We start from the raw sequence: 55,869 nt of genomic DNA on the forward strand, positions 1-55,869 counted from the left end.
AGACATGTTCTTTACCGATTTAATAGGTAATTGCGAAACTCAAAAGAATCGAACAATTGTTGCTTTGATGTCAGTTTTCACAAACAATTTTGTAACGTCGAGGCGGACATCTCGGAGAGTGTCCGACGTAGAGTGTAAAAATTGTTTCGTGTAAGCTGGCAGCGAAGCTCACGATAGTTTCGTAATCACCTATTTAAAATAATCTATTCGATTGTTTGCTTTTTTGACAATTAGTGGATTCTTCTGTCATATCTTTTGCTTTTGTATTATAATAACATAGTTATGCCACTATTTTCGACTAAATATTTTATGCGATTCTTAATAAAGAAATGCAAAGGAGCTGATTCTATGGAAAAATCTGAAAATAAAACCACTTCCTACTTTAAGGCAGATTCAAGTGCCCAACACATTACTGAAGCTAATCACCGAGAAAGAATTCTGACGATCCGGGAGGAACGTTATCGGATTATCCTGGAACAAACCGATGATATTCTTTACGAATGGAATTTTACGTCAAATAAGATTCATTATTCAGACCAGTACAAGCAAAAATTTGGTTACGAACCTCCTGAAAATAGTCTTGCCCCCTTATTTATCTCACAGATTATTCACCCCGAAGATTTATCCAGCTATAACAACTGGGTTCTGAATACCTATTTATCAGAGAAAAAAAGCAGCCTCGAATACCGTCAAAAAAAAGCCGACGACACTTATCTTTGGGTTCGTATTCAATCAAGCCCTGTTTTTTCAGAAACTGGCATTGTCTATAAAGCTGTTGGCCTGATCGATGACATTGATCTGGAAAAACGAAGGCTCAATGCTTTGGAAATAAAAGTTCAATTGGATCCGCTTACGAAGCTTTATAACAAGGTGACCACTCAGGAGCTTATTGATGATTATCTAGAAAACAACCCCCTGAATGTTCATGCGTTACTCATGATTGACATTGACGATTTTAAATCTGTAAACGATAATTTAGGCCATATATTTGGTGATGTGGTACTCACGGAAATTTCCACCAAGATTAAAAAGCTCTTTCGCGCAGCGGACATTGTTGGCCGAATTGGCGGGGATGAATTTGTGGTCTTTCTAAAAGATATTCATACCAAAGCTTTGATTAAAGAAAAAGCCGAAGAAATCTGCGCTGTTTTCAGACAAACCTTTAGCGGTGTCAATAAAGACTACTCCATATCCGGTAGTATCGGTATTGCCCTTTACAACGATCAGGGCAACACCTTTTCCGAGCTTTACGGTCATGCGGACACCGCCCTTTATTATGCCAAAAAGCTGGGCAAAGATCAATTCTCTTTTTATGATGAAATCGAAACCATGCGTCTTAATATGCCGCTACCTAAACGGCAAGACACCACCATCGATTCTGATGAGACCTACCAGCATTTTGAAATTCATAGCTACTTATTTAATATCCTGTATCAATCCCGAGATATAAAAATCAGCATTGACCTCATTCTCGCACTTATCGGCGACCGCTTTAATGTCAGTCGGTGCTATTTTTTAAAAAACGCCCCGGACGATCATAGCTTTTCGGATATTTACGAATGGTGCGGCCAAAGTGCAACACCGGCAAAGGAAGCTTTTCATCACTTATCCTTTGAACATTTTAAAGCCTATTATAATCAATTCAATGAAAATGCTATCTTTTATTGTGCGGATATTAACGCTTTAGATCCCGATCTTTCTCTTTTTATGGAATCCCAGCAGATTGTCTCCACCCTCCAGGTTGCCATTATCGCCAAGAACAGCCTCAAGGGTTTTATCGGCTTTGACCAATGCGACACCAACCGGCTGTGGACCCAACAGGAAATTGAAACCATTTCCTATGTCGGAAAACTCATCGCCACCTTCTTATTAATCATTCCCCTTGTTCCGGATCAGCAATAAAAAAGCAAAACGAATGTTAAAAATCCCCAGTCTTCCAAAATGAAGACTGGGGATTTTTACTTTAAGTAAATTAAAAAGTGAGTCCTGGCTGACCGGTGTTATCTAGACGGTTACGAAGCCGACTTTTTCTCTGGCTTTGGCAAGAGTTTTCCAGGCCATCATGGATGCCTTTTCGGCATGGGTACGCATGATCTGATTCAGATAATCGGTTTCCTTTAGTAATCGCTGGTAGTCCTTTTGAACAGGCAGCAGGCTTTCTGCCACGGCTTCGCCAACGGTCTTTTTAAAATCGCCATACCCTTTACCCGCAAATTCTGCGGTAATCGCTTCAAGGCTGTTTTCGGTTGCACAGGCATAAATTTCCATTAGGTTGGAAACCCCGGGTTTATTTTCCCGGTCGTGATGGACATCCATTTCCGAATCGGTAACTGCCCGTTTAAATTTTTTCACAATGCTTTTGGGGTCATCCAGCAATGAAATAAAACCGTTGGTATTTTCGTCGGACTTGGACATTTTTCTGGTGGGATCCTGGAGGCTCATAATCCGGGCTCCGGATTCTCCGAAATACGCTTCGGGGACTTTAAAGGTCTCACCGAACTGCTGGTTAAAGCGGATGGCTATATCTCTGGCTAACTCCACATGCTGACGCTGATCATTGCCAACCGGTACTAAATCGGTTTGATACAGCAAAATATCCGCAGCCATTAATACCGGATAATCAAAAAGACCGACGCGAATATTTTCTCCCTGTTTCTGAGATTTATCTTTAAACTGGGTCATTCGGCTTAGTTCGCCCATGTAGGTGCAGCAGTTTAAGATCCAGGTTAGTTCACAATGTTCGGGAACCATGGACTGAACATACAGGATCGATTTTTCCGGGTCGATGCCCAGGGCCATGAGCAGGGCGATGGACTCATAGGTCCGTCGTCGCAGTTCCTCGGGATTTTGGGGCATGGTGATGGCATGGAGATCCACCACACAAAAAACGCTCCGGTAATCCTCCTGAAGATTGACCCAGTTTCTCATTGCTCCAAAATAATTGCCGATGGTAAAGGTTCCGGATGGCTGGATGCCACTGTATACTATTTTTTTTACCGGTGTTTCCATTGTCTTCTCCTCTTTTCTCTATGCTAAATGTTTAGTTCTGTCATTTCCAGGCTATTGCAGTTGAGTTCTAGCTCGTTGATCATTGTTTCAAAGATGTCATAGTCTGCGGTGGTGAGGATCTGGGTGGTGCCCATTGATTCTCTGGAATTGAAAAAATCGGTTTCCTGGAGGTGCTTTTCCAATTGGCGGACCAATCCATCTGCTGGATTAATCAGATTCAGTTCGGGATACATCTGCCTGATGGTTCCGGCGACGATGGGAAAATGGGTGCAGCCCAGGAGCAGATCTTCGATGATGACCCCTCTTTTGAGGCCCTTTAAGAGGATGGGCTCCACGGCTTCCCGAATATTGCTTTTTAAGATTTGCAGATCGCCCTGGCCATCGTTAATGACTTTTCCCAAGGTATGGGTTCCCTGGGCAATGTATTCAATCTGGGTGTTCCAAAGGTCCAGTTCTTTTTCATATCCTCTGTTTTTGACCGTAGCGGTGGTGGCAATCAATCCCACCAATCCCAGATCACGACAGGAAATTGTTTCCTGTACGCCTGCTTCGATAACGCTGAACACGGGAACCTTTGACGTAAATTCTGAAATAATGGATGACAGGGTATTGCAGGCAAGAACCACCGCCTTAGCCCCCTGCTCTTCCAAATTTTTAATAATTGCATTGCCAAGACGAATCAATTCGTCATTTTCTCTTTCGCCATAGGGCATCCGCTTGGAATCCCCAAAATAAAGGTAGTTTTCATTGGGCAGTCGCATTTGAAGCTCTTTTAAAACTGTAAAACCGCCGATGCCCGAATCAATGAGACCAATAGGTCCACTTTTTTGCATGTTTTTCACTTCTTTCCTGATTAGTCCCGGAACACAATTCCGTTTTCTTCGCTCATTTCGTCAACAATTGCAAGGGATTCCAATGCAATGCCTTCTTCGCGAAGGAGTGCTCCGCCATTCTGGAAACCTTTTTCAATGGCGATACCAACACCAACAAGTGTGGCGCCAGCCTGTTTAATCACATCCATCAATGCTTCAACGGCTTTTCCGTTTGCCAGAAAATCGTCAATAATGAGGACGCGATCATTTTCATTTAAATATTGTTTAGAAACCATAATTTTATAGGACTGTTGTTTTGTATAGGAATATACATCACTGGAATAAATATCACTATCTAAATTTAATGAAACATATTTTTTTCCAAAAACAACCGGGCAATAATCAAAATACCGTGCCGTACTGGTTGCAATGGCAATTCCTGATGTTTCAATGGTTAATATCTTATTGATGCCCTGGCCGGCAAATCGCTTTGCAAAAGCTTTACCCATTTCTTCGAAAAGTGCCACATCCAACTGGTGATTTAAAAATGAATCCACTTTTAAGATCCCCTGGCCTTTGACGTGTCCTTCTTTTCGTATCTTTTCTTTTAACAACTCCATCTGTATCTCCTTTTACGCTAATTTTTATATTATAACATACTCCCCATGTTTTTAAATAAAAAAAAGCCGAGAATTTCTGCTCAGCTTAAGTTTGTATAACCGTCCTGGGGACAATGGTAATTCGTTGTCCCCAGGACTCACTTTTCTATTTTCTCCAAAATAAGAGGCGGAAATTGCTTTCCGCCTCTGGTTTTGATCTATTCTTTTTCTTTTTGAGCGGCGGCTACAACTTTTTCGGAAATAGTGGCCGGGGCTTCTTCGTAACGGACAAATTCCATTGTGAATTCGCCTCTGGCCTGGGTCATGGACCGCAGTTCGGTGGCGTATTTAAACATTTCTGCCAGGGGTACTTCTGCCAGAATTTGCTGTTTTCCGGCTGATATGGAATTCATTCCCATAATCCGACCGCGTTTTTTGTTTAAGTCGCCCATAATATCGCCCATGTATTCTTCGGGAATAATAATGTCGACGTGATAAATTGGTTCAAGAAGTGTTGGTGTTGCTTCCTTCATGCCTTTTCGATAGGCTTGGGTAGCCGCCATTTTAAAGGACATTTCATCGGAATCCACGGCGTGGTAGGAACCATCAAAAAGGGTGGCTTTAACCCCGGTTACGGGATAACCTGCTAAAACACCTTCGATCATACAAGTTTCCAGACCTTTTTCAACGGCGGGAATAAAGTTACGGGGAACGGATCCGCCAACAACTTTATCAACAAATAAAAATGGATCGTTGGGTGTATCACCCGGTTCAAAATCGATATATACGTGTCCAAACTGTCCACTTCCACCAGATTGTTTTTTATGTTTGCCTTCGGCGGTTGCTTTCTTTTTAATGGTTTCACGATAGGGTATCTTCATGGGTACCAGGTTGACTTCAACCCCGAATTTTTGTTTGAGCTTTTGAGAAATAATTTCAAGATGCATTTCTCCCAGGCCTGAAACCAGGGTCTGTTTAGTCTCCTTGTTTCGGGACACGGTCATGGTCGGATCTTCTTCAACCAGGCGATGCAGACCGGTGGCCAATTTATCGATATCTGCCTTGGTTTTAGGTTCTATGGCCATGGATATAATTGGCTTCGGCAATTCAATTTTATCATAAATAATGGGTGCTTTACTGATGCATAAGGTATCTCCGGTTACTGTTTCACTTAATTTTGAAAAGGCACCAATATCCCCTGCTTCCAGTTTTTCCACTTCAATTTGCTTATTGCCACGAAGCACATAAATGTGATTGGCTTTTTCTCTGATTTCTCGTGAAGCATTATAAATTTCTATGGAATGATCCAAAACTCCGGACATCACTTTGAAAATTGATAATTTGCCCACGTATGGGTCAGCGATGGTTTTAAATACCAATGCTGAAAATGGCTCTGTATTGGAACACTCTCTGTCAATTTCTTTTAAGTCCCGTGGGTCTTTCCCGATTTCCGACTTGCCTTCCCCTGGGGATGGTAAGTATTCAATGATCATATTTTCCAAGGTTTCAACGCCGATGTTTTGAACGGCTGAAGTACAAAGAACTGGTATCAGGTCCCCTTGTATGACGCCAAGGCGAATGCCCTGATGGATCTCATCGCGGGTGAGTTCTTCTCCTTCAAAGTATTTTTCCATGAGACTTTCACTGGTTTGAGCGACAGATTCCATAATCATATCACGAAATGGCTCCAAATCGGCTTTCATTTCATCAGGTACAACTACGTCAAAACAACGATTCTCTTTACGTTCGCTACCTGTCATATCAACGATATTAACTACGCCGTGCATTTCCTCGCCTTCGCCCATGGGTAATTCAAAAGGTACTACCTTGTTTCCAAAGGTAACTTTTAACTGATCCATTACTTTGGCAAAGGTCGCATTTTCCCGGTCCATTTTATTAACAACGATAAATGCCGGAACATCAGCTTTTTCCAGTAATTCAATGGCTTTTTCGGTACCGACCTGTACCCCTGAAAGCGCATCAACGACAATGACCACGGCGTCAGCTACGCGAAGAGCGGCGTATGCATCCCCAATAAAATCAAAATAGCCGGGTACATCGATAATATTTATCTTATGCCCACCAAATTCCAGCGGAACAATGGAAGAAGAAATTGAAAATTTTCGTCTTTTTTCTTCCGGATCAAAATCAGACAAGGTATTTCCCTCATCGATTTTTCCCATTCGATCAATAGCACCTGCGTTGAATGCCAACGCTTCAGTCAGGGTCGTTTTACCACTTCCCCCATGGCCCAGAATAAGAATGTTGCGGATATTTTTTGTTGGATACGTTTTCATGCTCTTTCCCCTCGCTTATTTTGCCAATGCGAAATTGGTTTTATTTAGTCGTAATGCTATTTTATAATATTTTCATGAAATAATCCACTAAAAGATTAACAAAATAAACATCGTTGTCCAAATGCAGGCGTCGTTCCCACTTATAAATCCTCTTTAATTTTTTCCATGACCCTTTTTTCAATGCGTGAAACAGTCATTTGCGATTTATTGATAATCATAGCAACTTCCTTCTGAGTTTTTTCTCTGAAAAAACGTTGCTCGACGATGATTTTTTCAAGGGGGTTAAGAGCCTCAATCTTTCTTTTCAACAGATCAATATTTTCTACATTCTGGATATTATTATCCGGTGTTCCCAGTAAATCCATTAAACAAACTTCTTTTCCATCTCCGCCACTTTCATACTCCATTGACAAAGACTTGGGATAATACGCAAAATTGCTTTCCATCGACTTGATGATACTTTCTTCGGAAATTTCCAGGTGGAGGGCAATTTCCGAAATTGTTGGTGTTCGCATGTTCTTATGCTCCAGCATTGTCCGAGTCTGATTGACTTCGCGGTTCAACTCCTGAATTTTTCTGGGAATACGAATCAGCCACTCACGATCGCGATAATGGCGTTTAATTTCACCAATGATGGTTGGGGTGGCAAAGGTATCAAACTCATAACCCCTGGAAGTGTCAAAGCGATCTACGGCATACATGAGACCTAAACAGGCCACCTGAAAAACATCCTCGTTGTCTCCGTTTTTATGTCCGTATTTTCTGGAAAGAATCTTGGGAATATAAAGATAGTTTTCAATTAATTGATCCCGTATGTCCCGATCTCTTGTTTCTTCATATTCGACAAACAATTTTTTAGCTTCTTCTTTACTAATTTTGTTTTCACATTTCATATGTACTCTGTGGATTCTTTATCATGAAGATAGCGGTATCCACTCCCTCTTTACTCGCATTTTCAACTGCAGCCATTTTCGATGGAATGATCAGTCTTTTAGCGCTCACATATTCTTGCCCAGTTCGAACGATTAATTTAGTTTTATCCATTTTCATCCCTCTTTTCCATCATACTTTGATTACAAAAAATCCGGCCCCTATTGGGCTAATTGTAGAATAAATTAGAGTCACCAAAAAAACACCACAGTTAATTTGTACTGTCTGGTATTTCTTTGTTTTGTGTCCCAATTTTTCAAGATATTTTTTACCAATGTAGCACTTTTATCCGGTCTGATAACTTGGAAAAACCTGTGTTAAATAGCTTATTATTCCTTTCAATGCCATCTTAAGCTTATTTGTTTCTTTTTGATCTTCTGTCTTGACTTACTGTAATTTCCTGATCGAATATATAACGTTGATGCTATTCTACAATATTTTCTGGAAATAATCCACTAAAATATTTGCAAAAACGGCTATTGACACACAAGTAACAATCTTTATTCGTTTCAAAAATATAAATACCTGTGTGTCAATGTGATTGAAAGTTATGTTTCAGTGCAGAAAAAAAATGACCACTTTGAATAAAGTGATCATTTTCTTAAATAGTAGTTTATAAAAACTATATTTTCTGTTACATTTTATACACAGTTGGTAGATTCTTAACCATGGTAATCGAAGTGCCGATTCCTTTTTCACTGACAATTTCAACGTTATCCATTAAGGATTTAATAATAAAAAGACCAAAGCCACTTCCCAATGGGTCGCCAATATTATCAGGTCGTTTTAATAGCATATCGGGTTCAAATCCCTCGCCGGTATCCTTCACCGTGATCGTCAAATCCTTTTCGCCGACACTATAGGTTAAATCATAAGTTGTCTCAGTGGTCATACTGAAGCTAATGGCATTTGCACAAGCTTCTGATACAGCCACTTTCAGATCTTCGACATCACCTATTGAAAAACCCATGTTATTCGCTACGGAGGCGATGGTCAATCTTGCCAGACTCACATAATCGTGCTTTGTCGGCAGACTCAATTCAATCCTGTTCATTTACGCTCCTTTTTTTATAATAAAATATTTAAAAAACAATTCAAATCCAATGCGGAAAATCACCACAATTAGGCATAATCGTATTACATCACACCTACTCAAAAACGCAGCATAACTGGTATTATCCCAACTGGTTAGTAAGAGCATTTGCCCCTTTCTTTGACCAATGCAGAATAAATTTTACCGGTTTTGACACATTCAAACATCGTATTTGAATTTTATTAATTTTCTGATGCTATTTTATAACATTTTAGATAAAAAATCTACTAAAATATTATGAAATTTATTTCTTTTACGAAATTATGTGCGAGCTTAAAGTCTTTGTTTTTCAGGAATTTCCATCAGGCAATTGCGATTGCAACACGTTTATTCATTGTCTCGCAAAATGATGCATTTGGAAGATCCATGCAACTGCTATCATCAGATGACAGCTTCTTAACCATGGTGATGGCTGTGCCAACGCCATTTTTACTCGCAATTTCAACGGTATCCATTAGTGTTCGGATCATAAAAAGACCAAAGCCACTTCCTAATGAGTCTTCATTTTCGCCGGGTAATTTCACCAGATCAGGCTCAAAACCCACACCGGTATCCGTCACCGTGATTGTCAGCTCCTGTTCACCAACACCGTAGCTTAATTCGTAAGTTGCTTCAGGCAATACGCAATAGCTAATGGCATTTGTACAGGCCTCTGATACAGCCACTTTCAAATCTTCCACGTCTCCAATGGAAAACCCCATGCTGCTCGCCACCGATGCAATGGTGAGTCTTGCCAGACTCACATATTCCTGGTTTGCCGGCAATACCAATTTAATTCTTTCCATTTCTTTCCTCTTTCATTTTTTTCTATTATTTAAATTAATTTTAAAAACAAAATATCAATTGTTTTTACGATTCTCTGTAAAATTACGTAAAGATGCCAGGACTTCCAGCACCTTTGAAGGTTTAATTTCATTACATTGTATTAAAATAAACTTGTTTTATACAAGTATTTTTAGAAAATTTATTATATTCAGCTGCTATTTTACACTATTTTTTATGAATAATCCACTAAAATATTAGCGATATTTAATTTATTTTTGTATTTAAAAAATTATTCCTTGATTTTAATCATTCTTTACGCATTTACATATCTTTTTTCTATTTCGGAAACAATCATTTCAATTTTTGAATAAAAAACAGCACTTCGTCTGGTATTTTCCCCTTAAAAAGAGTTACTTTGTTGTAAACACATGTATGTATTGTTGAGCATAATAAATGAATTCATTAACACAAATGTAGTCTTTAGTCGCATTTAAACTCTTTCGTTATTTTTTCCATAAAAATCTTTTCGATGCGTGAGACGGTCATTTGAGATTTTCGAATCATAAAGGCGACTTCTTTCTGGGTTCTTTCATGAAAATAACGCTGTTCAAATATGAATTTTTCAATGACATTAAGTCGCTTGAATTTTTTCTTTAAGAAATCGATATTCTCTACGTTCTCCAAATTATCATCCGGCTTACCGAGTAAATCCATTAAGGTAAGGGCGTTATCATCTATGCCATTATCATATTCCATTGATAGGGACTTTGGATAATACGCATTACTGCTTTCGATGGATTCGATAATTCTTTCTTCTGAAATATCCAGATAACCGGCGATTTCTGAAATCAATGGCGATCGCATGAGCTGTTGTTCGAGTTTGGCCCGTGCCTGATTAACTTTTCGATTTAGCTCCTGAACGCTTCTGGGAATTCGAATCAAAAAATCATAATCCCGATAGTAGTGTTTAATCTCCCCGACAATGGTGGGTGTGGCAAAGGTGTCAAACTGATAACCCCTGGTTGCGTCATATCGTTCCACTGCATACAGCAGACCTAAACATGCTACCTGGAAAATATCTTCATCATCGCCATTGTTTCGACCATATTTTCTGGAAAGAACTTTGGGTATATACATATAATTTTCAAATAATTTATCTCTTATTTCTTTGTCTTGGGTACTTTTGTAGTTGGCAAATAATGCCATTGCATCCTTTTTACTAATCGTACTTTCGTATCTCATGGGCACGTCCTTTGTAATCAACTTTACATTTTTGCGAATGCGTTTCAATAAATTATCAAACACTTTTTGATGATGCTGTTATTCTACAACATTCCAGAGAATTAATCCAGTAAAAAAAAACGATCGCTGTTAATAAACAGCGTTCGTGAAAATTTGTTGACAAACCAGTCCAAGGGACAATGGAAATATCAGTAGTCTGTTCGCGCATGCAGCAGACTACGATTTACTATTGTCCTCTAGGACTTACTTTTCAGGTTTGTCACAATGCATTGTCTTCAACCTCAAACAGAGACCCTTTCCCTATTTATCAACAGGTAGGGTCTTAACCATAGTGATGGTTGTGCCCAGTCCCTTTTTACTTGTGATTTCAACGGTATCCATTAGTGTTTTGATAATAAAAAGACCAAATCCACTACCTGCCGGATCATCACTTTCCCCGGGCAATTTTACGGTATCAGGTTCAAAACCCAGGCCCTTATCCGTCACAGTGATGGTTAATTCCTTTATCCCAACAAAAAACGATAATTCATAAGTTGCTTCAGGATCGGTGTTATGGCTGATTGCATTGGTGCATGCTTCAGTTAATGCCACTTTCAGATCTTCCACGTCCCCAATGGAAAAACCCATATTATTTGCCAATGATGCAATGGTCAGCCTTGCCAGAATTACATATTTCTGGTCGGCCGGCAATGTTAATTTAATTCTGTCCATTTTTATCCCTCTTTCTTATGATTCCTTAATTGAAATATTGAGACCGTAAAACAAATTATACTCACCGAAAAAGATCACACGAATAGAAAAAATGCCGCAAATCCCAGATGCTTCTGGATTCTGTAGCATTTTTGAACTGTGCTAAGATCTCTAACAATAGAAATATTTCTTCTGCTCATTTAATGCTAGTCTTATCTTATAGCATTTTAATGAAATATGCTATCAAAAGATTAAATAAATGAACATTTATGTTTAATAAAGAATCAAAGTATTAAAGGTCTTCTTTGAGTTTTTCCATGACCTTCTTCTCAATACGGGAGACAGTCATCTGCGATTTGTTAATCAGCAAAGCAACTTCCTTTTGGGTTTTTTCTCTGAAAAAGCGTTGCTCCACGATGATTTTTTCAATGGGATTCAGGGCCTGAATTTTTTTCTTCAACATATCAATGTTTTCAACGTTCTCCATATTATAATCCGGCGTTCCCAATAAATCCATCAAACTGACCTGTTTGCCCTCTCCGGTATTTTCATATTCCATGGATAATGATTTTGGATAATAGGCATTATTACTTTCCATGGACTTGATAATGTTTTCTTCGGAAATTTCAAGTTCATTGGCAATTTCTGTAATCGTGGGCGAGCGCATCAGCTGATGTTCAAGCATCGTTCGGGTCTGATTGACCTCCCGATTCAGATCCTGAATTTTTCTGGGAATGCGAATCAACCACTCACGATCTCGATAGTGCCGTTTAATTTCACCAACAATGGTGGGTGTGGCAAAGGTGTCAAACTCATAGCCCCTGGTTGTATCAAAACGATTTACCGCATACATCAGGCCTAAACACGCCACCTGGAAAATATCTTCATTGTCACCATTTTTGTGCCCATATTTTCTGGAAAGAATTTTGGGAATATAAAGGTAATTTTCAATTAATCGATCTCTTAGCTCCCGATCCCGGGTTTTTTCATATTCAACAAATAATTCCCTGGCCTTTTCCTTACTGAACTTTCTTTCATATCTCATTGGAAATTGCCCGGTTTTCAATCATTGTGATACAGGTTTCTACTCCCTTTTCACTTACAATTTCAATTGCAGCTAGCATCGATGCAACGGTCAGTCTTGAGTGATTCACATATTTTTGGCTTGTTGATTGGATCAATTTTAGATTATCCATTTCATCCCTTTTTTATTAAACTCTGATCACAAAAAATTCGGACCCAACAATGGTGATTGCCATCATTGGGCCTAAAGCTTATTATTAAGGCCAACTACCTTATTTTGCTTTTTTATTCCTGAAATCAAAGGATTTTAACCGACTTAGTAAATTGGCAAGGATTGTAATCGTACTTACCAGTGGATCAATAACATCCTGTTTTATGGTGCTGACTGATTGTTCAACTTCATTCACCATAAGGCTGGCCTTATCTACCACATTAGCCGAGGATTTCGTAATTTCATCGGCATTGGACATAATACTTCTGAGAACCAGACGGTTGTCCTCCATCAGCTTTGTGGTCGTATCTAAGGTCAATGACAGACTTTTAAATAACTTCACTAAATAGACAGAGCCAATAATGAAAGCTATTCCTACTAAAAAAATACCTAGCTCCCATAAGCTAAAATCAAGTGTGATCATACATTGCTCCCGGCTGGACTATCCTCAGATTTTTCAGCTGCTGCTTTGGCTTCTTCCTCTTTTTTAATCTCTTCCAGTTCTTCGTCTAAGATTGAGAGATCTTCACTCACTTCGTCTTGAATTTCCTGAATTTTACTTTCAATCTGATTTTTATATTGACCGATGCGCTCGGTCATTTGTTCCTGGATATCCTGGAATTGTTCTTTCAGGTTTTCGCTATATTCCATAGCCTGATCATAAACATTGCCAAGTGTTTCTTCGGTTCCTTCGACAATTTTTTTGCGTGTTTCATCGCCTGATGCAGGTGCAAGTAGAAGACCAAGAACGCCTCCAACAATGGTTCCTAAAAAGATTCCACCAACAAAATACAACTTGTTACTGCTCATAATAAACTCCTCCATTTTTAATGATAATTTTCTATTCCCTTATTGTACCCTAAAAATACTTAAATTAACAGATTCTTTGTTTGTTTTTCCGAGTTTTTATTGACTTTTTTTGCGCCTTTTTCTGCTATTCGCCGAATTTATTATTGATCAGTTCGACTAATGCATCAACTGCAGCGGCTTCATCTTCGCCTTCGGCTTTTATTTGGACGGTGGTTCCCTGGGAAATTCCGCCTGCCATAATACCCATAATGCTTTTGGCATTAATGGAATTTTCTTCTTTAATTACAAAAATTTTAGATTTGAATTTTCCTGCTGTTTGCACAAACATAGATGCTGGCCGAGCGTGAAGACCTGTTGCATTTAATACTGTTACTTCTTTTATTACCATAATAATTTTCTCCTTATGATCCTGTGATCAAATATTTATTTTAAGTTTCTTCATGGACTCAAGAACGTGATCCACCACTGCTTCGCCTGTTTCCAGGTTAAGGGCTTCGTTTGCAATAACCCTGGCGTCTTCATAACGAACGCTGCGAATTATCTTTTTTATCTGTGGGATGGCGATGGCACTCATGCTGAATTCATCAAGGCCTAAACCTAAAAGAATAATGGCGGCAATAGGATCCCCTGACATTTCACCACACATGCCGGTAAAAAGTCCCGGTGCATTATTGGATGCCTGGATAACCTGTTTAACCAGACGCAGAATTGCCGGATTAAAGGGATCGTAAAGGTAGGATACCTCCTGGTTCATACGATCCACCGCCATGGTATACTGGCAAAGATCGTTGGTGCCAATACTAAAGAAATCAACTTCTTTGGCAATAATATCCGCGGTAATGGCTGCCGAGGGAATTTCAATCATAACCCCGACTTTAACATCCTTGTCGTAGGGAATGCCTGATTCTTCCAATTCCTTCATACATTCTTTTAGAATGACCTTTGCCTGTCTGACTTCAGTCACCGATGAAACCATTGGGAACATAATATGGGCATGACCATAAACACTGGCTCTCAGGATTGCCCGCAGCTGAATTTTAAAGAGTGCCACTTCTTTAAAGCACAACCTTATTGCCCGTAATCCCAGAAATGGATTAAGTTCATCATCCATTGGTAAATAAGGCAGTTTTTTATCGCCGCCAATATCCAGAGTACGAATAATAACCGGACCATCGGGAAAGGCTTCCAATACGGATCGATAAGCCGCCAATTGTTTGTCTTCCCCGGGCATTGTCTCGCTGTTCATGTATAAAAATTCGGTGCGGTAAAGACCAACCCCAACGCCGCCGTTTTTAAGAACGCCGATGACATCACCCGGTTCCCCAATATTTCCAACCAGCTCAACCTTATGTCCATCCAGGGTAATCGCATCCAAGTCTTTTAATCCTTCTAATTCCTTTAGATGTGCCTGATATGCAAGTAATTCCTCTTCAGCGGATTTTATTTGACTGGCATCCGGGTTTATCGTCACAATGCCTTTTAATCCATCTACAATGACCATATCCCCGGTGCTCACGGTTTCTGTGATATCTGTTAAACCAAGTACTGCCGGAATTTCAAGGCTGCGGGCCATAATAGCCGTATGGGAAGTTCTACTGCCAATATTGGTTGCAAATCCCTTCACCTTTTTTTTGTCCATCTGAGCTGTATCTGATGGCGTAAGATCATCCGCAATGATAATAACATTTTCGCTGAGTTTGGATAAATCCGCCAGTACTACACCTAAAATATTGTGAAGTACCCGGGTTCCCACATCTTTAATATCAGCAGCTCTGGCGCTGAAATATGGATCATCCATCTCATCGAAAATTAGAAAAAAACGATGGGTAACGATTTTAACAGCATAGGCGGCACAAAATTTGTGATCATTAATTTCTGCTTCAACACTCTCCACAAATTCAGGATCCTCAAGAATCATGGCATGGGCTGCAAAAATAGCGCCATCTTCTTCCCCGAGTTCACTAACAGCCTTTATTTGAATTTTTTCCAATTGTTCCTGACTTTGTTTAAGTGCCAGATGAAATTTTTTTATTTCGACCGCGCTGTCTTCATGTTTAGCCTGGCTCACTTCAACAACCACTTTTTCATAAACAAGGGCTTTTGCAATGGCGATGCCAGGTGATGCAATGATTCCTTCTTTTATAAACATATCGATTATCTCCTTTTGTAAGGGTTTGGTAGGCAATTGCGAAAGTTCGACGAGCTTCGCTGCCTGTCTCTATAAAACAATTTTTCCACTATACGGCGAACAGTTCATTGAACTGTTCGCCTATACGTTACAAAATTGTTTATAGAGACAGACATCAAAGCAATTAAGTTTTGGTTTTTAGTCTTACAATTGCTGTGGGTTTAACTATATGGTATTTCTTCCTTCAAAGGCTTTGATCAGGGTGATTTCGTCGGTGTATTCAAGGTCGGCACCGATGGGGATGCCTTTGGCCAGACGGGTTACCTTAACACCTAATGGTTTAATCAGATTTCCCAGATACATGGCCGTGGCTTCGCCTTCAACCGTGGCGTTGGTTGCCATGATGACTTCCTGGATATCGTTTTCGCCAATCCGCAATAACAGCTCCCGGGCTTTTATATCTTGGGGGCCGATACCTTCTAGAGGTGAAATGGCACCGTGTAGCACATGGTAAAGACCATTGTACTCCCGGGTTTTTTCCACGGCAAAAATATCCCGGCTATTCTGAACCACACAAATTGTTTGTTGATCCCGGTTGGGATTTCCGCAAATATCGCAAATGTCCTTATCTGTAATGCTGAAACATTTTTCACATAGGATTATCTTTGTTTTTGCAGTTGTCAGTGCTTCGGTAAGACTGCTAATTTCTTCTTCCGATAAATTAATAATGTGAAACGCGAGACGCTGGGCTGTTTTTTCGCCAATCCCCGGGAGTTTTCCCAGTTCTAAGACCAAACGTTCCAGAGCCTTTGGATAGTAACCCATCGTTTTTAAATCAGTCCTGGAATGTTCATGCCGCCGGTGACTTTGCCCATTTCAGAATTAACCATTTCCTCAGCTTTTGTCAAGGCTTCATTCACTGCTGCCAGAATAAGATCTTCCAGCATTTCAATATCATCCTCATCAATCACCTCTGGATCGATTTTTACGGACAAAAGCGTCTTCTTGCCGGTAACGACAACCTTAACGGCACCGCCTCCGGCAGTTGCTTCAACTTCTTTTTCTTCAAGCTCTGCCTGAACCTTTGCCATATCCTGTTGCATCTTTTGAACTTGTTTCATCATATTGTTCATATTTCCACCACCCATTCCACCGGGCATTTTTCGTTTAGCCATAATTTCCTCCTATATGTTTTACATTTAATCTTAATAACCAGAATATTATAACATTAAATCCAGGTTTTTATCACTATCTTTTTTCGTCTATTTTTCTTTGCATTCATCGACTTCAACGATCGTGATTTCATCATTATTAATTATCCGTCGGGTTTTCTCGATCATATCCAAATCGCCAAAGTTTTCTTCTTCAAGCTTAATGGAAACAGTGATCTTTTTTCCTGTTGCTTCAGTAAGAACGGTCTCAAATGTTTGTACCAGCTCCGGTTTATTCACAAAATGAAAAAAGTTTTGATTCTCAGTTGAAAAAGTTAGGATCAGATGATCCTCTCCCTGTAAGTTCGGTTCACCGCGTTTTAAAAACATGGCCTGGGCAGAATTCGTTTTTCCGATATCATCACATAATTTTTTAAACAATTTCATCTCGTCGTGTTTTGTGAATTTATTTGTTTTTTCTATTGCTGTTACCGCTGCTGTTTCGTTGATTGGCTGCTTTATTTCAGGCTTTGCTTCCAAAACCATGGGTACTTCTTTATCTGCGGTTTCAAAATATGCCGTATTTTTTTCATTAATTTCAGGGGACTCAAGTCCCGAAACTTCTGGCATTGTTTCAATGCTTTTGTTGATCGGCTCGTTTATTTCAGTTTTAGGAATGGATACCGCTTTTTTTCGATCCGCCGGCATAATTATCGTTTGCTCATAGACAACGTCATCTTTAAGACACAATCTTAAAAATGCCATTTCAACAATGATGCTTTGGAGGGTGCTGTATTTTAATTTGTTCTTCTCTTCAATAAGATGACTAATCATTTTATAAAGCCGGTTAAATGCCAAAGTCTCTGCCAATGCATTGAAATCCTGATAGTCCTCCGGAGTGCACCCTAAAATTTCAACGGCAGTTTCTCCGGCAGTTTTTGTGATCAACACTCCGCGAATGCATTCGATCACCTGGTCCATAAGTAGAATGCTGTCTTTACCCCGCGTTACCATTTCTCTGAGACACAAAAGGACACCGGCACTGTCTCCTGCGGAAATTTTTTTCACTAAATTATGGATACCAGATTTATCTGCCATTCCGGTGAAATCCAAAAGGTCCACCATGGAAACATGACCTTCGCTGTCCTTTAAATCCACAATCTGATCGAGGAGACTCAGGGCATCACGCATTGAATTTTCGCCCCGGACCGCAATGAAATCCAGCGCCTGGGATTCCATGGTAATGTTTAAGTCTTGACAGATCTTTTCCATTTGACCGATGATCAAGGCCTTTGGAATCGGTCGTATTTCATAGCGCTGACACCGGGAAAGAATGGTTGCCGGGCATTTATTGGGCTCGGTGGTTGCCAGGATAAACACCACATGTTCAGGAGGTTCCTCCAATGTTTTGAGAAGGGCATTAAAGGCTTCCTTGGTGAGCATGTGTACCTCATCTATAATATACACCTTGTAACGGCCAACGGTGGGTGGGTATTTAACTTTTTCCCTTATTTCCCGAATTTCATCCACACCGCGATTGGAGGCTCCATCAATCTCAATAATGTCCATCACACCGGAGCGATCGATATTAATACAGATTTCACAGGTATTACAGGGGTTACCATCTATACCGTTGGGACAGTTAATTGCCTTTGCAAATATTTTTGCCAATGATGTTTTCCCGGTACCGCGAATTCCAGAAAAAAGGTAAGCATGGCCAACGCGATTGTACTGGATTTGGTTTTTTAGTATTCGGGTAATGCTCTCCTGTCCAATAACCTCGTCAAAGGTTTTGGGACGGTATTTTCGATAAAGTGCTAAATATGCCATATGAGCCTCTCTTATTCTAGTTGTGGTTAATTCATTGGTAGTTAGTATTTAATTCCTACTGTCGGTTTCGAATCATTTTTGCAACATCTTAGACAAACATCGCGTTAGTGTCCGACGCTGAGTGGTAGAATTGTTTCATATAAACCGACCGCATGTAAGCTATTTATTTAAAATCAGCTATATTTGTTTTTACTGTATTAATTATATTACAACCCGTATTATTTGTATAGTTTATACCATAATAAAAAAAGAAGTCCTTTAATAAAAAGAGGACTTCAAAATTATGCGTTTTATAAAAGATGGAAAGGCAGATCTTTTTCTTTTTTCGCCTGTCTTTTTTTGTCTTTTTCAATCCGTGTCTGTTGTCGTTTTTCAGAAAGTTCCGCCCGGATTTGTTTTTCTCTGGCAATGGCTTTTTCCATGGCCCGTGAAGTTGCATCTTCCAATGCTTTTGCTTTTTCCCTTAAGTCACGTCGAATCTGTACTTCTTTGTCCAGTCTGTTTTTTTCACGTTCCTGAGCTTCTTTTTCTCGCATCAATTTGGCTTCGGCCAGGGCCAGTTCTTCGAGTCGCTTCTTTTCTTCGGCCTCTGCCAGGTTCCGAGCCTTCGTTTCTGCGCGTTTTTTTGCTGCTAATTGTTTTTTTTCTTCGGCTTCAGCTTCTTTTTTTGCTGCTTCAATGGCTTCCTCTGCTTCCTTCTTTTTTTGTGCTTCTTTTTTTGCTAATGCTTCGGCTTCGATCTTTTCTTTTTCTTCCCGAATTCTATTTTCTAAATTTTGGGCATCCACTTTGGCTTTTTCTCTGGCTTTTTCAGCAATATCTTTAGCTCGGGCAGTAACTTCTCTGGCCTTAGCTTTGGCTGCGGCTGCGGCTACTGCTAAATCAGCACGTTCTTTTTCTTTTATTGCTTCTGCGGCGGCTTCATGCTGAGCTTTGGCCTTTGCCGCGGCTTCCTGGTCGGCTTTAGCTACAGCTTCCTGTTGGGCTTTGGCTTTTACTGCAGCAGCTTCCTGATCTGCTTTTGCTTTGGCTTCCTGCTGGGCTTTGGCCTTTGCTGCGGCCTCCTGGTCAGCCTCTACTTTGGCCTTAGCTGCAGCTTCTTGATCGGCCTTTGCTTTGGCTTTTACTGCTGCTTCCTGGTCGGCCTTTGCTTTGGTCTTAGCGGCGGCTTCCTGCTGGACTTTGGCCTTGGCGGCAGCTTCCTGGTCTACTTTTAACTTGGCTTTAGCATCCGCACTCTTTTTTATTTCGGCTGAATTTTCTTCGTTCTTTTCTTCTTCTCCTTTTATGACTTTTCCGACTTTTTTAATAAAATCATCAATTTTTCCCACTTCTTCATTCCCCACTTCACTTGTATTCATCTCATCTTGTGTATTCAGAGTAACCGTCTCTTTTGTTAATTGTGATTTAGGTTTGCTTTTACGAGCCATAACGACCTCCTTATTTTATGAAATCAATGTTCTATTTTTTATAAATGGCCTTGGAGCATTTATAAAAAATAGAAACTATTGTATAAAAAACAAATGACCGAAGCCATTTGTTTTCTACACAATTAAATTTGTTGCTCTGTTTAAAACAGAATTTTCTTAATATCCTTGTGGGGTGACGCGATAATTGAGTAACTTGTAATAAGTCCTCCTTCTATCATCTGTGCCTTTGCCGTTTCAATGGCTGTTTTAACTGAAGAAATTTCACCGGTTATTAATACAAAGCCTTTACCACCCAAGCCTCTTGCAATTCGAATCTCAACAATTTGCACATTTGAAGCTTTTATACAAATGTCGGCAATTCGAACTGAAGAAATTGCATTAATAGTTTCTACGATCCCAAGTGCTTTTAGTTCACTTATTTCACCAACGCCTAACATGGCAGGTAAAACATCGGGATGAATATTCGGTAAAAGTTCAGTCTCCAGCACATAGATGCCACCAATACGTTCTCCATTTTTAAGTGAAGCTTCGACAGCGTCCACATCACCGGAAATAATACTGACATATTTTCCCGGACAGAGTGGTGATGCCATCATCAGCTCAACATTACCGGATTTGAGCATTTCATCAGTGGATTCTATACCCTTTGGAATGCTCTTAAATTCCATAAAACCTACTGCTTTTTTCAAAATACCACTTCCTTCTATACTGTGAATGCATTTAATCGAAAATCATCTTTCTGACTATCCTAAAATCAGTCCACCCAATACAACAAAGTTGATTGTCTGCATAATAAAGATTGTGCAGGCAGGAGGGTCAATATGAGTATCTGCGAAACTGTTGAATGTTTTAGCAGCCCATTCGCCAATGAATGCAGTAATCATACCTGTAATCGCACCGCCGATAATGGCAGCAAAAGGATTCAGTGTGGCAGAGAAAAGAATCACTGCTGTTGAACCCGCTGGCAGGACAATATGATGCCAGCCTTCAAATGCATGGCCACACATAATGAGGATCAGGGAAATTGCAGCCACTGCAAAACCGAGAACCGGCAGCAATGAGAACATGTAAGCAGCTTCGGCTACGCCGTCCACTAAACCAAGTGTTCCCAATTTGGCGGCAATGCCACCAATAAGAATACCAATACCAAAACCGTAGGTCAGAATAAATCCTAACCGGCTACCGGTTGACACCCATTGACGTTTTTCGCCGGCCGGTGTTTTTCCGGTGAGGCCTGTTTTACCAAAGACTAAACGAACGATAATAGCAGAAATAACAACGGTAAAGGCAACGGTGTCGGTCCAACCGGCTGCGCCATCACCAAGAATACCATTGAATAACACTGGTCCGATAACTGGTCCAACAACATATTGGATCAGGAAACCGATCATCCCAAAAATACCACCGACGATTAATACCATTGGATCGCCGAATTTTACAAGTGGCGTGACAATATCCTGACCATTTTCAATATGATTTCGTGTCATTGCAAACGCAGCACCGGCGACAGCACCAGCAAATGAAATATGTGGTCCGAACCAGGAACCAAAACTAATAATACTGATTGCCGGTGCTCCGGCAGCACCACCCATAACGGCGGCAAAAACGGTTAAACCGGTGAATACAAAGGCGGTGATCCCACCAAAAAATGTGGCGAGTAAGCCACCCCCAAATGCGGCGATTAACATTGTAAAGTCCATAATATCCCCCTTTTAAATATGTATTTAGGACCGGATAGTGATTTTTTCACCATCCACGGCAATTACCTTGCCGCTGATACTTGCAAAAACTCTTGCACTTAGTTTCCCTTCGGGTATTTCACCGATGAGTTGCCCTCTTTCCACGGTATCGCCAACATTAACAATCGCCATTGCAGGTGCACCTATATGTTGTGACAATAATAGGTTGACTTCAGTAAATGTTTTGTTCGTTTCAACCATTGGCGCCGGAAGATCATACTTCTCGAGTCCCAATCGTTTTACTAAACGGTGAACATCAAACTGTTTGACTGCTCTGTAAGCTTCTACTTCAGTTGGAACGTTGTGGTGAGGGTTTTTTATCCCTTTGCTTCCAAGTTCTCGTTTCAGCATGCTATTGAACTTCCAAGGTTGTAAGTCCATTACACATGCATATTGACATAAGCCACATTCACAGCATAGGAAAGCGTTTGTAGCTTGAGTGGTCACATCATTGGTTGAACCGTAGGCTGCAATACGCATCAGTTTATGCGGTTCCAAATTATGTCCTATTCCGTAACGCGGACATAGTTCGGTACAATAATTACATTGCATGCATGCCATCCCGGCCATTCGCATTGATTCCTTGACAGATTTTGTTTTGGAAAGAATAAGCGAATGATCTTTTGCCAACACGATCAACCCTTTGGTTGTTTTAGTGACGAATGAATCAACATCCACTATTTTTCCCATCATCGGGCCACCATTAATAACGACAAAATCGTCAATGGTGGTTCCGCCTGCCAATTCCAAGGCTTCACGAACGGTAATTCCCAAGGGAACTTTTGTCGTGATCATGTTTCTTACCTCTCCGGTAATGGTGAGATAAGAATCAACCAGAGGTTTATTTTCGGCCAATATATCATAAATATTAATAAGTGTTTCCACATTTATGACCAAAGTACCTACATTTAATGGGATTCCACCTTCTGGTACAATCCGTTTTGTAGTCTCATAAACTAGGACCTGCTCATCTCCGGCAGGGTAGAAATTCTTTAATTCATAAATTCTAATTGATGGGAATTTCGGCAGTTCTTTGTTTATGGCTTGAATAGCATCTGTATATTTCTTTTTAATACCTATAATACCTTCTTTGGCGGCTGTTTGATCCATAACGGCCTGGAGCGCTGTTAACATCTTAACAGTCTCCAATGCCATTAATTGTTGATCAACTCGCAATAAAGGTTCGCATTCCGCGCCATTGACAATAACGGTGTCAACAGTGGAATTTATTTTGACATGGGTCGGAAACCCTGCCCCACCGGCACCAACGATGCCGGCGCTTTGTACTAATTCTACTAAATTTGCGCTCATGAACAACACCTCTATTATTTAATCGTAAATCCTCCTACTAAAACACATCTTCGTTTTCGCGTAAATGTCTTAGCGGATGTTAGTCCTTCGCCGGTTGGTCCGGCGATGGTAAAGGTTGTATAGCCTTCTCCACCAACACCGATTCCTGCATAGGAAGGTCCGTTTTTAACAAAAATAGTGGTTTGCACTCTTTTTGCCATTTCGGTCAGGTTATTAATATTTGTCGAGTGCATAACAGCAGTATGTCGGTTGCCATTTTCTAAACAAACTGCAAGCTCAATACCTTCGGCAATATTTTTAACTCGAACAACGGGGAGAATCGGCATCATTAATTCTTCAACCGCAAAAATGTGATTGCAGCTTGTTTCCATAATAATAACACGTACGGATGGATCTGCTTCAATACCTATGCCCTTTAAGATTGTTTTAGCATCTCTTCCAACATAGTCCCGACTAAGGCGACCTTCCGGAATGACCAAATCTTCAAGTTCTTTGATTTTTGCAGCATCTTTTAGTTCGTAAGCTCCATTTTTCTTCATGTTGAAAATGAGATAATCTGCTACCTGTTCCACAACGACAACTTCTTTTTCGGCAATACAGGGAAGGTTGTTGTCGAAGCAGCATCCATCAATAATATCTTTTGCGGCTTTTTCGATATCGGCGGTTTCGTCAACCAAAGCAGGTGGATTTCCGGCGCCGGCACCGATGGCTTTTTTACCACTCATTAATACTTGTTTTACTACTCCAGGACCACCGGTTGCACACAGCATGGTGATTTTATCACTGGTAAACATAACATTCGCACTATCAATGGTTGGGTTAGCCGTGGTAACAATTAAGTTTTCCGGGCCGCCTGCTGCGATAATGGCTTTGTTTAATAGTTTAACTGTGAGCGCACTGGTTTTTTTAGCACTCGGATGCGGAGCAAAAACAACGGTATTGCCACCGGCAAGCATGCCGATGCCATTACTGATTACTGTTTCGCTGGGGTTGGTTGATGGTGATACCGAACCGATCACCCCAAAAGGTGATTGTTCCATTAATGTCAATCCATCATCTCCGGTAAATGCTTCAGCCACAAGATCTTCTACCCCGGGTGTTTTTGTTGCTGCCAACTCATGTTTTATAAGCTTATGTTCGTAATTCCCCATGCCTGTTTCTTCAACAGCCATTTGACAGATTACTTCCATATTTTCTTTCTTTAGCATTTCGGCTCTCATTGCAGCAATAATTTTGCTTCTAAATGCCATGGTTTGTCTCATATATGTTTTTTGGGCAATATATGCTGCATCGATAGCGTTGTTCATATCGTTAAATACGCCATATTCACCGTCTTTGACTGGCCAACCTTTTTCTTCGACACAATCAATTTCGGCCATAACTTTTTTAACAATATATTCAATACCTGTGGTATCAATATTCATATTAGCTTCCTCCTGGATCAAGTTTCTTTTTTTAGTGTCTTTTACAGCGCTGCCAGTCCAGCCTTAGCAACCGTCATATCTTCTTCAACACTACCGCCACTCACGCCAATGCCGCCAATGATTTTATCCCCTTCGTAAATCGGGAATCCACCACCGAAAACAACCATTTTACCGTTGTCACAGGTAGTAAGTCCAAAAAGTTGACCGGATTCTTTAGCAAGATCAGCCGCCGTGTCAGTGCTCATCTTTAAAGCAACTGCAGTGTACGCCTTATTTGTGGCAATACTGATACTGGCTAATAAAGAATCTTCCATGCGATTTAATAATACCTGGTTTCCGGCGCTATCACAAACTGTTATAACCATCGGCACGTTAATTTCGATTGCCTTTAAAGCAGCAGCTTCTGCCATTTTTTTCGCCATATCCAATAATTTACCGGTTGTAGTCATTTGTTTATCCTCCAAGTTATATTTTTTATAGAATTGCTAATGCACTCTTGGCAATAGTCATATCTTCATCCACACTTCCGCCGCTGACACCAATACCGCCAATGATTTCACCATTGTAAATCAGTGGATATCCTCCGCCAAATACAACCAGACGACCATTGTTAGTCCATTGGAGGCCGTAAAGAGAACCATTTTCCTTTACGACACCTGCGACTTTATCCGTTGACATTTTCAGTGCATTGGCTGTATATGCCTTGTTCACTGAGATGTCGATGCTGACCAATAAAGCATTTTCCATGCGTTCAAAATAAGTTAGGTTGCCGCCAATGTCGACCACAGAAAAAACAATGGGTACATTGATTTCTTCTGCTTTAACCCGGGCTGCCGCCGCCATTTTTTTTGCCAGTGTGAGTAATGAATATTCTTTTTTCGGTAACTCTGACTCACTTTGATCAAAATCTTCTGTTTCTCCCAAAGCATTAATCTTTTTCATAACACGTTCCATAATTTCCCCTACCGTCTGGTAATGTTCTTCTGCCCGTGCTAAAACAAAAAGCATATCTGACAATCGATTCACAAATCTCACCAATTCGGGTCGGCTGTCTTCATTCTCCCGGTTATACGTTACAATCAGGCGTTCCCCTCGTCTAACGATTGTGCGTGCAAGGTGCAACGCTGACGAAACGGGGTTAGCCCCAGGGATAATGAATTTTTTTTGTGGACCGATTATTTCAAGATAAAAATCCAGAATTGATTCCATAAAATCAATATCTGCCTGGGAAATTTTATCCGTTAACATGGCCTTTCCTTTTTCATCGCTGGCAAGCTCTGCTCCCAACACAAAAATTCTCTTTTGTATCTGGTGCAAGATTTTACGAATTTCTTCATTCTTGCTTAGTGAATAGGCCAGACCAATGGCTGAGTTTGCTTCATCCATGGTTCCATAAGCGTCAACTCGGATATTATCTTTAGGGGTTCGACTGTTTCCTAAAAGACCGGTTTCCCCTTTGTCACCGCCTCTAGTGTATACGTTCGGCATTATTTCACCTCACTATACGATTTGAATTTCATCAACGATTCCAACAATGGTCATATCCAGTGGAGCCATTTTATCACCGTAAACATAGCGAGCATTGCTCCCCTGGGTTACGATAACCGTTTCTCCAATACCTGCGCCCACCGAGTCAACAGCAACAGCTGTTGATGAACTGGAATACTTTTCAAATTCACCGTATTCGTCTATTTTTTTTATGATCAGCAGTTTACAGCCCACAAGATTTTTGTCTTTTTGGGTTGACACTACGTTTCCGACTACTTTTGCTAACTGCATAAATTCACCACCCTTATTAAGTCCTTATGATCTGTAGTCCAAATGAATTAATGGTTTCTACAGCGTATTCTGTAATAATGGCATCAGCAGGAATTTTAACCACTTTTGCATCCTGTACTTTAAGTATATCTGTGCGGGTTATTACTTTTTTGTTTAGTACACATTCACCCTTCGTATCAGATGTTTCTGACTTCATTACTGTTTTTTCTGTTTTTGCAACGGGTTTAGCTGCAGCTTCAGGTACTTCCCTTTTTATCGGCACTTTGCCTGAGCAGGTTTCATACAAGTCTTCGGCATTCACCAATTGCATTCCAAATTCACATAATACGTTAATATTTCCATGAAGCATTTGACGGTACTTCTCGGGAGATTTTCCCATTCCAAGTTTTGCTCTTTTGGGATCATCGGGATTACAGGCATCTTTAGCCGCTACAACAGGAATTCCCGCCATAAAACCATGATTAATGAGAGATAGCAGAACCGTATCGGTAATCCCAACAGCCAATTTAGCCGCAGTATTAACGCTCATACTCCCAACAATCATCATATCTGCAGATTCATACAACTCTTTCTGGCTTGTAATGTTGCAACTGTAATAAACTACATCAAGATTTAATTCCTTTTTTATGGCTTCCGGATCTAAAACCCTCATGCCATCATCAGAAAGAACAACTTTTAATTGCCAACCATCTTTTTGTAATTTTAACAGTGATTCCATCGCCTGACTAAAACCGATTGTGGCTCCCGTAAAGAGTACAACCGCTTTTTTAGGTTGATTTTTTATTCTCCTGATTACTTCATCCACAACTTTCTGAATAAGAATATCCATTAAGCTCTCTTCAAGTATCCCCTTTATTTCCAAATTACATCACCACATTTCTCAAGCTTGACAATTAAAGGCTATCCCTAGAGGTGTTACCAATAATGGTTCAACGGGTTTGATGGTTTTTATTCCAATTTCATCCTCAAAGACTTTTTCAAAATCTTTAAAAACACAGGCACCACCAACCACATAAATTTCACCAACATCATATCCACCAATAAACCGATTGACAATTGATGCCATCTTTTGCACAACGGGTTTGATTATAGGAAAAATCTTTCGTTGTTCTTCATTCTTTTTCAGTTCTTCAGCTTCTTCAATACTTATGTGATGAAAACCTGCCAGCACTAGCGTCATATGTGTGCCTCCGGTTGCTTCGTCAGCCGAGAAGATAACTTCTCCATTTTTAAGAATACTGATTCCGGTGGTTCCACCACCCACATCCACAACGGCTCCATTTTGAATGCCGAGGACTGTGGCCGCTGCTGTTGGTTCATCAACAACGTTGGTAACAACGAAGTCTGCCGAATCCACAACATTGGCGATAATTTTTGTATTCCCTGCCATAATACCCGGAGGGATGGCTGTTGCAGCATTGGCGTATGATAAATCGACACCAATTATGCCTTCAACCTCACTTTTGAGTTTTCGTACTATCTGACTCGCTCCCATATAATCCACAACAATACCGTCTCGAACCACTGATGCACCTTGGGTGACGCCAGCAATTGGTCGGTTATTCTCATCAACTACTGCGATAACGATGTTTGCAGTTCCGAGATCCACACCTACTTTTAGTTTCCCTGTGTAGCTATTGGCTTTCTTTTTACGAATAAGTTCTGCAAACTCAAGAATTGCGTCATTACCAGATTTCCAATCCATTTTTTCACCTGTTCGGAATTATTTTTAAGTAATCATTGTTATTTAAACCTGCTGCGTTGGCCTCATCGGTATCCAGATGCATTTCATAATCAAATTTCTCTGATACCCGAGCAAGCACATTACAGAAAATGGTTTTTCGAATACCTTCGGTTTCAACAGAAACATAATCTTTATCCTTTATATTCAGCTTTTCGGCAATGTCTAAAGGCATATGAATATGTCTGAGTGCAACCATTACACCCTTTTTAAGCTCGATCCGTCCGCAAGGTCCCTCAAGAATAATGCCTGGTGTACCTTCCAGTTTCCCGGATTCATGGATGGGTGCATCTACGCCAATGGTTCTGGCATCGGTTAACGAAATTTCAATTTGACTTTCGGGTCGGGCCGGGCCTAAAATACGCACCTTGTCAAAGCTGCCTTTAGGGCCAATGACTTTAACCGTTTCTTTTGCCGCATATTGTCCAGGCTGTTTTAAGTCTTTCAAATTGGTAAGGGTATGACCTTTGCCAAAAAGAGTTTCAATATCTTCCTGGGTAAGGTGCATGTGCTTGTTTGATATTCCTAAAACCACTCGGTTCGGACAATCTCGTTCAACCAATAATTTCTTAACCGTATTGATGATGATCTCTTCAATTACTTTTTTTTCATTCTCGTTCATGCTTTACACCTTTTCTTCAAAAGATCACTTTTGTCTGAATTACCAAAATAAACTTTTTAATCTATTACAGTATCTTCTGTATCTTCTGTATCTTCTGTATCTTTTGTATCAGTTATTTCTGCCTCAGTCTGAATTACTTCTGGTGGTGTGTAACCAACCGTATGACTGTTGTAAATCAATTTTTCAATTCCTTCACTGGGTCGGGCAATAACTTTACTTCCCCAAACACCGCGACCTCTGGCACAGACCGCCGTGGCAGCTTCTACGGCTGCCTTAACGGCACCCACATCGCCAGCCACTTTAATGGTTGTCATACCATCACCTTTACAAACTTCATAACCAATAAGTCTTACATTAGCTGACTTAACCGCCGCATCGGCTGCATCAATTGCTGTGGCCAACCCGATAGCTTCGATTAAGCCGATGGCTTCTCTTCTACTCAAATCAACCCCTCCTTACGACAGTTCAGTATTATCAAGATTTTTAAATGGCATCCGTTTTACGAGTCTGGCCGCATTGCTGCCGATCGCCCGGAGTGTTGCTTCATTACTGTAGGTCGGTATTATAAACAAGGGCTGGTCCTCTTTTAACTTAATAAAGTGTAAAACGACCGTCTCGTTTGATATGCCAATACCAACGCCAAGATGTGATAATTCCGCGCCGCGAAAAGCAAGTTCAACCGGATTGTTTTCATCGCTTTCTTCAACAGAATAAGGCAAGCCTTCTTCTTCAATGCCATGCAGTACCTGGTTGATCACATTTGGACAATTTGCCTGTTTACTATGCACTACTTTTATTTCTGGCTTTGGAACATCATAATCCATCCGCATGTTAATCACCTACTCCATAAGCAAGCACTAAGCCAGTGGCGACTGCATTACGTGGGCCTTCTATTGCTCTGATGTTTGCACGACCCGCTACAATGCTGTATTTCGACAATGCATCGGTGACCAATTGGGGAATCTCAAAATCCAATGCTGATCCTCCCACAAGGGTTACAAATTCAATGTCTCTTACGTTTCCAGTGGGACTAACCCGTTCCAGAGAACGAATTGCATTCACAACAAATACTTTTGTTTTTGCTTCCCGGCGAACCGTTCGAATTCGATCCAAGGAATAATTTCCTGGAATCGGAACCATTCGGTTCGGTGTTAAAATAACCACTCTGGCAAATGTTTGTGGATCAAGTGGTTTATCAAAAAATTGAACAGTTCCATCTTCGTGACGAATATGGAATAAACTTTCAACTTTTGCCAAAGGATATTTTTTGATATCTTCTGAAATACCCATATCTTCAAATCCTAATTCAGATCCAATCAGCATTGTTACCATGTTACCGGCACCGGCTAAATGTATCGATTTAATTTCGCCTGCCCTATTTATTATTGCTGCATCTGTTGATCCAGCACCCATATCGATGATTGCCAATGGTTTGTTGCTTCCTGGGGTTGTTAATGCACCGCGGACTGCCATATTTGCTTCGACACCGCCCACTTCAACTTTAATACCCAATTCTTTTTCAAGCTCTTCTGCAATCATATTCATTTGTAGTTTATCGGCTTTAACCATAGCTGCTATACCAACAGCGTTTTCCATGGAAAATTCCTCTGCCATTCCGCCTTTTACAACTTGTGGAACAAAGGTATCAACGGCCAATAAATCCTGAATTTTTATGGTGGCTGGAAGCTGTTCAGTAAGGTTTGACATGACTTGTCTTACCTTTTCCAGCATTCCTCCGGCATTTGTACCGGGTTCACCCTTAATATCTTCTACGGGAGCAACGGAACGAATCGCTTCCATGATTCTTTCAGCACCGTCATCTACATTAATTTCAGCCTTTTTGGTAGCACCTTGAATAATGATTTTACCTGCGGGAATTTTACGTTCTTTAACGTCTCCTGCGGGTGTTTTAATGATTACTGCCGAGCGATTTCCAATGAGTGCTCTTGATACGGGTACCACGAGTTTTGTTTCATCAGAAGTCAAATCAAAAACGGTAGCGATACCGTAGGGATTTGATAGTTGTTCAACCACCGAACCGGGAGCAGCCACCTCAATGGCAGCCCTCATGTTTAATGGTACCTTTTCAATCAGGGAAACCTCATCAACAATCGGGATTTTTTTATCTAAACGGTTGTTAATTAAAACGCCATCATCACGTTGGACAATGGCACCATTTACAAATATACCATTTTTAACGGTATTATTAATAATGCGCGAAGAATCTTCAAAATCGACTTCTCTTGGAATAATGACGATTATTGAAGATCCTTTTTCCACATTATGAACATCCCTTATTTCTACAGTCACACCCACGCCGATCCCCAATCCCCCAGGTGTTGAGGGATTGTGACCGATCATGGTTGATTCTGTAATAATTGTTTCAGTGATCGTTTCCATAGCTACATCCCCAATAACAGGAGCAGCTTCATTGATCCGGATTAAATCAATATCGTCTACAGTCAAATGTGCTTTGTCAAGGGCTATTTTTAAGGAGGCGAAAATTCCATGAATATTTTGACGCGTCCCTTTCATTCCACTGGTATCATAAATACCACTGGAAAGGAACTCAGGTTTTTCCTGGTTATTAAAACGTGCAACTGCGGTTTCCGTTGTTGCATTTCCAATATCAATCCCTGCAATGATCATATCTTATTCCTCCAAAAACATAATCCGTGAATTATGATTTAATTGTCGCCTTTTAGTCGTTTTCGGACTTCATATACATCTGCTGCTTCTTTTACAAATGCGGCATTGATGGTAGCACCGTATTTATTTTGAAGTTCATCAGCAATCGCATATAATTCGGCTTTTGTACATCTGTAAGGTCTTAATAAGTTGTAAATTTCAAGCAGACGAGCATCTGGAACTGCAATGAGTTCTGCTGCTCTTCTTAAATTTCTTGCAAAAGCGCCACGTTTAACGGATTCTGCAACCTGTGCCTGTAATTCCAATGTTTCAGGTGTAATTCTCATATCTTCAGATTTAAGCTCTCCAGAAATCATTTTTTCGACGGTTAAGTCAGAAAAAGCAATCCCTGTTGGTGTTTTAAGAAGCTCAGGTCTTTTTTCGCCGATTGGATAATCCGCATCTGTTAAAGCGCCTCCGGCAGAAGCAGAAGCTGTAACAGTACCCATAGAACTCATAACTTGTTTAACAATTTGTTCTAACATTTGTTCTTGTGTCATTCTATTTCACCTCCGCTTATATGAACGCAACTTGTTGTTCTACTGGCTTTTTGCCTTGAACAACATGCTGTGTTTCTTTAATATGTAACAATGCTGCAAATGCCTGATATTTTGGACGAGCCATCTGGTCGTTCTTTACAGGAACTGGATTTGGACTTTCGCCTTTAGCATATTTAGCCGCATTTTTGCCAATTGCTCGATATGTTTCTAAATCGATCAATGGGGCTTGCGAGAATAACTCAAGGTTACTTAAAGGAAATAAATCTTTTTGGTGAATCAGACAGGTTCCCTTTGATTGAATTCCGATGGCAATGCCGGATCCGCTCAATTGAGCAGCATCATGACCACAGAAAGCAACGTCAGAAGTTCTGTAAATTTTAACAACACGTGCCTTCATGCCTTCTTCTTCAATTCCGGCGATTAGTTCTTTAAGAACTTTATCATGAGGAATTCCAGTAATTGTTTCAGTTTGGGATTCAGCAAATGCAGGAGCCAGGGCGATGATTACTTCATCACTGGCAGTTCCTTGTTTTGCATCTCCAATAGCAGTGAGCTTTACTTTGCCTGCTGCTGCAGCTTTAGAAGCAACTGGAGCAGCAGTTGCACCGGTCATTTCTTTTAAAACATCTTCAATAATGCTTTTTAACATTTGTTCATTAATAGCCATTCTTCTTACACCCCTTTCCTAATAGTTTGCTGGATCGATTTCAGCTGGGATATTTTTAATTTGTTCCCATCTTTCATCGCTAATTACATAACCAGTTTGTGGTCCTGTATAATGGTTTTTGCAGTTAACTGCACTGATAACTTTAAAGTCAGCGGTTAAAATAGCTGATGTATGTAAGTAGTCACCAGAAACACGTTGTTTCAACAAGCCAAATATACTGGCTGCAACATCGCCAAATCCAGCTCTATCAAGGGCTTTAACGAAATCAACTCCGGTTACTCCACGAGCAACCATGTCTTCTGCAGCTTTAAGATCGGCAACAACATCACGGTCAGGCATGTCTTTTGAGCCATTCGCATAGGTTGCAGCTTCAACTTCAGCATCAGTAATTTCTGGTAAACCTAATTCTCTGAAGATTGCCTGGATTGCGCGAGCGCCTTTGGCACGAGCGGCAACAGCGGCATCTTCAGTGACAGGATTTAAGCCACCATCAATTTTAAGGTCACGTTGGATTACATTCCAGTCATCAAAATCTTCTGCATCCCAGTTTGAACCGGCAAACATATTATCATAGTTTGGAACAGCACCATAACCGGAACAGATAAAGTCAGTTCCAGGAACCATTTGCATTAATGAACGAGCAACTCTTCTTAAATCTGAATGGGTAAAGGTTTGGTCATTACTTGAAGCAACTTCAAGGTCAAGACAAGCACCAATTAAGTTTTCAGCAAGAACGGCACGAATACCGCCTGGTACACCGGCAGGTACGCCGATACAGCTTACAGATCCATTTTGAGTTCCCTGAACGCCGGCACCCTTGGTAACATATAAACATCTTGATTCAAGATAAAGCATTGATTTACCTTCTGAGTAGCCCATTTGTACTTCTGAGCCAGTTCCAGAGGTGAAACGCATTTTAAGACCGCGTGAAGCATAGCAGGAAGCTAAGAAAGCTTTAGACCATGGCGTATCATCACCGTCCATGAATACTTGTTCTGTACCATATACAGAAATAGTTTCAGCGTATGCGGTGTAACCTCTCATACCAAGGTTTAATTCGGTTGCTTCTTCAACTGCACATTGTGTTAAAACACCAGGTCTTGCAGAGTTTGAACCGACCATGATGGCTAGTGCGTTAAATGGTGCGTAACGAACGATCCCAACTGTAGTTTCTTGTTCATCAAATCCACGAAGAGCAGCTTCTGCTGAATCTGCGGCAATTTGAACCATGTTATCTTTAACGTTGGTAACATGACATTGGTTTGAAGGAATTTCTCGTGCTCTCATTTTTGTCATCGACATCATCATTTCGAGAACAGTCATTTTTCCTAATACTTCTGTAATTTTTGCAGGTGTGATTGAGGTTGTTACATCAACAACTTGGGCACGACCAACATTAATATCACAAAGCATACGAGCTATTTCTAAAGAATCCATTTTCATGTATTCTTCGGCTTTTTCTAAACGAATTGCATAGTTGGCAATAAACAGATCCAACATATCGAAATCTTTTCTTGCTTTTCCATCTAATTCAACAACAACACCATCTTTAATAACCAAACTTGGAACAGGGTCCCCAGGGCTATTCATAGCGATCAAACCAACTTCTGGCCATTCTTTAACGAAGCCATCCTGGTTAACAGGACGTGCTGCTAAAGCTTCAAATCTTTTTGACTTCATAGTCATTATTCCTCCTTCTTTCTTAGAAAACCAACGAACAGCTACTTAAATATAAGGAGTTGTAACAGGTGGGCATGGGCCGCCTAGAGCTTCTAATGCTTGTTTACCGACTTCTCTTGCAGCGTAAACAGCTTGACGAACAGCACCGGCATCGCCAGTGATGAAGATCATTGACTCATTCGAGTATTTGGTTCCGCCATTATCAGGAGAAGCGTAACCAACTAGTTCTACGTTAGCAGATTTTAAAGCTGTATCAGCCATTAATACGCCGATCCCAGCTGGAGCTCCAACAATGATCCCAAAAGCTTTTCCGATTGGAGCGCCTAAGGTCATGTTACAAGCAAAACTTGCTCTTGCAGTATATTGGAATTCTAAATGTCCGGAAGCGTTGGCATATACATCGCCGAAAGTTCTGTTTAAGTCGTTAAGTGCAACTTCAACAGCTCTTTTAGCATCAGATACATCTTCTGCGCCAAAGATAATTAAAGAACCATGGCCTGCGCCACCTTCAGTATCTCTTGCTAATTCACAAGATACTACTTCACAGTTGGTTGCTTTTACAGCTTCATCAGCGGCAAAAATCTGAGGACCAGCACCAGTTCTGGCGGAAAGGATTCCGATAGATCTGTACTTTGGATCAATCTTCATTGCTTCATGGAGAGTTCTGTCCACGTTTGCAATAACAAAACCGATGGTATTACCAACAGCTGTTCCCACGAATTCAGTTAAGCTAGACTTGCCAGTAGCCGCTGCCACAGTGCCAGTTTCTTCAACTTCACCCATTTTCTTCATAACTTCTTCCATCAACTTGTTCATTAAATCATCTTTCATTAATTTACACCTCCGTAATTAAAATATTATAGACTTGGTAAAATTTTCTCCACATCGCCATGTGGTCTTGGGATTACGTGTACTGAAACAACTTGTCCAACTTTGTCAGCGGCAGCAGCACCTGCATCTACAGCAGCCTTAACTGCTCCTACATCGCCACGAACCATAACAGTTACTAATCCGGAACCGATTTTTTCATAGCCCATTAATGATACATTTGCTGATTTTACCATTGCATCTGCGGCTTCAATCGCTGCAACTAGACCTTTGGTTTCAATCATACCTAAAGCTTCATTTGTCATAAGCTCAATCCTCCTTATTTCAAGATTTTGTTACTGAACTACCTATATTTTAATTCAAAGTCCATGATAATTACTTGTGCTATTCTTATAAAATTACCGCAATATTTTTGTGTTTCCATCAATTCCTTTTTCGACTTATTCTCTTTTATTCTACTCTCTGACCATAAGAGTAATTATTCGTGCAACACTTGCATTTTTAAGCAAATTCCCCGGATTAAATTTATACGTAAAAAGGAGCAGGTTCAACCAACCGGTTTTACCTGCTCCTCGACATTCGTTATTTATTTTTCTCAGGATATTGTCCCTCGACATTTTTGAAGAAATTTTTCTTCGTTTAACTGATTTCCAAGGTGCTCGCCCTCTTCTTCGATATTTCCTCTGCGTTCTTTGCGATACTCAGTTGGTGTCATACCGGTACTTTTTTTAAATACCTTGCTGAAATAATTAGGTTCATGGTAGGAAAGATCCAACGCAATATTGATTATCGGTACGTCGGTATTGGCTAACATGTCCTTAGCAATCTCAATTTTTCTTTCGGTGAGGTAGGTTACAAAATTAACGCCGGTTTCTTTTTTAAAGATCTTACTTAAATAGTAGGAACTCATACTGGCATATTCGCCAACCTGATCTAAAGAAATATCTTTGTAGCAGTTTCGATCGATATAATTCAATATGTCTTCAATGTTATTCTTGCGGGTTTCTTTATTATCAAGCATCCGGTCAAATACCTTGTCAATTGTTTTCATAATTTCAATCTTGAGGTCATAACGATTTTTATATCCATTTACGAATTGAAGGTTATTTTTAGCGCATAACGGACTGGTTAACTCATAACCGCACATGTCCTGGGTGACAATGTCCAATTCCTCCATAAAATGGCGGATTTCTGTTTGTATACCCATAATGTCATATGTATAATAATCGTAAATCATATCCAGATAATTAATGAGCGCATTTCTGGCATCACTGTATTTTTTCTGGATCACTGCGAAAATCACTTCATTCATTTTTTCATCAAATCGCTCTTTGGCATTGTTCTTCAAGGAAGCAATGCTTTGATTGATTGAATCCATCAATTGTTTTGGTCGAATGGGTTTTAAAAGAAAATCATCCACCCGAGCTTTTATGGCCTGATGAGCAAAATCGAATTCATTAAATGCAGTAATCAGAATTACTTTCTTTTCCTGGTCCTCTTTTTTAATCATTTTCAAAACATCAATGCCGTTGATCTCAGGAATATTTATATCCAAAAGGATAATATCTGGATTTAACCGACGTATTTCCTCTATGGCTACCAGTCCCGAGTAGGCTTCTCCAATAACTTCAATGTTCTCGCCATGCTGGCTTAGGATAAGTTTAATTGCTTCAATTTCAAGATGTTCATCTTCAACTATAAATAATTTATACATTCAATCCCCTCCCTACAAGAGATTTACGAGGTATTCTGATGGTGATCTCTGTTCCCTTGTCTAATTCGCTCTTTATTTCGACACCATGATTCACCCCATAGTAATACATCAGCCGTTTATTCGCATTATTAATACCGATTCCGGTATTTTTTTCCCGACCATCCGCTTCGTAGGTGCCATCCAATATTTTTTGTATCTTATCTTTGGCAATCCCCTTTCCATTATCCACAATCCTTAAAATCGCCATATCTTTGAAAAGATGAGCAGAAATTGAAATATCCCCTCCTTTTGCATTTGGTTCAATGGCATGAATGATAGCATTCTCGACAAACGGTTGTACCGTCATAAAAGGACACAAAATGTCTTCTGCCAATTCATCTATATTTACTGAATAATTTAAACGGTTTCCCAATCGCATTTTCTGAATGGATAAATAATTCTGAACATGCTCCATTTCTTCTTTTAATGTTACGATATTATTCTTTTCTTTTTTAAGTGTGTATCGCATCATATCTGAAAAAGCATAGATCATTTCCTGGGTTTTATCAGCGCCTTCCAGAAGGGCCAGTCGTCCGATGGTGTTAAGTACATTAAACAGAAAATGTGGGTTGATCTGTGCCTGGAGAGCTTTGAGATCCGCTTCTTTAAGTGATGCCTCAACCTCACTTCGCAATTTCACTTCTTCCATTAATTCCAGATTCTTATTATGCAGCTCTTCCTGGATAATGTGAATCATCTGTTTTTCAACCAGATAATTCGCAATGGTGTAAAGTAGATCAGCCGATGCTCTTACCTGGGTAAGTGTCGTTTTCGTTGTTTTGTCATAAAGTCTCTGAATTTCGGGTTGTCCGGAAAAATCGGTTAGTTCATGACTCGTCCCAAGTGGGAGTCGTTTCATTTCTTCTTCATCTATTTTAACTTGTCCTGCTAAAATGGCTCCCAAATAGTTTCCCTTGACCATGATTGGTACTGCCAGGTCAACCAAGCCACCATGACAGATATAAATTGATGGTTTCCCAGATCGGGCAGATTCGATGCCGCCATGGGCATCGGAGTGATAGCAACAATCTCGATTGCCGCTATCTTTCCTTACACAGTTACAGAACTCTGAAAAGTTACTATATTCTGTAATTGGATTTCCTTTGTAATCGACTGTAACCGCAGCAAGACCGGTTGCACTTGAAAAGGAATCCTGTATTCTCTGTAAGACTTCCACATCAATAATGTCAGTAATCTTTAGTAATACTCTCATTTACAACCCCTTTAAAATATAATCCAATAATTCTCGTATCTTATCGATGTCTTTTGACAGTATTATAACACAATCAGGAATATTTTGTATTTTTTTTTGTGTTTTAAGAATATTTTGCCTCCAATCAGTATTATATGGCTTGTTTTATTTTAAAAAATCTTTGTTTTAATCAAATCCGGGTATTTTTTTGACTAATTTCAAAAAAGACTTGCAAAAGGAAGGTTCCTCACTTATACTGTAAAAGTGTCTGAAACTTAATTTGTTTTGGGGGTGTGGCGAAGTTGGGATCGCGTCTGACTGGCAGTCAGAAGGCCAGGGGTTCGAGTCCCCTCATCTCCACCAATAAGAATTGCACAAGAGAGCCGTTAAGGCCCTCTTTTTTTATGCCCCGGGGTTAGAAGATGCCATAAGACCCATACCCTGGTGTTTATTTTGATAAAAACAAAAGCACAATAACAAAAGTTACTGAGCTTAATTACAATTCTATATTACTCTTTCGAATTTAAAAAAGCTGCAAAATAAATAAATACAGAAAATAAACAAAAGATAAAACCCATTATAATACCGTATCTAGCTCGAGTATATATTTGGAAGTCAGTTGTTGAAAAAGGTATTAAAGTTAAAGGTATAATAATTGATATAATAGAAAATATACCAAATATTATCAAACCACTTTGAATTCCCGGAAACTGAATAAATGATTTCTTTTTCAACTCTAATTGCTCCTCTTGAAATTCAAAATATTTAATCGATTCTTCCAAATCTTCTATTTCTTTTTCAAGTTTCTTAGTATTATTTTCAAGGTCATCACTCGAACCATTTCCATATTTTTTTGCAATACCATTTTTACATACTTCAGTTTGAAATTTATCAAGTCCTTGCACCAAATATTCCGGTATTCCGTCTTTATTTAAAGGTTCCCCTGGATTGGCATCTCGAGCATTTCTAACTAAAATCCATCCCTTTGAAGCCTTTTCGCAAAAGAGCCTCAACTCATCATAATCGATTATCCACCACTCTAGTGAATTTTGATATATATAATTCAGATCATTCTCCTCTTCTATATCTATAAAATCATCTATTTTACTATTGATGAACTCCATACTTATTTTTTCTCTTCTTTTTTCTCTTTTAAACTCCAATTCCTTTTGTATTGACTCTAAGTTGTTTTTTATTTCAATGTGTTCTGTATTTATTTGAATAATCTTGCTTGAAATAAAACCTCCAAGGATTGCGATAATTGTAGATGTACATCCAACTATTGTTGTGAGTAATGTCGTTAAGTCATATTGCATTTTTTCTCCTCTTTTCTAAATATTAATATTATATTCATTGAGCTTTACGTGATGAAGTGACTAGAATGTGATCAAGGGCATCACTGGCCTTTGCATCGGCCGAATTAATCACATGGGCATATATATTGCCGGTTGTGGATAAATTAGAATGCCCCAACCCTGAAGATACCGATTTAAGATCCACACCGCTTCCAATCAGTATAGAGGCGTTGGTGTGCCAGAGTGAATGCAGGTGCACCGGCTTTAACCCATGCTTATTCGTAAATTTCTTCAAATAATCGCCGATCGTGTCCAGGCTCATGGGTTCACCGTTCCAGCGGGTAAAAATAAAATCATGATCTTGCCACCGATCCCTACCTTAAGGCGCTCCTCCAGTTGCCAAACCTTATATGACTTAAACAATCAAAGATGAAATCAGGAAGTTTAATACTTCTTCTTGATTTAAAGGTTTTGGTTTCTCCTTCAAATAGCCCCACGCCGGCAATGTATTTTAAAGCCCTCTTCACAGTGATAATTTTATCATCGAAATCAATACCAGACCATTTCAGCCCACCAATTTCACCACGCCGCAGACCACTAAAGATTAACAGGTTTAAAGCCAGTCTATATTTGATAGGTTCCTCTTCTAGCAGCTCCAGGGCTTCCTTATCATCCATATAGGCAGGCTATTTCATGGGTAGTATTCCCGCCTTTTTTTAATCGTCGCAAGGCATCGTCATTGATCCCGGCCTTATCCGAAATATCCTTTTGCTTCATATTGTCCACTGTTGCCAGATATTCCGGCGTGGCCATTAATTTTTCCCCACCTCTTACGCCGGTACTACCTTTGATCTTTGCATAAAAGTCTTGGATGTGCTTTGGTGTGATCTGGCCCATTTTAATATGTCCCAGCTCTTCAATAATTTTAATCGATTCATTTTGATAGCCCTGACCGTTACCGGGGAGAGGTTCTTATTACCCACATAATTCTTAAACCAGATTTCAATAAAATCAATGAGCTTAATGTTACTGTTCATGACATAACCCAGGTTGCATTTTTCCTCAAACTCCAGAACGACTTTCTCCAGCTCTTTTTTCAACTTGGCCGGGGTTAAATCCTCTGAAGGCTTATAGGTCATGGTGTGCCTGATTTGCTTGCCAGTGAGTGGTATCATAACCACTATAGGCAGTTATTTTATAGGCGTTTCCTCTTTTTTGTATGTTGGCCATGGGTTAGTCCTCCGGTTGTATATAACTTTTGTATTCATTAAATTTATCTTCGATTTTTTGGACATCTATCGTGTTTAATGACTTATTTAACATTTCTATAAATCTTTTGTTCTTCAAAATATCATCATATATATTTGAATAAAACTCATCTATTATCTTTGCATATCTTTTTTGAAGCAAAAATATTTCATAATCATTATCTCTCTCTTTTATGTTCAAGAAATGCTTATAGAAAGTTTCAAATTCATGTTGGAACATTATAAACTCGATATCTTTTTCTTTATTATCTTTGATGGTTATATTTTCATCATCATAAGTAAAACCGCTTAAATCACAATAGATTTTGAAAATATACTCTTTAAATTCACAATCAAATTGGTGATACCATGCTGAACTTATCATATTATCAAGTAAAAATTGAAAATTTGTACTTGATAATAACTCACTTAATCCTTGTACCCGCAGTTCTTTATAAGTAAGCAATTCTTTTATTTTTTCATCATTTTTATAAGCAACAATTTTATTAATTGCACGTTCACTTAATCCTGTTTTTTCACTAATAGCCTTTATATCCAGGTCAAAACTTTTTACACCACTTAACCCTAATAGATACTCAGCCGACACTTTAAAGAAATTACAAATTTTATATAATTTTTCTATATTGGGTTGGATAGAACCGTCCATATACTGGGATATTGCTTGCCTTGTTATCCCGGTTACACCAGCTAAATCTTTTTGTGTTGTTCCATTTTCACTCATTAACTCCCTTAACCGTGTAGCGAATACGCTATCGTATCCAGCAAAAGTAACCTCACCCATCGTTCGCACCTCATCTGTGTTTGTTTTTCTTTCTTTTTAATTATTATGTTTTGATTGCTTGCATTATCGTCATGCTTGCGCTATCATGATTATAGCAAGTTTTTCAAACACAAGCAACAACAATTATTATTCTAGGAGGAAAATCACATGAAAAATAGAGAAATCAAGGAATCAATCAAAAGCGCCAACCTCTACCAATGGCAGGTGGCTGAAGCATTAGACATAGGAGAATCAACGTTTTGCCGGAAAATGCGAAAAGAATTACCAGAAGAGGAAAAAACAATCATTTTAAACACAATTGACAAATTAAAAAGGAGGCTGTATAACATGAAAATCCCACGAATGCGGACAGTCCCAGAGGCATCAGCCGAATTAAAGGCTCTGGATGAACACACAGCCCTCACCCAATGCGCCATTAGACGGTTGGTATTGGATGGCAAAATCAAAAGCGTTAAGGCAGGTCGCAAGTGTCTGATTAATTTTGATGATTTACTGGCATATCTGCTTAACCCCTTCCAGGAAGAAACACCAGAAGAGGAAGCACCGGCCGCCGTTACCCATATCAGCACCGGCCGGATGGCTGAGTATAAAAGGAACATCGGTCGAATAAAATGATCGACCCTTTTGATCACATTCGCCAGACGCTTGATATTGAAGAGGTAGGCAGGCGGTACGGGCTTGAGGTCAACCGACACCATAAAGCCTTATGCCTCTACCATAATGATCATCATGAAAGCATGAGCTTTAAAAACAACCGTTTTAAGTGCTTTTCTTGTGGTGTTGGTGGATCTTCAATTGATTTAGTTCAAAAATTGTTCTCATTGGAGCCTCTACAAGCTGTTAAAAAGATTAACGACGACTTTGGTGTTAGGCTTAGTCCTTAAAACCGACTATAAGCCGGATATGGGGGAAATTCAGGAAATCGAACAGCAGCGGCAATTAAAACAGGCTTTTGATGATTGGTGTGATAAGACATATTCAGATTATGCAAAGATCGCGCGGTTTTATTGGCACAATTTGAAAGAGTATCGGCCAGTTAATGAAGGGGATGCATTTCACCTTTTATACGTGGATGCAGTCCACCGGCTGGAAACCGTGAATTATATTCTGGATATCCTTCTCAAAGGCACCCAGGAAGAGAAAACCGCATTATATAAAGACTTGAACAGATTGGAGGTGAAAGCTGGTTGAACCGCACAGAATTAAAAATATTAGAGTCCTTACAGGAAGAGGACAGAAAAAAACGTGAAATCGAAGAAATCAGGCAAAAAGAAGCAGCGCTTAATAAAAAAGAAATGTTGGTCATCAATACTGGTCATGTAATTACTAGCAAAGATTTAATTATACCCTAGGAAAAACCTAAACCATTAGAAAAAGAAGTTAGGCTACTTTCTTTCCCCTTGGATGCTCTACCGTGGTAGTAAGAAATTATGTTTAAGCAGTTTCAGAAAGCACCGCAACCCCTATCGACATGCGCGCTGTAGCTTCTTTAGCAGTTATTGCCGGTACCATACAAGGAAAATACCGAATCAGAGGTAAACCAGATTATTTTGAACCATTGCACCTTTATCTGTTATTATTGCAAACTCAGGAGAAAGAAAAAGTGCAATCATCAATGCCATAACGAAACATGTTCATGAATTTAAACGAGAAATCAATAAAAATCGACAATCAAAAATTAATAGACAAAAGATTGAAATTAACACCAAAGAGAAACAAATTAAAAAGCTTGAGGATGCAAACAAAGCTGATGAAGCATATTACCTTAAAACTGAATGCAGAGAATTGAAAGCAGAACAGATTAAACCTCTTCGATTAATTGCTGACGATGTTACACCAGAGGCTTATTGGCCGATAATAACGGTAAATTATCCGTTATTTCAGCAGAGGGCGGTTTCTTTGATACTCTGGCCGGGAAGTATTCTAATACTGTCTCAATTGATACGACATTAAAAGCGCATTGTGGAGACCCGATTAGAGTGGATCGAAGGGGGCGACCTCCTGAGTATATCCCAGCTCCTACACTCACAATATTATTGGCCGTCCAAAGTAATGTCATTGAAGGAATGTTTGATAATGGTACCTTTAAAGACAGAGGATTAACTGCACGGTTCTTATACTGTAAACCAAATTCAATGGTTGGCCATCGTGGTTTTGATACTGTTCCAGTACAGCCAGTTTACGAAACAGCTTACAACATTTGATTTACAGCTTACTAGAAATCAAAAGCGATAAAGCGGAAATAATTAAATTATCGGGTGAGGCAACAGATGCCTACCGGTTATTTTATGAAGATATTGAAAAAAGACAACAAGAGGGTAATGACTTAAGCAACATGACTGATTTTTCCAGTAAATTACATGGAGCTGTTTTAAGAATTGCCGGGATACTACATTGCATGGATTATGAAAGATTGATCAATAATGAACCTGTCAGTATGGAAACCATGGCCAACGCCATGGATATTGGAGGGTACTTTCTGAAACACTCAATGAATGCCTATGATCTAATGGGTGCTGATGATCCGATGAAACAGGCTAGATTTGTTTTAAGAAAGCTGGAACAGGACCCGAAACCTGAATACAATAGGGATGCTATTTACCGTCTGGCCAGAAAAGGGAGTAACGATAAAATCGAAATAATCGAACCAATAATCGATGAATTAATTGAACATGGTTATTTGTTTGAGGTTCTGCTGCCTTCTAAAAGTAAAAGAGGTGCAAAACCAAAACCGATATATAAAGTTAACCCACAACATTTTAAATTAAATACTGTGGAAACAATGGAATAAATGGAATTAATTCAGAAAAGGCAAAATAGATGGGTTCCAGTACTGTGGTAGAAAAATGGAAATAATGGAATTAATTCACGAACTAACAATTTTTTCCATTAATTCCACAATCTCATTAAAAGCAATCCTCTGAAAACTGCATAAAAAAGGCATTCTTTTAATTTTTCCATTATTTCCATTTATTCCACTATCCTACTAATAAAGGAGACATCGCTATGTTAAAACTCATTGAAGGAACTAAAAAAAAACGGCCCAAGGTAGATTATGAAATCATCTACCTTAACGGCATGATCCGGGCCATAAAGGCCAAAGAGCTGGCCCCGGATGATAAGACCATCACGAAGAGGATTATCTTCTACACCGTGAAATATTTTTCAGTCCTTGATATTAAAGGCATGAACCGGGAAAATCTGGAAAGCTTACTTGTTTTTGATCAGATGCTTTTGAACCAGATCTGTGAACTGACCCCGGCCGAACTGTTGACGATCTTTCCGGTTACAAAGTCCTATGATGGGGCAAAATACGAGTGCAAGGACTATTTCAACACCATGGTGGCATTACAAGCCCACGGGTTACATGAGCCATCCGGTCACCGGAAACGGCCTCTTCCCTCTTATGGGCCTATATGAACCCCACCGTCATGATGTATCAGGTGCATTGTATGAGCGTTGTCAGTGAGATCCATACCATGGACACCGGCAAAGGATTGATGGAGCAATTCTTTGAGGATCAGGGCGTAAAGTTTGGGACTGTCAGAAAATAAGAAACCCAGGATGGCCAATCCTTTATAGTTGGTGAAGATGGCCGATCTTTCCCGGTAAAAAAGCCAGTGCCACGCCATTTAAAATTAGTGAATTAAGGGGGTATCCATGAATCTATATCGATATACTGACACCGAATTAAAGGCCCTGCTTAAGACCATGGTGATCTTGTGTGATACCAGGGAGCAGGCAAACGACCACATTACAGACTATTTAAAAAAGAAGGATGTACTTTACCAGTCCAAGGCCCTGAGTTTCGGAGATTATTCCGCAATGATTCCGGCCAACGCTGAAATGGGCATCATGAGAGACCTCTTCTTTGACCAGTCGGTGGTTATCGAGCGCCAGGGATCCCTGGAAGAGATATCTGGAAATTTAACAAATGGCCGGGAGAGGTTTAAAGACGAATTGACCCGAGCCAGTAAGGCAGCGTTTCACCTGATGATTGAGGGTAAAAGCTTCAGTGACATCATTAATCACCGGTATACTACCCAATTCAATGAAAAGGCTTATATGGCTTCCCTCTTCCTTACAGAGTGAACACGGCTTTAATTTGGCCTTCATTGACCGGAATGACGCTGGTTTATATATCTACTCATTTTTATACTACCATGTCAGAAATAAATTTTTGAAGGGGGGACTCATGAAAAAATATGGTTTTGTTTTTGAAGATCAGGAATATGGTGCAGATGTGCCATGTATCATAGAAGTTTACGCCAATAGTTTTGATGAGGCTTGTAGAAAAAAACGTGATTTGCTTTTGCTGGCTGATCGGGCAAAAGAAGAGGGTTACCCCATTTACAGGAAAATTAAGCGGTACCGATAAAAAACCTTGTGTTATCTAAATTACCGGTTGTAAAGTTAATTTTTGGAACCTGTGCCTTTAAAAAATGCAATGCTAAAGTGACCGCTATTTTGATTTTTGACAGCACAATAGCAAGCCGATGTTGCGGAATAAGTGGTAATGGCGATTTGCGAGACTTGAACTTGTGTGAAAAGCATTTTCAGGAAGTTAAGGCAACGGCCATAGCAAATAATCTGAATTTTGAAGAAGAGTAATTGATTATGATTAATGAACGAAATGATTTATTGGCTGAGATAGCAAATGTGGTTGATATAGCACAGAACCACGTATATGTGCATAAATGCGAACTTGGAAAAAAGGTTGATGTGTCAAAAATAGCCCAGGCATATGCTAATGGTCAAGAACCTGATGAGGAATCGTCGTTATATATGGATTTAGAGCTTTCATCCGGTCTTTTGGGGGATGCAGACCATGATTTTCCAATTGCGTGAGATGGCTAGAGGCTAAACCCGGGGTGATCCAATGAGTCATTTCATTGACTTTGAGGATCCTGAGTGTGCCATTAAAATTGAATGGTCAGAGAAGTTTATCCAGCTAGCCACCCAGGTTGGGAATCTTATCCGATCCCTTCCCCTGGACAACAAACAGAACGACGATCTGATTAAATTGGTTATTGATCAGGTTACAAAGGCAGAGGCTAACGCATTCATAAGGGGTTTTCATCTGGCCGTTGAGTTTATCACTCAAGGCCCCACAGAAGACCCGAAACATTACTCGGTTCAATAGCCGTAGTAAAGAGGTAAAACAATTGGACAAAATTGACAGACTAATTAAAGAAGCTATGAAAAAAAGCCCTACCGAATCAGTTTTTATAGGCTTTATTGAGGAAAATGGAGAGGTCACGGGCTTTCAATTACGGGCCCATTATTGGAACGGTAAGCCGGGCAGCGGTACAAGGGTTGAGGAAACCCTTCACTCAACGGTAGAAGAGGCAGAAGCTTATCTTATGTCGCTGGACACAAAATCCCCAGTTATTTTTATTGATTGGGGGTTAAGTGATTAACATGGCCAATATACAGAAGCTGGATAACCTTTTAAAAATAGCAAAGCAGATTAAAGCAAAAGAAGTTCTATCCAAAGCTTTTGGTGGTTTTGGTGAAGAACCATCGTTTATTGAAGCGTTAGGCCTTAACCCAGAAGATTATATTGCCCCCTATCCGAATAGTGACCATGGTTATGACGATATGCAGGCATTAAGGGACGGTGTGGCTGATGCATGGGATGATTACGAAGTAGAGGGCTTTTGATGACCTCTTCTTACAGGCATAAAAAAAGACCCAGAAAAATTACCGAGTCCTCTTGTGAAAATTATGAATGCATTGAGATTATTTTACCATAAGGGGGCATAAATGGCAAAGTCAAACATTGCAATCGGGGTGGATCGGGGAACGTCTGGAAGCATACGATTTTATCCGGGTACCGTTACCAGCTGGAAAAGCAGGAACAGGCAGAGAAAAAATATAAACGGGCATTTGAACGGGCAACCACGACCACCCGATACATTCAGAGCGACAGAATAACCGGTGGGGATAAAAAAGACCTGTATGATCGGATCAATGAGCTGCAGCCTTTAAAATAAAAGTAACCGACGCAATAAAAGAAGTGGTTAAAACTAGGGCTGAGACCTTAGAAATGATAGACAGTATAAAACCTATAAAATATCGGCTATTGCTAAACTTGCTTTACATTAATGGCATGGACTACAAAGAGGCTGGTAATAAAATGCGGATTGGCCGTGATGAAAAAATGTCAGTTCTTCATAATCAGGCGTTAAAAATGGTAATCATAGTCTAAAGGGCTTATAGGCATAAAAGCGCCATAAACTAGCGGTAAAGTTCCGGGTTTTGCACCCTAAAAAGCTATGAAATCAAGCTATATAGCCGGGCGGCGTTGGTATACCCCCCCATTTATTGGCAAGGCTCTAAAAAGGGCCTCTTCCAGGTAGTTAATGAATGTTAGGAAAAAACGGAAAGTTTGCTGTTTGAAGGTATGCTTTTGCTCAAAAATGTTCAAAAGTCCCGAAACGTTACTTTATCCCAATTACAGGAAAAAGATCCCTCTAATTTTGGCGTTATCTGGTTATCAGCAACATTGGCCCAATTTGGGGCCGATCTAGTAGCTGAATTTTCGGCCGCCAAATCTGGGTTTTGATAGATCCCATCGCCTACGTAAAGTTAAAGAAGTCGACAAAGCATACTGATTTGACCCGATAATTCAGTTATGATGGGTATTACAAAGTTGGGAATACCTCCATCTGGCTAGGTTGAGTTGTGACCTCTTTGGATGTACGGGAAACAAGTATACAGCTGTCGACAAACAAATCCATATAGTTTCAAGAACTAAGATTTGATAGGAATAAAAAGTTAACCAGTAACTTTATCAATTTCCTTTAGAAGTTCTTTTTTCATAACTTCTAAATTTTTATGTACTGAGTTAAGCAGCATCGAGCTTTGTGCTTTTTCGATTTTTTCGCTTAATACTTCTTTGTCTGAAGATAAATTTTCAGCTATATATTTAAGCAAATCACATACTTCTTGATCCTTTAGTTCGAGTTGATCAAAGTCCTTAGCTTCACGGCAAACTGCATCATATTCATTCCTGACTTCCTCACTTAAATCATAGACCTTTGATATATAATTCGCTGGATCATCACAAAAGACAAATTTAACTGAGTTGATTTCATCAATCAATGTAATTTCAGATCGCTTAATAATTGCAAATTTCAGCATCTCACTTGATGAGTTTTTCATGTGAACAGATATCTCTATTGCTGGAAGTGAAGAATCATAACAACTGCCATCATTATAGTCAAATTCTTGAAAAAAAGCTGAAATACTACTTTTATATTTGTTCAGACATAATTCGCTTTCTTCACTTAATTTCGATAAGAAAGCACTAAGCAAATCTTTATAATGAGTTAAAAGTTTTCGTGATGATTCGCTTAAATAGATCCTTTTCGTAGCATGCAAATAAACTAATGGGGCATTGAGCATATCCAATTTAACATCAAGTGATATTTTTTCTAGATCATATATTTCATATTGATACAATCCCTCAACAATCTCAATGGTTTCTTCAATTCGAGTACAATAAGGAATAAGAATGTTTTCTAAATTGGCCTTTTGATCTTGTTTTCTAACTTTATATCTTTCAATAGATGAAGTTGAAAGATAGGTCATAAAGCCCCCTACCAAAACTGAAATCAATGTCAAAATTTGCGAACTACTGTTTGCAAAAAATTGTAGTGCTTGATCTTTCATATTTTTTAATTCCCCTCACTTTAAGTTTATATTTTCCCAGCAATTTCTCTATAAGACAAGTACATTAAAAAGAAGAGGCGTTAACCTCTTCCTGTCGGTCGATTATCGGCAAAGATGCTTTTGATTATTCTTTGATTTAATATTCAAATTTTTCAATTTAGAAATTCTTTTTTTTAAAATTGGTGGTTTATTGATTAAAACCCTATATGCTCCCTTATCAATCTTTATCATCGAAGTCTGAGGACTTTCAATCATTCTAATTAAAGCGTCCTGGAGCACCTGAGAAAAGTTGACATTCTTTTCAAGTGCAGCATCATTTAACCAGGAAGGAATAGTGAGTGTCTTCTTAACCGCTCTGGATTCAGTTCTCTTTTTATAGGCGGCCATATCAAATTCAATCACTACTAAAAACTGTCCCTCTTCCAGCTTAATGGCTTGTGGGTTAGAAGCCTGCGGAATCGGCTCTTTCTTATCCTCCATATAGGACAAAACAAGTCCCAATGCCTCAAAGGCCATTTCGTAAGATTGATCTATGGTATCTCCACAGGTATTGCAGCCGGGAAGGTCTGGAAAGAATACGGAAAAACCGCCATCCTCTTCAGGAATAAAAACCGCTGGATAAAACAATTTCTTCATGGGTATTTCCTCCTTTGTGGGTTCGGGCTATTTCAGCCCGGCATCTTTTAATATTTGCTGTTCAGTGCCCTTTTTAAGATCTTTTGAGTGATAAGGTACGGTGGTTCTTTTCCCAGTATCCGGATTCACAAAGAATTTATGGGAGCCGTTTTGGCGTTCCTCAATAAATCCATTTTCTTTAAGGAGCTTTATCATCTGTTTTGGTGTCATTGGCATTGTCTTAACCCCACTTCCTTATCATGATCAATTGTAACACGTGTTAATACGTGTGTCAATTGATTTTAAAGTTGACTATTTTAACTTTTTTCCATTAATTCCATTTATTCCATGGGTTTATGACATTTGCGACACGATCCAGAAAATAAAAAAGAAGAGGTTTCCCTCTCCTATCGGTTGGTTTGTTTGCTGGTTGCGGTTCTGACCTCTGAAATTTCAGGACTCGGATAATTTGCGGACTCCTAAAAATTGAGGGCTCCAAATGCAGCCGGTTTTTCGTCTCTATTGGTTCGTTGATTTTGCGGGTTGATTATGCGGTAGGTCGAGGAGGGTGAAAATTTAAAACTTCATTTGCCATCCTCTTTCTAAATTAAATAATCACTTATTCCACAAATAGCTGGATCGATTTTAGTGAAAAAACTATAGCATTTTAATGTATGGTCGCTAGGGTCGATTCCAGCGTTGGAATTTGTATATCTGGATATTCTCCATTTCAATGGCTTTAGCATTTTTTCCAATTCTTCAAAGTAAACCTTATCCACAAAACCCATCGAATGTCCAAGCACTATAATTTCATCGACTTCATCCTTATAGTCAGCAATCCAGTTAATTAAATTATCTATTTGAAGTTTTTTTTGATTACTACAATAAAAGTCATACATTGATTGGTACTGTTTATGGATATAAAAGTCGTCATGATCATCTTCATCACGATTACGAATGGAAATTTCAATACCAACATCAATATCATGCGGATGAAAGACTCTTAAAGCTTCTTCTTCTGGATTTGCATAGCCGAATATCAACTCATCGCCATCATCGAAAAAGCCGTGTATATGGGTTATTCCATGGATATTTTCACAATTATACAGCTCCTGAATAGTCGAAGTGTAATTGAATGATAAGATTAATGAGTTCTCAAACATATCTTTATTAATGAAGTGGTATCTATTGTCAAATATTTTTTGATTTGCAGTCAGGATCATATATTTTAAGGCTTCATTTCGAACATAATACATTGTATCCATTATCTGTTCCATTTGAAAAATTACACCATCTCTATCAGACTCCTTATCCGATAGATAGTCTGGTGATTCAATATACGACTCTGCCATTGCTGCAACGTCAAAATATGACAAACCTTCTTCATACGCATTCCAATCGACACCAGAGTTGCTGTAATAATCATACGTATCATGTTTTTCTACGCAGTTTTGAAAATCATTTGTTGATGTGGGAAGGTTATGGTGTAGATCAAAACCATTTCCTATAATATATAATTTCATGTCATTTTCATATTGCGAATATTTCAATCGCAATTCCCTTCTTTGTAATTCGACGCTGAAAGATTTGAACACTCGTTAGCAACTTTAATAAATCTTGTTGCTGTAATATTGCTGAACTCAACCTTCTCTTCCAGCCATTTTCTCCATTCGCTGTGCATTATTGGCTTCCGTTTTATCGGACAGCATTATTGAACCTACCGCTCCTCCGGAAAGTTTAAGAGACTTTTTCAGATTTTGCCGGTAAAGTAAGAACCTGGGCTTTCTTCTAAAAATGGAATAAAGTCTCTCGTCGAATTTTCAACGCAACTTTTCACCCCCCTGAATTTTCAGGGTAAAAAAAAACATGACGGACTAAATCAAGGGCTTTTTTCTTTACAGGATGTTTGTATGGGTGAGCGGTTTGCCGGGGGATAAAATCCGAATCGTTTCGGAATTTGGCTAATCCTCTTCGTATACCATGATGTCGCCGGGTTAAATTCGTTCTCCGGTATCATTCATAACCATTTCAATATTGATAGTGCAATCTAAAGCCCCGGCAATCTCTTTCAATTCCTCTTCTTTAAAGTTGTCACGCTTGAATTTCCCGCTTATATTCTGTGGGGATTGATCCAGCTTTTCAGCCAGATCTTTAAGCGACATATTTCTTTTAAGCATAGCAATTTTAATTTTTTCGGTCATACTCAAATTAAGCACCTCCTTTTATTTCATAATAAACTAAATAAGGAATGTAATCAATATTTATTTTACCAAATTAACTTTATAGTTAATAAACACTTCACTAAATTAATTATAAAGTTTATATTTAACTATAAAATTGATAGATGTTGAAAGGAGAAATCAAAATGTATAACCTATCAGAAATCGCAAGAATCGCCAACAAACTGGCCACCACCGGATTAACCAAAAGCCAGGCATTTAAAAGAGCCTGGGAGCTGGCCAAAGGTAAAACCCTTGTTGTTAAAGGCGTCACCCAGGGAAAACGGCAAACAGCCATTGACCACATGAAGCAGTATGACCCATCAGAAGTTACCATCAGCCTTCAAAGAAATACTCAAAACTACTTTGATACTGATACCGTTGAAGTTATAGCCACTATACAGGGTAATTCCTACTGTGTGGGCTACCTGGCCTCTTCTGTTTCTGGATGGTTATCAAGGTCATGGACTTTGGAACAGCCCTAAAGGGTGCTTAAAACAGATTGTCGGCGGTAATGGTTTATATTATGGATTGCGGATTAATGCACAGATAGCATAGCCTGCATAGGCAGGAAAGAAGATTGTACCTATGAGGATGCAGCACACAGAATTACTACTGGTAAAAGAAGCCGTTACTTGATAAAGGTATATCTCCAATCATTAAAGACCTTGGAGAGGGACACTGTCCATAACCAAACTTGCATACAGCATGTATTAAAAGAAAGTGAGAATGTAGAACTTGGAGACAGAAGAAAAAGTATTTGAAATATTGCAGAAATATACTAAAAAATCACTGGTTGATTTTAGCTGGGCCAGAGATAGCGATCTAGGTATTTATCTTGTGAATAGCGAATGTTGTTCAAGCATATATCTTGGGGAATTATTAAAAAATGACCTTAAACAAGCCTCAAAAGTATTGTCCCATGAATTAGGACATCATTATTTATACAGAGGTAAAATTGATATGAAAAAATATAAACATGGCAGTGATCAACGAGACGAAAATTATGTAAAACTTATTGAAGCTGATGCTGATGCATTCGGGGCAGGTCTTAGGAGTGCAATACGTCTTGAATGGTGTTATTTGCAGTAAGAGTAGACCTCTTCCAAAAATAAATAATTTAATCCTGGAGGTATTGAATTTGGAGCTAATGGTGACTATAGTGAAATATCAGGTGGGGACATCCCAGGCATTGAACCGGAAAACATGGAAATATGCAAATATCTGGCCGAATATGCCAGCTTATTAATCAGATCAAGCAATAAAGCCATTTTAGAGGAAAAAACAGGTTGCTAAAAAAGTACCCTGAGTTAGACAATGATAGCTTTCATAGATTTTTCGACGCTGTTCTACAGGCCATTTGATGGTGGTCTTTCTTTATGCCCTTAGGAGCTGATTCTGGATAATAACACGGGATTTAGCTTAATGATTATGTGTGGAGAATTGAGGGCTTTAAATGGACCGGTATGGGCTTAAAACAATAAAGCCATGAGTTAAAATATTATTTGCAAATTATCCGTGATATTTATACCTATAAATGGCTTTGCAGTGGGAATATAAAACCCATGCCTTGGCGACTATTTGGCGACTATTCTAAATTTTTGTAGATTTTTTGATTGTTATTCATGATCATTTATTAAAAGATAAAACGCCAATATCGCATATTATTGCCATTTATTGAGTTAATGAAAGTCCATTGATTTTCACTTGCCTTACTGGCAGTCAGAAGGCCAGGGGTTCGAGTCCCCTCATCTCCACCAATAAGAATTGCACAAGAGAGCCATCGAGGCTCTCTTTTTTTATTGTCAAAAGGTCAAACTTATCAAGAAAAGCCCCAGCCTGATGTTTATTTGGTGTTTATTCCTGCAAAAAATTAAAGACCCATAACATAAGCTATGAACCTTTAGTATAGGAGTAATTTCTTTTATCAACCTTATTAACTCACTGAATATCCCAATCAGATAGTGCACCCTTTCAGATAATTCAGGGCACACTATCCCGTAAACGATTGCGATGTTTCGGACAGAGTGCAATCACTTAAGTGACAGGCACCGTATATTCTTTAAATTCCTCACCAAAAAACACTCCTGGGATTGGGTTAAACCCCTTTATTTTAATTTCTAACATGCTTTCAATTCTTCCTGTAATAACCTCATCACTCTTTATATCATTATACCAATTTTCAACAGCTTCACACATTTCTTCACAAAAACAAGCTACATTTAATGTAAGTATATTATCAATTTTAACTCTATGTAATCCTAAAGTTGTAAATTGAATCTTTTCAAGCGTTTCTCTAACCCTTTGGGTAGTTATATCATCTGTACCTTCATGCAAAATCGAACATCTTAATGCATAGCAATCTCTTCCTGTAAGAAAAATAGCCATATCACCATTAAAAATTGAACTGTTCAACTCCAATAAATAGCTGTCAAACCATTCAATATACCTAGCTTGTGACCCCAAATTGGGGCGTGCTAACTTTCCGCAAATGTCAGGCATTGATAGAGCTATAAAAATCGCTGAATACCAATTTTTATTTTCGATAGACAACCTTACAGAATTAATAAATTTTTTCATACCTTACCTCACTTGTATAATACTAATATATTCGGAAACTTTTTGTTAAGCATCCTATCAATCCATTTATGTGTATTTTCTTCTAAAATTTAACTTTGTGTGTGCTGACACTCTCGTTACTAGGAACAAAACAGATTTCAACTTAAGCAATAGGCACCGTATCCTTTTTATAACGCAACTGCACTGGCTCCGGGAAAGAGTGCTTTGAAATATTCAGTATTGGAAACACTGCTCTGAATCAACGGAAAGCATGCACCTTTTCAAGTGGAATATTCAACTCACTTGATAATTTATACTTTTATAATAACTTTCTTTTAATTTAAGTAATCCCTTTTCTAACTCTAATATATTATTTTTTGTATTATAAATTTGATTTTTTATATTTGAAGGCATTTCTATTTTTTCGTATTTTTTCTCAAGTACATTTATTGTGTCTAATTTATTTCTAATTTTAGAACGATATCGCTCAATTTCTTTAAGTGTTTTTGTAATAAATTCATCTGTATTGTTCTCAAATATCTTATTCTCAAATAATATGTTTTCAAATAAATTATCACTAATAATGGAATCCTTATTAATTAGATATTTGTTTTGTACATTCCAGAAAATTCTTATATCAGCATCCACTTGACTGACTTCATCAATTACACTTTGGTCCAACTCTACGTCGCTTTTTTCATTATAAGTCTCAATAAAACTATTCATTGTATACATTCCAAATTCTTGTTCTGTCTCGTCAATAAACTCTTTGCGCAATTCTATACGTGGCCCTATTGTTTTTCCATTACACTGATTCCACCAATCTTCTTTTTTATCCTGTGTAATAAAAATGATGTTTTTTTTGTTTTCTTGTGAATAATTTAATATTTCCTTCCAAATAATAAGATCTCCGTAGATGTTATCATTTTTTCCTCCTTTAATTGCATCTTTGTACCCTGGAGGTATTTTATCTTCATATCTTACTTTTCCCTGATCATAAATAATTTGCTTTGCTTTAATATCAAATGGTGAACCTACTCTATTTTCGTACAAAGACAAAAGTTTTGGCAATATATTATCTTCAGATGGTTTTTGAACTAATAGATTTTTTTCTCTATGATTCTTTACCCAGGTTTGTAGATAATCTTCTAACTCCATTATCTCTGGATTATCCTCTTTTATGCGTATAGACTCAATGCATTTTTTCACAAAGCTTTCTGCTTCAGTCTTTAACGAATCATATGTAATGACCGTATCATAAATGACTTTACATCTTTTACTCATAAATTCAGTCGCTACGTGGTGAGGCATCCAGATTCTATCTTGAAATAATGATATTGCCTCAAGTAATCCTTCTCTAGTTTTGGTCGAATATCTATATAAATTCAACAGCACATTAGTATCAAATACAAATATCGAATTTTCCCATAACATTTTCTTATTATCTATATCCGGTTCTAAATATTCACAGATTGCTTTTCTCATAATCTATATCTCCCTACTAAAATACT

71 protein-coding genes, 1 tRNA gene and 2 pseudogenes are annotated in these 55,869 nt (G+C 39.1%); 19 read left to right on the forward strand and 55 right to left on the reverse strand.

Annotated elements, in window-relative coordinates; genetic code table 11:
- Positions 1-348 precede the first annotated feature (348 nt).
- Complete coding sequence (locus AKG39_RS11940; RefSeq protein WP_050740634.1) at positions 349-1,902, forward strand: diguanylate cyclase domain-containing protein; 1,554 nt, start codon at positions 349-351, stop codon at positions 1,900-1,902.
- A 102-nt stretch (positions 1,903-2,004) separates the two neighbouring features.
- Here AKG39_RS11940 and trpS read toward each other — a convergent pair whose 3' ends face one another.
- The 40 genes from trpS to AKG39_RS12130 all read right to left on the reverse strand — a co-directional run bounded on the left by trpS (position 2,005) and on the right by AKG39_RS12130 (position 37,965).
- Positions 2,005-3,009 (reverse strand): tryptophan--tRNA ligase, encoded by a 1,005-nt coding sequence (trpS, locus tag AKG39_RS11945; RefSeq protein WP_050740635.1) that lies wholly within the window; start codon positions 3,007-3,009, stop codon positions 2,005-2,007.
- Positions 3,010-3,032: 23 nt separating this feature from the next.
- Complete coding sequence (locus tag AKG39_RS11950; protein WP_050740636.1) at positions 3,033-3,842, reverse strand: glutamate racemase; 810 nt, start codon at positions 3,840-3,842, stop codon at positions 3,033-3,035.
- A gap of 20 nt (positions 3,843-3,862) precedes the next feature.
- Complete coding sequence (locus tag AKG39_RS11955; protein WP_050740637.1) at positions 3,863-4,441, reverse strand: xanthine phosphoribosyltransferase; 579 nt, start codon at positions 4,439-4,441, stop codon at positions 3,863-3,865.
- 197 nt (positions 4,442-4,638) lie between these two features.
- Positions 4,639-6,717, reverse strand: coding sequence for an elongation factor G (fusA, locus tag AKG39_RS11960; protein ID WP_050740638.1), 2,079 nt, complete (start codon positions 6,715-6,717; stop codon positions 4,639-4,641).
- Between the two features lie 140 nt (positions 6,718-6,857).
- Entirely contained in the window at positions 6,858-7,610 is a 753-nt protein-coding gene (locus AKG39_RS11965; protein WP_050740639.1) for a SigB/SigF/SigG family RNA polymerase sigma factor, read from the reverse strand.
- Entirely contained in the window at positions 7,600-7,761 is a 162-nt protein-coding gene (locus tag AKG39_RS20075) for a hypothetical protein (RefSeq protein ID WP_160316180.1), read from the reverse strand. Before AKG39_RS20075 ends, AKG39_RS11965 begins: the two co-directional genes overlap by 11 nt.
- A 520-nt stretch (positions 7,762-8,281) precedes the next feature.
- Complete coding sequence (locus AKG39_RS11970; protein WP_050740640.1) at positions 8,282-8,701, reverse strand: ATP-binding protein; 420 nt, start codon at positions 8,699-8,701, stop codon at positions 8,282-8,284.
- Positions 8,702-9,042: 341 nt separating this feature from the next.
- Positions 9,043-9,525, reverse strand: a complete 483-nt coding sequence (locus tag AKG39_RS11975; RefSeq protein WP_083439527.1) for an ATP-binding protein — start codon at positions 9,523-9,525, stop codon at positions 9,043-9,045.
- 460 nt (positions 9,526-9,985) lie between these two features.
- Positions 9,986-10,747 carry a sigma-70 family RNA polymerase sigma factor gene (locus tag AKG39_RS11980; protein ID WP_050740641.1) on the reverse strand — a complete coding sequence of 254 codons (762 nt, stop codon included), beginning with the start codon at positions 10,745-10,747 and terminating at the stop codon, positions 9,986-9,988.
- Positions 10,748-11,047: 300 nt separating this feature from the next.
- Positions 11,048-11,458 (reverse strand): ATP-binding protein, encoded by a 411-nt coding sequence (locus AKG39_RS11985; protein ID WP_050740642.1) that lies wholly within the window; start codon positions 11,456-11,458, stop codon positions 11,048-11,050.
- Positions 11,459-11,729: 271 nt separating this feature from the next.
- Positions 11,730-12,482, reverse strand: a complete 753-nt coding sequence (locus AKG39_RS11990; protein WP_050740643.1) for a SigB/SigF/SigG family RNA polymerase sigma factor — start codon at positions 12,480-12,482, stop codon at positions 11,730-11,732.
- On the reverse strand, positions 12,472-12,633 hold the full coding sequence (locus AKG39_RS20080; protein ID WP_160316181.1) for a hypothetical protein: 162 nt from the start codon (positions 12,631-12,633) through the stop codon (positions 12,472-12,474). Before AKG39_RS20080 ends, AKG39_RS11990 begins: the two co-directional genes overlap by 11 nt.
- A gap of 99 nt (positions 12,634-12,732) precedes the next feature.
- Positions 12,733-13,014, reverse strand: coding sequence for a hypothetical protein (locus tag AKG39_RS11995; RefSeq protein ID WP_126981231.1), 282 nt, complete (start codon positions 13,012-13,014; stop codon positions 12,733-12,735).
- A 77-nt stretch (positions 13,015-13,091) separates the two neighbouring features.
- Positions 13,092-13,481 (reverse strand): YtxH domain-containing protein, encoded by a 390-nt coding sequence (locus tag AKG39_RS12000; protein ID WP_050740645.1) that lies wholly within the window; start codon positions 13,479-13,481, stop codon positions 13,092-13,094.
- Between the two features lie 124 nt (positions 13,482-13,605).
- Positions 13,606-13,869 carry an HPr family phosphocarrier protein gene (locus AKG39_RS12005; RefSeq protein WP_050740646.1) on the reverse strand — a complete coding sequence of 88 codons (264 nt, stop codon included), beginning with the start codon at positions 13,867-13,869 and terminating at the stop codon, positions 13,606-13,608.
- Positions 13,870-13,896: 27 nt separating this feature from the next.
- Entirely contained in the window at positions 13,897-15,630 is a 1,734-nt protein-coding gene (ptsP, locus tag AKG39_RS12010) for a phosphoenolpyruvate--protein phosphotransferase (RefSeq protein WP_201780279.1), read from the reverse strand.
- A gap of 204 nt (positions 15,631-15,834) precedes the next feature.
- Positions 15,835-16,434 carry a recombination mediator RecR gene (gene recR, locus AKG39_RS12015; RefSeq protein ID WP_050740647.1) on the reverse strand — a complete coding sequence of 200 codons (600 nt, stop codon included), beginning with the start codon at positions 16,432-16,434 and terminating at the stop codon, positions 15,835-15,837.
- 5 nt (positions 16,435-16,439) lie between these two features.
- A complete protein-coding gene (locus AKG39_RS12020) occupies positions 16,440-16,784 on the reverse strand; it encodes a YbaB/EbfC family nucleoid-associated protein (protein ID WP_050740648.1) in 345 nt (114 codons plus the stop codon).
- Between the two features lie 87 nt (positions 16,785-16,871).
- Positions 16,872-18,590, reverse strand: a complete 1,719-nt coding sequence (gene dnaX / locus AKG39_RS12025; protein ID WP_050740649.1) for a DNA polymerase III subunit gamma/tau — start codon at positions 18,588-18,590, stop codon at positions 16,872-16,874.
- 290 nt (positions 18,591-18,880) lie between these two features.
- Positions 18,881-20,020 (reverse strand): hypothetical protein, encoded by a 1,140-nt coding sequence (locus tag AKG39_RS12030; RefSeq protein WP_050740650.1) that lies wholly within the window; start codon positions 20,018-20,020, stop codon positions 18,881-18,883.
- 140 nt (positions 20,021-20,160) lie between these two features.
- Positions 20,161-20,709, reverse strand: coding sequence for a BMC domain-containing protein (locus AKG39_RS12035; protein ID WP_050740651.1), 549 nt, complete (start codon positions 20,707-20,709; stop codon positions 20,161-20,163).
- A gap of 54 nt (positions 20,710-20,763) precedes the next feature.
- Positions 20,764-21,720 carry a DUF7973 family transport facilitator gene (locus AKG39_RS12040; RefSeq protein WP_050740652.1) on the reverse strand — a complete coding sequence of 319 codons (957 nt, stop codon included), beginning with the start codon at positions 21,718-21,720 and terminating at the stop codon, positions 20,764-20,766.
- 24 nt (positions 21,721-21,744) lie between these two features.
- Positions 21,745-23,070 (reverse strand): 4Fe-4S dicluster domain-containing protein, encoded by a 1,326-nt coding sequence (locus AKG39_RS12045; RefSeq protein WP_050740653.1) that lies wholly within the window; start codon positions 23,068-23,070, stop codon positions 21,745-21,747.
- A 14-nt stretch (positions 23,071-23,084) separates the two neighbouring features.
- Positions 23,085-24,494, reverse strand: a complete 1,410-nt coding sequence (locus tag AKG39_RS12050) for an aldehyde dehydrogenase family protein (protein ID WP_083439528.1) — start codon at positions 24,492-24,494, stop codon at positions 23,085-23,087.
- Positions 24,495-24,535: 41 nt separating this feature from the next.
- The gene (locus AKG39_RS12055) at positions 24,536-24,943 is read right to left on the reverse strand and encodes a GlcG/HbpS family heme-binding protein (RefSeq protein ID WP_050740654.1); all 408 of its coding nucleotides are present in this window, start codon (positions 24,941-24,943) and stop codon (positions 24,536-24,538) included.
- Between the two features lie 25 nt (positions 24,944-24,968).
- On the reverse strand, positions 24,969-25,982 hold the full coding sequence (locus AKG39_RS12060; RefSeq protein WP_050740655.1) for a cob(I)yrinic acid a,c-diamide adenosyltransferase: 1,014 nt from the start codon (positions 25,980-25,982) through the stop codon (positions 24,969-24,971).
- A gap of 12 nt (positions 25,983-25,994) precedes the next feature.
- A complete protein-coding gene (locus AKG39_RS12065; protein ID WP_050740656.1) occupies positions 25,995-26,273 on the reverse strand; it encodes a EutN/CcmL family microcompartment protein in 279 nt (92 codons plus the stop codon).
- A 16-nt stretch (positions 26,274-26,289) separates the two neighbouring features.
- Positions 26,290-27,102, reverse strand: coding sequence for a flavoprotein (locus AKG39_RS12070; RefSeq protein ID WP_050740657.1), 813 nt, complete (start codon positions 27,100-27,102; stop codon positions 26,290-26,292).
- Between the two features lie 51 nt (positions 27,103-27,153).
- A complete protein-coding gene (gene eutJ, locus AKG39_RS12075) occupies positions 27,154-27,978 on the reverse strand; it encodes an ethanolamine utilization protein EutJ (RefSeq protein WP_050740658.1) in 825 nt (274 codons plus the stop codon).
- 4 nt (positions 27,979-27,982) lie between these two features.
- Positions 27,983-28,636 carry a phosphate propanoyltransferase gene (gene pduL, locus AKG39_RS12080; RefSeq protein WP_050740659.1) on the reverse strand — a complete coding sequence of 218 codons (654 nt, stop codon included), beginning with the start codon at positions 28,634-28,636 and terminating at the stop codon, positions 27,983-27,985.
- A gap of 56 nt (positions 28,637-28,692) precedes the next feature.
- On the reverse strand, positions 28,693-29,079 hold the full coding sequence (locus AKG39_RS20720; RefSeq protein ID WP_050740660.1) for a BMC domain-containing protein: 387 nt from the start codon (positions 29,077-29,079) through the stop codon (positions 28,693-28,695).
- Positions 29,080-29,091: 12 nt separating this feature from the next.
- Positions 29,092-29,460: a glycerol dehydratase reactivase beta/small subunit family protein gene (locus AKG39_RS12090; protein WP_242852606.1), complete on the reverse strand. Its 369-nt coding sequence runs from the start codon at positions 29,458-29,460 to the stop codon at positions 29,092-29,094.
- A gap of 7 nt (positions 29,461-29,467) precedes the next feature.
- The gene (locus AKG39_RS12095) at positions 29,468-31,285 is read right to left on the reverse strand and encodes a diol dehydratase reactivase subunit alpha (RefSeq protein ID WP_050740662.1); all 1,818 of its coding nucleotides are present in this window, start codon (positions 31,283-31,285) and stop codon (positions 29,468-29,470) included.
- A gap of 38 nt (positions 31,286-31,323) precedes the next feature.
- Positions 31,324-31,824 carry a diol dehydratase small subunit gene (locus tag AKG39_RS12100; RefSeq protein WP_050740663.1) on the reverse strand — a complete coding sequence of 167 codons (501 nt, stop codon included), beginning with the start codon at positions 31,822-31,824 and terminating at the stop codon, positions 31,324-31,326.
- A gap of 16 nt (positions 31,825-31,840) precedes the next feature.
- Positions 31,841-32,491 (reverse strand): propanediol/glycerol family dehydratase medium subunit, encoded by a 651-nt coding sequence (locus tag AKG39_RS12105; RefSeq protein ID WP_050740664.1) that lies wholly within the window; start codon positions 32,489-32,491, stop codon positions 31,841-31,843.
- 18 nt (positions 32,492-32,509) lie between these two features.
- On the reverse strand, positions 32,510-34,171 hold the full coding sequence (locus AKG39_RS12110; protein WP_050740665.1) for a propanediol/glycerol family dehydratase large subunit: 1,662 nt from the start codon (positions 34,169-34,171) through the stop codon (positions 32,510-32,512).
- 45 nt (positions 34,172-34,216) lie between these two features.
- Positions 34,217-35,002, reverse strand: a complete 786-nt coding sequence (gene pduB, locus AKG39_RS12115) for a propanediol utilization microcompartment protein PduB (RefSeq protein ID WP_050740666.1) — start codon at positions 35,000-35,002, stop codon at positions 34,217-34,219.
- Between the two features lie 26 nt (positions 35,003-35,028).
- Positions 35,029-35,304, reverse strand: a complete 276-nt coding sequence (pduA, locus tag AKG39_RS12120) for a propanediol utilization microcompartment protein PduA (RefSeq protein ID WP_014356948.1) — start codon at positions 35,302-35,304, stop codon at positions 35,029-35,031.
- Between the two features lie 290 nt (positions 35,305-35,594).
- Positions 35,595-36,713: a response regulator transcription factor gene (locus tag AKG39_RS12125; RefSeq protein ID WP_050740667.1), complete on the reverse strand. Its 1,119-nt coding sequence runs from the start codon at positions 36,711-36,713 to the stop codon at positions 35,595-35,597.
- The gene (locus AKG39_RS12130; RefSeq protein WP_050740668.1) at positions 36,706-37,965 is read right to left on the reverse strand and encodes a sensor histidine kinase; all 1,260 of its coding nucleotides are present in this window, start codon (positions 37,963-37,965) and stop codon (positions 36,706-36,708) included. Before AKG39_RS12130 ends, AKG39_RS12125 begins: the two co-directional genes overlap by 8 nt.
- Before the next feature lie 266 nt (positions 37,966-38,231).
- On the opposite strand from AKG39_RS12130, the gene AKG39_RS12135 reads away from it, so the two are divergent.
- A tRNA-Ala gene (locus AKG39_RS12135) sits at positions 38,232-38,307 on the forward strand.
- Positions 38,308-38,453: 146 nt separating this feature from the next.
- Here the strand turns inward: AKG39_RS12135 and AKG39_RS12140 are convergent.
- From AKG39_RS12140 to AKG39_RS12160, 6 genes and pseudogenes are all read right to left on the reverse strand, one after another.
- On the reverse strand, positions 38,454-39,260 hold the full coding sequence (locus AKG39_RS12140; protein ID WP_050740669.1) for a hypothetical protein: 807 nt from the start codon (positions 39,258-39,260) through the stop codon (positions 38,454-38,456).
- A 34-nt stretch (positions 39,261-39,294) separates the two neighbouring features.
- Positions 39,295-39,591, reverse strand: a pseudogene (locus AKG39_RS20725) (tyrosine-type recombinase/integrase); the annotation flags it as partial.
- A gap of 22 nt (positions 39,592-39,613) precedes the next feature.
- Positions 39,614-39,916, reverse strand: a complete 303-nt coding sequence (locus AKG39_RS20730; RefSeq protein WP_050740671.1) for a tyrosine-type recombinase/integrase — start codon at positions 39,914-39,916, stop codon at positions 39,614-39,616.
- Positions 39,909-40,136, reverse strand: a complete 228-nt coding sequence (locus tag AKG39_RS20885; protein ID WP_160316182.1) for a hypothetical protein — start codon at positions 40,134-40,136, stop codon at positions 39,909-39,911. The genes AKG39_RS20730 and AKG39_RS20885 overlap by 8 nt, the downstream gene beginning before the upstream one ends.
- The gene (locus AKG39_RS20270) at positions 40,070-40,414 is read right to left on the reverse strand and encodes a hypothetical protein (RefSeq protein ID WP_126981232.1); all 345 of its coding nucleotides are present in this window, start codon (positions 40,412-40,414) and stop codon (positions 40,070-40,072) included. The genes AKG39_RS20885 and AKG39_RS20270 overlap by 67 nt, the downstream gene beginning before the upstream one ends.
- A 58-nt stretch (positions 40,415-40,472) precedes the next feature.
- Positions 40,473-41,288, reverse strand: a complete 816-nt coding sequence (locus tag AKG39_RS12160) for a helix-turn-helix domain-containing protein (RefSeq protein WP_050740673.1) — start codon at positions 41,286-41,288, stop codon at positions 40,473-40,475.
- Between the two features lie 147 nt (positions 41,289-41,435).
- On the opposite strand from AKG39_RS12160, the gene AKG39_RS12165 reads away from it, so the two are divergent.
- The 7 genes and pseudogenes from AKG39_RS12165 (at position 41,436) to AKG39_RS12185 (ending at position 44,708) form a co-directional block, all read left to right on the forward strand.
- A complete protein-coding gene (locus AKG39_RS12165; RefSeq protein WP_050740674.1) occupies positions 41,436-41,903 on the forward strand; it encodes a DNA-binding protein in 468 nt (155 codons plus the stop codon).
- The gene (locus tag AKG39_RS20890) at positions 41,900-42,172 is read left to right on the forward strand and encodes a CHC2 zinc finger domain-containing protein (protein WP_083439530.1); all 273 of its coding nucleotides are present in this window, start codon (positions 41,900-41,902) and stop codon (positions 42,170-42,172) included. The genes AKG39_RS12165 and AKG39_RS20890 overlap by 4 nt, the downstream gene beginning before the upstream one ends.
- Complete coding sequence (locus AKG39_RS12170) at positions 42,153-42,479, forward strand: hypothetical protein (protein WP_126981233.1); 327 nt, start codon at positions 42,153-42,155, stop codon at positions 42,477-42,479. The genes AKG39_RS20890 and AKG39_RS12170 overlap by 20 nt, the downstream gene beginning before the upstream one ends.
- On the forward strand, positions 42,476-42,640 hold the full coding sequence (locus AKG39_RS20085) for a hypothetical protein (protein ID WP_160316183.1): 165 nt from the start codon (positions 42,476-42,478) through the stop codon (positions 42,638-42,640). The genes AKG39_RS12170 and AKG39_RS20085 overlap by 4 nt, the downstream gene beginning before the upstream one ends.
- 268 nt (positions 42,641-42,908) lie before the next feature.
- Positions 42,909-43,492: pseudogene (locus AKG39_RS20895) on the forward strand (DUF3987 domain-containing protein).
- Complete coding sequence (locus AKG39_RS20900; RefSeq protein WP_050740677.1) at positions 43,489-44,079, forward strand: DUF3987 domain-containing protein; 591 nt, start codon at positions 43,489-43,491, stop codon at positions 44,077-44,079. Before AKG39_RS20895 ends, AKG39_RS20900 begins: the two are co-directional and overlap by 4 nt.
- Positions 44,080-44,294: 215 nt before the next feature.
- On the forward strand, positions 44,295-44,708 hold the full coding sequence (locus AKG39_RS12185; RefSeq protein ID WP_050740678.1) for a hypothetical protein: 414 nt from the start codon (positions 44,295-44,297) through the stop codon (positions 44,706-44,708).
- Here AKG39_RS12185 and AKG39_RS19785 read toward each other — a convergent pair.
- Positions 44,693-44,920, reverse strand: coding sequence for a hypothetical protein (locus AKG39_RS19785; RefSeq protein ID WP_126981234.1), 228 nt, complete (start codon positions 44,918-44,920; stop codon positions 44,693-44,695). The genes AKG39_RS12185 and AKG39_RS19785 overlap by 16 nt on opposite strands.
- A 28-nt stretch (positions 44,921-44,948) precedes the next feature.
- Between AKG39_RS19785 and AKG39_RS12190 the strand changes: the two genes are divergently transcribed.
- From AKG39_RS12190 to AKG39_RS20905, 8 genes are all read left to right on the forward strand, one after another.
- A complete protein-coding gene (locus tag AKG39_RS12190) occupies positions 44,949-45,380 on the forward strand; it encodes an ERCC4 domain-containing protein (protein ID WP_050740679.1) in 432 nt (143 codons plus the stop codon).
- A 103-nt stretch (positions 45,381-45,483) separates the two neighbouring features.
- Positions 45,484-45,666 carry a hypothetical protein gene (locus tag AKG39_RS12195; RefSeq protein ID WP_050740680.1) on the forward strand — a complete coding sequence of 61 codons (183 nt, stop codon included), beginning with the start codon at positions 45,484-45,486 and terminating at the stop codon, positions 45,664-45,666.
- A gap of 8 nt (positions 45,667-45,674) precedes the next feature.
- A complete protein-coding gene (locus tag AKG39_RS12200; protein ID WP_050740681.1) occupies positions 45,675-45,899 on the forward strand; it encodes a hypothetical protein in 225 nt (74 codons plus the stop codon).
- A 6-nt stretch (positions 45,900-45,905) separates the two neighbouring features.
- Positions 45,906-46,136, forward strand: coding sequence for a hypothetical protein (locus AKG39_RS12205; RefSeq protein WP_050740682.1), 231 nt, complete (start codon positions 45,906-45,908; stop codon positions 46,134-46,136).
- A gap of 31 nt (positions 46,137-46,167) precedes the next feature.
- Positions 46,168-46,431, forward strand: a complete 264-nt coding sequence (locus tag AKG39_RS12210) for a hypothetical protein (protein WP_050740683.1) — start codon at positions 46,168-46,170, stop codon at positions 46,429-46,431.
- A gap of 22 nt (positions 46,432-46,453) precedes the next feature.
- Entirely contained in the window at positions 46,454-46,708 is a 255-nt protein-coding gene (locus tag AKG39_RS12215; RefSeq protein WP_050740684.1) for a hypothetical protein, read from the forward strand.
- Between the two features lies 1 nt (position 46,709).
- A complete protein-coding gene (locus AKG39_RS12220; RefSeq protein WP_160316184.1) occupies positions 46,710-46,952 on the forward strand; it encodes a hypothetical protein in 243 nt (80 codons plus the stop codon).
- Positions 46,953-47,298: 346 nt separating this feature from the next.
- Positions 47,299-47,499 carry a DUF1492 domain-containing protein gene (locus AKG39_RS20905; protein WP_423230042.1) on the forward strand — a complete coding sequence of 67 codons (201 nt, stop codon included), beginning with the start codon at positions 47,299-47,301 and terminating at the stop codon, positions 47,497-47,499.
- Between the two features lie 569 nt (positions 47,500-48,068).
- Here the strand turns inward: AKG39_RS20905 and AKG39_RS12225 are convergent.
- The 6 genes from AKG39_RS12225 to AKG39_RS12245 all read right to left on the reverse strand — a co-directional run bounded on the left by AKG39_RS12225 (position 48,069) and on the right by AKG39_RS12245 (position 51,781).
- The gene (locus tag AKG39_RS12225) at positions 48,069-48,965 is read right to left on the reverse strand and encodes a hypothetical protein (protein WP_050740686.1); all 897 of its coding nucleotides are present in this window, start codon (positions 48,963-48,965) and stop codon (positions 48,069-48,071) included.
- Positions 48,966-49,067: 102 nt separating this feature from the next.
- A complete protein-coding gene (locus AKG39_RS12230) occupies positions 49,068-49,601 on the reverse strand; it encodes a type II toxin-antitoxin system HicB family antitoxin (RefSeq protein ID WP_083439533.1) in 534 nt (177 codons plus the stop codon).
- 27 nt (positions 49,602-49,628) lie between these two features.
- The gene (locus AKG39_RS12235; RefSeq protein WP_050740687.1) at positions 49,629-49,817 is read right to left on the reverse strand and encodes a type II toxin-antitoxin system HicA family toxin; all 189 of its coding nucleotides are present in this window, start codon (positions 49,815-49,817) and stop codon (positions 49,629-49,631) included.
- Positions 49,818-50,182: 365 nt separating this feature from the next.
- Positions 50,183-51,103 carry an AbiH family protein gene (locus tag AKG39_RS12240; protein WP_126981235.1) on the reverse strand — a complete coding sequence of 307 codons (921 nt, stop codon included), beginning with the start codon at positions 51,101-51,103 and terminating at the stop codon, positions 50,183-50,185.
- Between the two features lie 23 nt (positions 51,104-51,126).
- Positions 51,127-51,261, reverse strand: coding sequence for a DUF3102 domain-containing protein (locus tag AKG39_RS20910; RefSeq protein ID WP_083439534.1), 135 nt, complete (start codon positions 51,259-51,261; stop codon positions 51,127-51,129).
- Positions 51,262-51,574: 313 nt separating this feature from the next.
- Complete coding sequence (locus tag AKG39_RS12245) at positions 51,575-51,781, reverse strand: helix-turn-helix domain-containing protein (RefSeq protein ID WP_242852610.1); 207 nt, start codon at positions 51,779-51,781, stop codon at positions 51,575-51,577.
- 164 nt (positions 51,782-51,945) lie between these two features.
- Between AKG39_RS12245 and AKG39_RS12250 the strand changes: the two genes are divergently transcribed.
- Positions 51,946-52,284 carry a hypothetical protein gene (locus AKG39_RS12250; RefSeq protein WP_050740690.1) on the forward strand — a complete coding sequence of 113 codons (339 nt, stop codon included), beginning with the start codon at positions 51,946-51,948 and terminating at the stop codon, positions 52,282-52,284.
- Positions 52,285-52,537: 253 nt separating this feature from the next.
- On the forward strand, positions 52,538-52,891 hold the full coding sequence (locus tag AKG39_RS12255) for a hypothetical protein (protein ID WP_050740691.1): 354 nt from the start codon (positions 52,538-52,540) through the stop codon (positions 52,889-52,891).
- A 945-nt stretch (positions 52,892-53,836) separates the two neighbouring features.
- On the opposite strand, the gene AKG39_RS12260 is transcribed toward AKG39_RS12255, so the two are convergent.
- Together AKG39_RS12260 and AKG39_RS12265 are read right to left on the reverse strand one after the other, a co-directional pair.
- The gene (locus tag AKG39_RS12260) at positions 53,837-54,379 is read right to left on the reverse strand and encodes a hypothetical protein (protein ID WP_050740692.1); all 543 of its coding nucleotides are present in this window, start codon (positions 54,377-54,379) and stop codon (positions 53,837-53,839) included.
- 273 nt (positions 54,380-54,652) lie between these two features.
- Positions 54,653-55,843 carry a PIN domain-containing protein gene (locus AKG39_RS12265; protein WP_050740693.1) on the reverse strand — a complete coding sequence of 397 codons (1,191 nt, stop codon included), beginning with the start codon at positions 55,841-55,843 and terminating at the stop codon, positions 54,653-54,655.
- Between the last annotated feature and the right edge of the window lie 26 nt (positions 55,844-55,869).

The sequence above is a fragment of the Acetobacterium bakii genome (assembly GCF_001263355.1).
Taxonomy (GTDB): domain Bacteria; phylum Bacillota; class Clostridia; order Eubacteriales; family Eubacteriaceae; genus Acetobacterium; species Acetobacterium bakii.

Bases quoted from the DNA above. Each gene is read 5' to 3' on its own strand.
- AKG39_RS11980 (WP_050740641.1), bottom strand. From the start codon at position 10,747: ATGAGATACGAAAGTACGATTAGTAAAAAGGATGCAATGGCATTATTT.
- AKG39_RS12205 (WP_050740682.1), top strand. From the start codon at position 45,906: ATGATTAATGAACGAAATGATTTATTGGCTGAGATAGCAAATGTGGTT.
- AKG39_RS12190 (WP_050740679.1), top strand. From the start codon at position 44,949: ATGAATCTATATCGATATACTGACACCGAATTAAAGGCCCTGCTTAAG.
- AKG39_RS20270 (WP_126981232.1), bottom strand. From the start codon at position 40,414: ATGATACCACTCACTGGCAAGCAAATCAGGCACACCATGACCTATAAG.
- AKG39_RS12230 (WP_083439533.1), bottom strand. From the start codon at position 49,601: ATGAAGAAATTGTTTTATCCAGCGGTTTTTATTCCTGAAGAGGATGGC.
- AKG39_RS12100 (WP_050740663.1), bottom strand. From the start codon at position 31,824: ATGACACAAGAACAAATGTTAGAACAAATTGTTAAACAAGTTATGAGT.
- AKG39_RS12105 (WP_050740664.1), bottom strand. From the start codon at position 32,491: ATGGCTATTAATGAACAAATGTTAAAAAGCATTATTGAAGATGTTTTA.
- AKG39_RS12095 (WP_050740662.1), bottom strand. From the start codon at position 31,285: ATGATCATTGCAGGGATTGATATTGGAAATGCAACAACGGAAACCGCA.
- AKG39_RS12125 (WP_050740667.1), bottom strand. From the start codon at position 36,713: ATGTATAAATTATTTATAGTTGAAGATGAACATCTTGAAATTGAAGCA.
- ptsP (WP_201780279.1), bottom strand. From the start codon at position 15,630: ATGTTTATAAAAGAAGGAATCATTGCATCACCTGGCATCGCCATTGCA.
- AKG39_RS12185 (WP_050740678.1), top strand. From the start codon at position 44,295: ATGTTAAAACTCATTGAAGGAACTAAAAAAAAACGGCCCAAGGTAGAT.
- AKG39_RS11965 (WP_050740639.1), bottom strand. From the start codon at position 7,610: ATGAAATGTGAAAACAAAATTAGTAAAGAAGAAGCTAAAAAATTGTTT.
- AKG39_RS12165 (WP_050740674.1), top strand. From the start codon at position 41,436: ATGAAAAATAGAGAAATCAAGGAATCAATCAAAAGCGCCAACCTCTAC.
- AKG39_RS12060 (WP_050740655.1), bottom strand. From the start codon at position 25,982: ATGCCGAACGTATACACTAGAGGCGGTGACAAAGGGGAAACCGGTCTT.
- AKG39_RS12005 (WP_050740646.1), bottom strand. From the start codon at position 13,869: ATGGTAATAAAAGAAGTAACAGTATTAAATGCAACAGGTCTTCACGCT.
- AKG39_RS12240 (WP_126981235.1), bottom strand. From the start codon at position 51,103: ATGAAATTATATATTATAGGAAATGGTTTTGATCTACACCATAACCTT.
- trpS (WP_050740635.1), bottom strand. From the start codon at position 3,009: ATGGAAACACCGGTAAAAAAAATAGTATACAGTGGCATCCAGCCATCC.
- eutJ (WP_050740658.1), bottom strand. From the start codon at position 27,978: ATGGATTGGAAATCTGGTAATGACGCAATTCTTGAGTTTGCAGAACTT.
- AKG39_RS12245 (WP_242852610.1), bottom strand. From the start codon at position 51,781: ATGACCGAAAAAATTAAAATTGCTATGCTTAAAAGAAATATGTCGCTT.
- AKG39_RS12040 (WP_050740652.1), bottom strand. From the start codon at position 21,720: ATGGACTTTACAATGTTAATCGCCGCATTTGGGGGTGGCTTACTCGCC.
- AKG39_RS12140 (WP_050740669.1), bottom strand. From the start codon at position 39,260: ATGCAATATGACTTAACGACATTACTCACAACAATAGTTGGATGTACA.
- AKG39_RS20730 (WP_050740671.1), bottom strand. From the start codon at position 39,916: ATGGATGATAAGGAAGCCCTGGAGCTGCTAGAAGAGGAACCTATCAAA.
- AKG39_RS12235 (WP_050740687.1), bottom strand. From the start codon at position 49,817: ATGCCAATGACACCAAAACAGATGATAAAGCTCCTTAAAGAAAATGGA.
- AKG39_RS11955 (WP_050740637.1), bottom strand. From the start codon at position 4,441: ATGGAGTTGTTAAAAGAAAAGATACGAAAAGAAGGACACGTCAAAGGC.
- AKG39_RS12070 (WP_050740657.1), bottom strand. From the start codon at position 27,102: ATGGATATTCTTATTCAGAAAGTTGTGGATGAAGTAATCAGGAGAATA.
- pduL (WP_050740659.1), bottom strand. From the start codon at position 28,636: ATGAACGAGAATGAAAAAAAAGTAATTGAAGAGATCATCATCAATACG.
- AKG39_RS19785 (WP_126981234.1), bottom strand. From the start codon at position 44,920: ATGGCGTGGCACTGGCTTTTTTACCGGGAAAGATCGGCCATCTTCACC.
- fusA (WP_050740638.1), bottom strand. From the start codon at position 6,717: ATGAAAACGTATCCAACAAAAAATATCCGCAACATTCTTATTCTGGGC.
- pduB (WP_050740666.1), bottom strand. From the start codon at position 35,002: ATGAAAGATGATTTAATGAACAAGTTGATGGAAGAAGTTATGAAGAAA.
- AKG39_RS20890 (WP_083439530.1), top strand. From the start codon at position 41,900: ATGATCGACCCTTTTGATCACATTCGCCAGACGCTTGATATTGAAGAG.
- AKG39_RS12000 (WP_050740645.1), bottom strand. From the start codon at position 13,481: ATGAGCAGTAACAAGTTGTATTTTGTTGGTGGAATCTTTTTAGGAACC.
- pduA (WP_014356948.1), bottom strand. From the start codon at position 35,304: ATGACAAATGAAGCTTTAGGTATGATTGAAACCAAAGGTCTAGTTGCA.
- AKG39_RS12225 (WP_050740686.1), bottom strand. From the start codon at position 48,965: ATGAAAGATCAAGCACTACAATTTTTTGCAAACAGTAGTTCGCAAATT.
- AKG39_RS12030 (WP_050740650.1), bottom strand. From the start codon at position 20,020: ATGGCTCGTAAAAGCAAACCTAAATCACAATTAACAAAAGAGACGGTT.
- AKG39_RS12210 (WP_050740683.1), top strand. From the start codon at position 46,168: ATGAGTCATTTCATTGACTTTGAGGATCCTGAGTGTGCCATTAAAATT.
- AKG39_RS11950 (WP_050740636.1), bottom strand. From the start codon at position 3,842: ATGCAAAAAAGTGGACCTATTGGTCTCATTGATTCGGGCATCGGCGGT.
- AKG39_RS12130 (WP_050740668.1), bottom strand. From the start codon at position 37,965: ATGAGAGTATTACTAAAGATTACTGACATTATTGATGTGGAAGTCTTA.
- AKG39_RS20075 (WP_160316180.1), bottom strand. From the start codon at position 7,761: ATGGATAAAACTAAATTAATCGTTCGAACTGGGCAAGAATATGTGAGC.
- AKG39_RS12020 (WP_050740648.1), bottom strand. From the start codon at position 16,784: ATGGCTAAACGAAAAATGCCCGGTGGAATGGGTGGTGGAAATATGAAC.
- AKG39_RS12055 (WP_050740654.1), bottom strand. From the start codon at position 24,943: ATGACTACAACCGGTAAATTATTGGATATGGCGAAAAAAATGGCAGAA.
- AKG39_RS12090 (WP_242852606.1), bottom strand. From the start codon at position 29,460: ATGGATTATGATGTTCCAAAGCCAGAAATAAAAGTAGTGCATAGTAAA.
- AKG39_RS11970 (WP_050740640.1), bottom strand. From the start codon at position 8,701: ATGAACAGGATTGAATTGAGTCTGCCGACAAAGCACGATTATGTGAGT.
- recR (WP_050740647.1), bottom strand. From the start codon at position 16,434: ATGGGTTACTATCCAAAGGCTCTGGAACGTTTGGTCTTAGAACTGGGA.
- AKG39_RS20885 (WP_160316182.1), bottom strand. From the start codon at position 40,136: ATGGGCCAGATCACACCAAAGCACATCCAAGACTTTTATGCAAAGATC.
- AKG39_RS20910 (WP_083439534.1), bottom strand. From the start codon at position 51,261: ATGCACAGCGAATGGAGAAAATGGCTGGAAGAGAAGGTTGAGTTCAGC.
- AKG39_RS12195 (WP_050740680.1), top strand. From the start codon at position 45,484: ATGAAAAAATATGGTTTTGTTTTTGAAGATCAGGAATATGGTGCAGAT.
- AKG39_RS11985 (WP_050740642.1), bottom strand. From the start codon at position 11,458: ATGGACAGAATTAAATTAACATTGCCGGCCGACCAGAAATATGTAATT.
- AKG39_RS12045 (WP_050740653.1), bottom strand. From the start codon at position 23,070: ATGAGCGCAAATTTAGTAGAATTAGTACAAAGCGCCGGCATCGTTGGT.
- AKG39_RS12065 (WP_050740656.1), bottom strand. From the start codon at position 26,273: ATGCAGTTAGCAAAAGTAGTCGGAAACGTAGTGTCAACCCAAAAAGAC.
- AKG39_RS12220 (WP_160316184.1), top strand. From the start codon at position 46,710: ATGGCCAATATACAGAAGCTGGATAACCTTTTAAAAATAGCAAAGCAG.
- AKG39_RS20080 (WP_160316181.1), bottom strand. From the start codon at position 12,633: ATGGATAATCTAAAATTGATCCAATCAACAAGCCAAAAATATGTGAAT.
- AKG39_RS12050 (WP_083439528.1), bottom strand. From the start codon at position 24,494: ATGAATATTGATACCACAGGTATTGAATATATTGTTAAAAAAGTTATG.
- dnaX (WP_050740649.1), bottom strand. From the start codon at position 18,590: ATGGCATATTTAGCACTTTATCGAAAATACCGTCCCAAAACCTTTGAC.
- AKG39_RS12265 (WP_050740693.1), bottom strand. From the start codon at position 55,843: ATGAGAAAAGCAATCTGTGAATATTTAGAACCGGATATAGATAATAAG.
- AKG39_RS12110 (WP_050740665.1), bottom strand. From the start codon at position 34,171: ATGAAGTCAAAAAGATTTGAAGCTTTAGCAGCACGTCCTGTTAACCAG.
- AKG39_RS11940 (WP_050740634.1), top strand. From the start codon at position 349: ATGGAAAAATCTGAAAATAAAACCACTTCCTACTTTAAGGCAGATTCA.
- AKG39_RS12250 (WP_050740690.1), top strand. From the start codon at position 51,946: ATGTATAACCTATCAGAAATCGCAAGAATCGCCAACAAACTGGCCACC.
- AKG39_RS12160 (WP_050740673.1), bottom strand. From the start codon at position 41,288: ATGGGTGAGGTTACTTTTGCTGGATACGATAGCGTATTCGCTACACGG.
- AKG39_RS11990 (WP_050740643.1), bottom strand. From the start codon at position 12,482: ATGAGATATGAAAGAAAGTTCAGTAAGGAAAAGGCCAGGGAATTATTT.
- AKG39_RS12260 (WP_050740692.1), bottom strand. From the start codon at position 54,379: ATGAAAAAATTTATTAATTCTGTAAGGTTGTCTATCGAAAATAAAAAT.
- AKG39_RS11975 (WP_083439527.1), bottom strand. From the start codon at position 9,525: ATGGAAAGAATTAAATTGGTATTGCCGGCAAACCAGGAATATGTGAGT.